Below are 43113 nucleotides of genomic sequence, written 5' to 3' on the forward strand. Positions count from 1 at the left end.
TTCGCGGGGATAGGCCGGATTGAGTATGCTCGGAAACTGGGAGACGAAATAATCCCTATCCCCCTCTTTCCACTTATCAAAGATTTCGGTTTTGAGCCACCCCAGGTTATACGGGGTGGTCGTGCCCAAAACCTTTCCTTTGTGCAGCCCCGTCCGCCTCTGGGCCACATCCCACGCCTCGCGCTTCATCTGCCCCGCTTCATCCAGCCACACCGCAATGCAGTGCACGCCTTCGAGCCCGAGAGGCCGGTCCGCGCTGCCGAAGAACACCTTCCCACCCGTAGGCAGATAATAACACCTTTCGATAGCCTTATACTCGCCGGGCGCGAACTTATCCAGAAATCCCTTCGCTTCCGGGAACGTCACCCGCGACAGCAGCGAATAAGTGGGGGCCACCACCAAATAATTTCCGCGCGGGTGCCGCTGGATCTCGCGATACATCCAGATCGGGCCAAACCAGGTCTTGCCGCCGCCCGTGCCCGCTACCAGGAAAACATAACGCGCATCACTCTTCCACGCCCGGGTCTGCCCCGGATGCAGCTTGATCCGCGCCTTTCTCCTCCTCATCCAGCACCACTTCCAGTATCGGCGGCAGGGTCACCTCCTGCTTTCCGATCTCGGTCGGCTCGCCACGGCTCAACCGTTCTACCTTCACGGCCACATCGAACCACTTCACCAGATCGCCGGGCGACAGCTCAGACGGATCCAGCTCTGCCAGCCTTTCCAGCACCCGCTGCTGGAAAGCCACCGCCGCCCGCGCATGCCTATCTACCATCTCCAAACGCGCCTGCTCCTGAGCCTCCCGCGCCCGCCGGTCCAGCTCATCATCCCACGCCTCCGCCCGAGCCACCCACGACCAGCGCACGCTCCACCTCTGCAGCAGAACCTTGGATTTGCGCAACTGCTGAGATACTTTCGCCAGACTGCGGGCCGGCCCCATATCCCTATACGCACAGAAAGCCTGATACGCCTTTCTGCTCTCTCCCTTTTGCCTCTCCCATAACTCCATCCTCACACACCCCTAACCGGGGGATTGATCCGGGGATTAACCGAATCCTTCCTGAGCTTCACGATCTTTCTGCCCCACTTCTCCTGCAGAAGCCGCGCCTGTTCGAATTCCGCCCCACTTGACCGGTAAGCCGTAAGCCCACCGGGGTTATCGAGATGCTCGCAATCATAAGCTAGATAATTAAGCCTCAACACCCGGCGGTAGCGCCTTAACTGCTGCAGGGTCATATCATAATCCTCTTTGAGCGGCAGCCGTTCGTCATATCTGAGCGGGTGCCTGATATGGCAGCACACGGTAGCCAATATCGGCCTCACCAACGAAAACGGCTCATCGATGCGGTAAGCCATGGGATCATTCAACACCTGCATCCCCCAATAGCGCGCCCCTACATCCTCCGCCAGTCCAAAACCTTCCAGCAGATAATGAGCCGCCTCCGCCTCGCCCAGATCCCTCTGCATTCCCGGCCCCAACCTCTGCAGGCAGCGCACATCATCATCCGCCATTACCAGCCGCCGATCTTCGCCGAAGAACCGCTCCATGATCCAGTTCCTTACTGCCGCGATATTCCCCAGCAGCCGATCAGGGTAGGCCACAACCTCGCCGCCCTCTTTTTCGACATACTCATCGAGTTCGCTCTCCGGCACCGCCAATATCGCCTGCGGAGCCCACTTCCGGGTCACCACATTCCCTGCCCGGTGGCAGCTAGGTATCACCATCAGCATCCCGCTCATCCTCGCCCTGCAGCCTATAGCCCTTCGCCGCCAGAAACTCTATCACCGGCGCGCCTCTCATGATCCGCCCGCAGCCCAGCTTTTTCTGTCCGAGCTCCCTGCGCACCCGCTCCGAATCCCATTTGCCCCATCTGATATTAACCCGCTCCTTTATCCCCAGCACCTGCCACGCCTTGAGCCTGTCCAGCTCATTATCGAAATACAGCACCACATAATCATGCCGCTCGCCCAGCTCCTCGACCCATTCCTCCACTCCTTCGCGCTTCTGCCCTTTCTCCTCCATGCGCTCGAGCAACTTCCTTATCTCCTTCTCCCCGAAGCCGCTGAGCTCTACATCCACCGCTTCCGATTTAGAGAGCTCCTGCAGAAGCTCCGCCAGTTTCTCCTCATCCCGCTCGCCCTGGATCTTGTTCAGCGCCAGGTTGAGCGCCTTTTCCTTTTCGGGATCCAGGTCCACCACACTTACCTCAGCCTCCTCGATCCCGAGTTCCATCAGCACATTTAACCGCTGGTGCCCGCCCACCACATTGCCGGTCCTCTCATTCCACACGATCGGGTCCACATACCCGAATTCGACTATCGACCGCCTCAGCCGCTCATACTCCCGATCGCCCGGCTTCAGCTTCTTTCTCGGGTTATACGGGGCCGGGGCCAAATCCGCCAGCCTTTTCCTTTCGATCCGCATAGCGACCTGCACTCTAAACACCTCACTAAAAACCGAGAGGGCGCGCCTTTTACAGCACGCCCTCCCTTTAAGGGCTCCGAGGAGGCATTGGGGGAATAGCTTGACCCGCCTCTATTTTACCCCAAAACCGACAGCAAGAACTGCCTATAGACCCCCGAAAACCCGCCATTTTCGCGCCCAAGCAAAAAGCCCCGAAGCTCAATATTTTCAATGCCCGAAGCCATCTTCCCCCGCCTGAAAATCCGCCAATTTTACGCGCTCAACTTATCGAGAAATTTCCTGAGCTCTCTGACATCCTCTTCCGCCACCCTGCCGACCGCCTGCATGACCGCTTCCCTCACTTCCTCCACCCTTCGCTCTACCGTCCTCTGGCTGAGATACAGCCTCCTCGCAATCTCTCTGTGTCTCAATCCCACCCGGTACTTGAGCCGGTAGATCTTCCTCTGCTCGGGGTGCAGCGCCCTGAGCGCCCTCTCCGCCGCATCCACTACCGCCAGCACCGCCGCCCGCCTGACCGCTACCCTCTCCACCGCGCTGCCGGGCCTCCACTTCCCTGAGCGCCCGAGAACCACCAGCCCTCCCCCCGAATTCGGCAGGATTTCATCCGCTGCCTTCCTGAGCTCTGGCAAATGCCTCAGCACCCAATCCACGAACTTGACGCTCACCTCTGCCACGCTCTCACCCCCGGGGGCAGCCATAGATCCACAGTTGCCAAATAATCCACCGCCGCCCGCTCGGTCTGTCGGACCTCCCAATATCCCCTCGCCACCTCCGCGCCAAACGAGCCCTTTCCCTTTCTCATCTGCTCCCGCCAGAACAACCACGGGACCGCCCACCATCTTCCCTCCACCTCGGCCAAGATAAACGCGATGCCGCCGCATTCATACCACCGATCCAAGAACCGGGCCTGATGCTCCTCCACCCGCTTCCAGCTAATCCTTCCGGTTTCCGAATGTTTGGCATCAAATGCGATCCCGCACCCCCTGTACATGCCGAGGAAATCCACCGCCGCCTTCTCCTCGACCTTCGCGCCCCAGATTTTCCCGCTCCTGTTCCTGAGCGGGATCCAAGCGGTAGGTACTTTATGCACTACCGCCAGCCCCCGCTCGAAATACTGCCGGTTTGCCAGCTTGATCAGCTCCTCGAACGCCCTGCCTCGATTTGCATGCCCGAGCAAACCAGCCACCTCCGCATTCTCCTAAAACCAACGCCATCAATCCCATTCGGGGAGCCGATTTTTAGTAAGCCGGTAGTTATACGCAGCATAGATCGCCCGCGCCGCGCCGACAGAAGCATGTCCACCCAAAACCTGCGCATAAGACTGCGCCTGCCTGTTCAATTCCGATACAGATGTTTTTCTCAGCCTTTTGATCAGCCATGCGGTATCAGCCTTCGGAAACCGCTTGAGAAACATCCTTACCCCGAGAAAGATCTGCCCTTTCAGCGACTCCGGGTCTCCATCCCAAGCCCGATTTATTACATCAAGCACCCTATCCAGCATCCTCTCTCCATCTTCGCGATAAATCTGCTCAAGGGCACCCACCGCCGCAATGCATCGCGGCATGCCCGATCCGCCCCGCGAATACTGATACTCGATCACAAACCCATGCCTTTTCGCAATAGCGAGAATTCGCCTTGCTTCCCCATCCCCCGCTACCAATTTCGCTTTAAATCTCTGCAGCGCCGATACCGGTCCGCGATTGGCGTTGAAGTAATAAAACAGCCGCGCCTCCTCTTCCCTTGAGAGCCCTATATACACCCGACACTGCACCTTCTTTATGCCCATCCGCTTCGCCGCTTCGAGCCGGTGCTGCCCGTCCAGCACCCACAAGCTCCCATCCTCCCGCATGCTCACATAAATCATCCCGATAGCGCGCAGGTCGAAATCCTTCATGATCGCCCGAACTTTTGTCTCCGATAGCGCCCGCTGGTAGCGGACATCTGTTTCGATCTGCTCGACATCACAGAAATCCACGAACGAATCCCGCTCGTGATCCGCAAGCTCTTCTCTCTCAATATTTTTCACATTCGCCAGATTACCCTCCATGACGTCCTGCCTCCTCTCGCGCCTGCCTCACAGCGCCGCTCTCGCGCGCTTCTTCGCCATCCTCGCCGCATAGACCTCGCTGTTCAGCCACAAACCCTCGCGCACTTTCTCGATCCTGCCGCTCGACACAAACTCCTCGAAATACCGCCTGAAATCCTCCCGATCCCGCCTGAGCTCCCGCGCAATCTCCGCCGGCGACATCCCATCCTCATCCAGAAAAAGCACCACCAGCACATCGGTTGCCGGGGTATAGGGCCGTACAGGGGCCAATATCTCCTTTTTCGCCGCCGCCTTCTTGCACTCCCGGCACAACGAAGAATACCCATACCCCCGCTTCTTCTTCCAGCGATAAAACCCGCTCAGCGGGAGCACCCGCCCGCATGCCGGGCACCGCTTAGTCCTCTCCCGGGTCAATTATTTTTTACCCTCCTTCATCTCACTAGGCATTATCGCCTCAAAATCGATAACCCACACCCAAGGATTCACATTCCAGCCATACCCTCTCTTAGCATTGATGCGGTCCCAAATATAAGCAAAACCGCCAATATGGTCTGCCTTCCCAGGCCTTTCTCTCCCTTGCGATTTTGCTGCCATCACCGTATATCTACACCATTCACCAGAGTGATCCAGTAAAAATCCATTGAGAGATAACATCCCTTCCGCTATTGCATCCTCTTCCGTGACGTCCTGCAATCGCTCCACCCTGATATTTTTCACGCGAAGGAACAGCCGGGCCGCTTTCCTGGGCATGTGGATAGCTGGCACTTTTACTGCTGCTCCCCGCTTATATAAGGCCCCGGCTTCCTCGTTATCTAGGTAGGCACGCGCATTATAGGGATTATCATCAATCATCATCCAGCCAGGCGGAGGGCTATTACACCCCGTCCAGCGATAGTGGGTTTCTCGCACCCACAGGATGACGCCAGGTTGAAAAGGGCACATCTTCAAGAATTCTTCGTAACTCACTACTGATATCGAGCCCGTTTCGCTATATAATTCAAAACTTCCATCGTCATTTCTGAATGGTTGCGACTTTATAACCCTTCGCGTTTGAGTTTTTCTGCCATCCAATACTGCCCTGACCATTTCGGTAGAGAAAATTACCGGTTTTTCACTCCCCATGCCTCTACCTATTCCGGCCTTTCTCCGCCGCCTCTGCTTCCATTCGAACACGCCACTTCTCCGCCTCCTCTGCCAGGAACTTCAGAGCTCCATCCAGGTTCCAAAACCGAGCATCCGCATGATACTTAAGCCACACGCTCCGCTTATGCGCCTTACCCCAAAGCAGGACCGGGATCCCGTGCTCAAAAGCGATCCTTATCTCCATAGCCGTCCCGATATACGGTGCGGTATGCTGATCGGCCTCGGCCAGCACTACCGTTGCCTCCATGACATCCGCAACTTGTTTCTCCACTATGCCGATCACATCGGAGCAATCGCTCAGATCCAAGCCTGCCAGCGGATTCAGTACCATATATCCCGCCTCTTCGAGCACCTCTTTAGCATACATCCTCCACGACCATGCAAAATCCCAACTCACGCCATCCACCGGTCCCGCAAGGTACACCGCCGGGCGCACCTTTTTCGGCCACAATCTCCCTATTTTCTCCCTCACCACGGCCAGGTCACCTGTCTGCATACCCTTCCCCCCTCACTCACGATCCGCGCCTCGATCCTCTTCGGCTCCTCATCCCGAGGCTCGATATAAAAGGTCTCATGCCGAGATCCCCGCCCGACCACCCTGCAGTCATACAGGTCATAAAACCACCACGTGAGCCACAGCTCCGCATGATCCTTATACTTGAACTCGGCCACCCTCTCCCATTCGTCATCGCTGCCCGCCGGGCGCTTTTCAACGAACCACATCCGTATTTATCCGCCTCCTCTCGAGCGCCCCGATCCGCCGCGCCGACTCCGCCATGTTCCTCGCCCGGAGCTCGAGAATGAAATTCCAGCACCCCGCGCATACCCTCCGCCCCGGCATGGCGACTGCCTTCCGGCACGCCGCGCATATCCTCCTGCCATTCTCAGACCGCTTCTCGATCTTCATGCCCCACCGCCTCCTCTTCCTCATTCCACCTGGTCATGACCACATAGACCGCCGCCACAGAGCCCATCCTCTCCCTCACCACCAGCGGCCTCTTCCTGCCCGAAAACTCGAGCCGCACCTTTCCCATATCCTTCACCATCTCAAGGAGATCGATGAGGTAGCGGGCGTTCAGGTCCGCCCTTCCCCTGCCACGCAGCTCCGCCCCGACTTTCTCCTCCATATCTCCCACCCAGCCACAGGCAGATACGACCAGCCCTCCATCTTCCCCGGATAATCTCATCGTGGGCACCCTGCCCCGCTCTTCCTGTCCCAGCACCAGAGCCCTTCTTGCCGCCGCCTCAAGCAGCTCCGGAGCACACTCCGCCGCCCATTCCACGCCGCTCGGGACAACCCGCGCATAATCGGGGTAAGCATACTCCATGCCCCGCCACCAGATGCTCATACCCGCATCATCAGCCGCAAAGAGCCAGCTCTCTCCCCACGCGAGCGCCACCCGCTCCCCTCCAAACATCCGCGCCAGCGCCAATTTCCTGCCGGGCACAAGGACCCGCGCCCCTCCTGCTCCGCCCGGTCCCGCCGCAAGCTCCGCGCTCGCCCACGCCAGCCTATATCGATCCGAAGAAACCACATTCAGCACTCCGGCCCGATCCGCTTCCACCAATACCCCGCCGATCGCCCAATACTGCCCTTTGTCATACCACCTTCCGCCTGCCACGATCGCCCGCTGAAAAGCCTGGGTCTCGATCTCCGCCGAAGCCACCTCCCCCGAAAGCCTGTCCTTCCAATCCGGCGCCTCCCGCCCCTCGAGAACCCGGATTCTCCACTCTTTTTTTGCTCCCGCACGCAAAACCAGATCCTCTCCCTTGAGCTCGACCTCCGCCGTTTCTTCCGGGATCCGGGCAGCTATGCCCGCCAGATCCCCGCCATCGACCACCGCCTGCCCCTCTTCTTCCACTTCCGCCGGGGCCGACACCATCACCGCCGCATCCAGATCCCACCCGCTCACGCTGATCCGGTCCGCGCCCGCCGCGAAGAGCACAGGCCGCACGTGATATTCAACCTTCCGCCACCCTTCCTGAAAAACCTCAAGTTGCTTCCCCGCTCCGGCAAGCGCCTTCCGCGCTGCCTTTTCGATCTCATCTCTCCTCACCCGCGCGCGCATCAGATCTCCACCTCCCGCCTGATGCCGGCCAGGATCCGCTCCCCGATTTCCCGCATGATGCCCGGCCTGAAATACGTCACCCCGAAGCACAGCGGGCCGAGCCACACATCAGCCACCCAAAACCATCCATCCGCCTCGACTCCTATCCCGATCCGCCACCGCCGCCAATTGACCTCTGCGCCAAAGAGCCACGGACCCATCCTCAGCATCGAGCTACCCCCTTTTGCGTCTGCGCCAGCTATGGCTGACCGCCTCCTGTTTCTCCTTTCCCCCCGTGCCAGACCACCACCCTCACCCTCTTCCTTCCCCATTCTCTCGCCTCCGCCCGGCTGGGGAGAAACATATCGATCCTCCTGCCCTTGATCAAATACCCGGTATCCTCCGCCCTCCCCGGGCCGTACCCTTCCACCCATAACCTCGATCCCAGCGGAATTACCCGGGGATCCACCGCCACGGTCCCGCACCTCGGCCATGTGCCGGTCGCCGTCCAGTTCCCCGTGTAGCTGTACGCGGTAGCTATCGCCTCCATCTCCCAGCGCTCGCCCGCACCTGGGGCAGGCTCGCGCCCTTCTTTCCCCTGCTCAGCTTCCCCGCCCCTGCTTGCCTGTCCGACTTCTGCCCTGCCCTCTGGAACCATCTTTCCGCGCTCATGCAGGTTCAGCGGGCGCGGGTTCGCCAGCGCTATCCACGCCATCACCGCCGCCGCCAGAAGTACCGCCAGAACCGCCCGCCAGACCCGCATCTCCGCCACCTCCCGAAAAGAGACTGCCGCTCGCATATTCCAGTACCCGCTCCTTATCCTCCGGGCGGACCTCGCCCTCCTCCCTCTGAGGCTGCTCTTCCAGCATCCACCCGGGGATCGCCGGTATCGCCTGCTCGGGCCGCTCCATCCCCATCCTGCAATTGCACCGGTACGCAAACTCGTACACCCGCTTCCCCACCTGCTTCTTCGCGATTATGATCCCATCGCGGCAATGCGGGCACTTTACCCTGATCCGCGCCGCCGGGAGCTGGTGCCGCGACTGCCTGATCTCCTCCACCGCCCGGAGAATTTCCGCCACGGTCGGGAAGTGCACTGCCACCTCCAGCACCCTCTTCAGCGCCGCCTCCGCCAGCCGGAGATCCACACCCTTTTCGTTGAGCACCGAAAGCCATACCTCTGCGGTCGGGCTCAGATCCTTTTCCTGCATGCCCGGAAAATTGGCCGCCGCCCACGCCACCAGCCTTGCCGCCTCTCTCCTGGTCATCTCTTTCGCCCCTTTCCGCCCACTCTGCAAGCGACGCATAAGCCCTCGGGACCCTTCCGGCAGGTCTGCGCCTCCGCTCCTCTTCTTCCTCGAGCCGCCTTATCACCCAGCTCAAAATAGCCCGGTAATCCGACTTGTACCGCTTTCCGTGGGCACCCTTGTACGCGTCCAGGATCTCGATGCACCGCCTTACACGGTTCTCGTTTCCAAGCCGCGCCAGAAGCGACTCATACTCCGCCGGGGTCATAGACACATACTCCGCATACCTGACCGGCTCATTCTCGCTGGGGGGGGACAAAGGGGGGGGTGCATCTGCATTTGCATTTGCATCTACATCTGCATCTGCTTGTTTGCCATTGCCTTCCCCAAAGCCTTCCCCAAAGCCTTTGCCATTGCCTTCCCCAAAGCCTTTGCCAAAGCCTTTGCCAAAGCCTTCGGGATCGCCTTCCCCGGAAGAACCTAACGCCCAACTTTCCAGCGCCTGGGCCAACTGCTCCAGATACGGCTTTCCCAGCTCCCTCACCATCTCCGCCAGGACCTTGAACAGCCCGCTCCGGGGGAGCTCAGCCAGCACCTTGATTGCGCCCTCAGCCCGATTGCCGTTATCGATGGGATTATGCCGGAGGTAATTCACGATGAGCACCAGATCGGTCTTGGGATCGACCTTGACGAAATCATCCTCGACCAGCCTCGCAAACGCCTTGGCAAAGCGCTTCCTCTCCCATCCCAGATCAGCGCATGCATAGAGCTCCGGCAGGACGTAACACCCAAGCACGTTATTATGAGGAGAAGTCAGCAGGTAGAGCGCGAGCAGCTTGGCATCATCGCTCCACCCCCTTACCTTCTCATCCATCCAGAACCTGGACTTGATGTGTACGTACCTGCCCTCCCCGGTCATCACCGCTCCGCCACCCCTCCGCGCTCCACATGCACCTCGAAGAGGTGGAAGCAGTTTTTATCGACATTGACGTACTCTCTCTTCGGCGGCAAAAACATCGCCATCGTGACCTCATCGGGGATGAACCTGTACCGCGCATCCCGGATTTCGCTCCACGTGGGATACCTGGTGGGGTGGCTGATGCTGAGGTGCCACCCCGCCCCCTCCGACCGCCCCACGATAACCGTGCACTCCCCGAACAGATACGCCTCCGCGCCCGGCTCGAGCATTTTCTGCACATCCGGGGGAATCCTGAGCCTCCTCCATCCCCTCATGCCGCCGCCCTCCTCGCGCGTCTGATGCTGCCATCCTCGACCACCCACACCGCGAGGCCGGGGATTCCGGGATCCGCAGGATCTACCTCTCCCCTCGCCGCCAGCACGATGATCGTCTCGTGATTGAGCCCCATGAGCATATTGGTCAGCGCCATCCGGTTCGCCGGATCAAGTTGTTCGGCATCATCGATCACCATTACCCCGAGCCCTGCGAGCGATGCCAGCGCATCCTGCATCGCCACCCCCACCCGCATACGCTCCGAGCGCGAGAGCAGATCGATCTTGACCTCCTGCCCATCCTCGATCACCTTGATGCCATCCGCGCCGATCCTGATCACGAACCTGCCCTGCACGAGCTGCCTGAGCCGCGCATTGATCCGCTCCTCGATCGGGCCCAGCTTTTCCGCCAGCATCGCCTCCCTTATTCCGTCCGGTCCAAACGCCTTTACCAGCGCCTCGTACAAGCCCGCCTCCCGCTCGAGCTCCACCGACTGCTTCTTTAAGCCCTCGAGCCGCGCCTGCCACGCATCCCATTCCCTCCACGCCGCAAGCGCCTCCCGCGCCTCCGCGAGCTGCCTATCCACCTCTATCTGTTCCTGAGCCGCCTGCTCCCGCTCCTCCGAGCTGAACGCCCTGAGCCTCACCTCTTCAGCCGCAAGCTCCTTTTTCTTAGCTTCAAGAAGTGCCTCAGCCGACCTCGCCGACTCTGCCTGTCTCCGCGCTTCCTCTAAGCGCTCCTTTACTGCCTCCCACTGCCTCGAGAGCTCGCTAGCTCCCGCTACCCTTGCCGCCAATAACTTTACTGCCTTCTCATATTCCGCCCGCTTTGCCCGCGCCTCCATCCGGGCCGAATCGAGCATTACTTGCCATTCCGCCTTTTCCGCCGGGCACGCAAGGTTAGAGATGGGGCACCACCCATCAAACGCCTCCAGCCTATTCACCAGCCCCGCCGCCGCATCCATCTCTGCCTTGAGCCTTGCCTCTTCCTTTTCCGCCTCGCGCTGGGCCGCCAGCGCATCCCTGGCCCGCATCGAGAGCTCTGCCTCTTCAGCCTCGAGCCCTGCCACATCGCCGATCTCATCCTGCGCCCGGCTCTCCAGCGCCGCGATTTCCCTCTTGAGCACCTCCACCCTCTCCTTCGCTTGGTGATATCGTCCGAAGCTCTCATATCGCTTCGAAATCAGTTCTTCCCGCCGCCGCTCGAGCTCCCCGGCCTCAGCCTCGAGCTCCGCCCTCGCCTTTCTCGGCGGTACCGGCATCTCCCGCTTCGCCACCTCGAGCGCATCCTTCACTTCCTTCGCCTGCCGCTTTGCCAGCTTTCTGCGCTCGCGCAAGATTTTCTCTACCTCATCGAAAAGCTCGGGGCCTCCGCTTCCCGCCGCCTCGAGCGCCACCGACACTGCCTCTGCCGCCCGCTCTTTCTCCCCCTCGCCTGCGCCGCGTTCCGAAAGCCATTCCACCATCCGCTCCACGACCGCCTTTTGATCAAAGCTCACCCCCGCCAGCGCAAACAGCATCTTCTGCTGCTCGACTGCAGGAAGATCAAGAAAAGCAGAAGTATTGAGGCAGGCCGAGATCGCATCCTCTTCCGCCCCAACCTTCTGCATCAGCGCCGACTGCTGGGAGCTCGCATTCCCGCTCCAGCCCTCCACCGCCAGCCCGCCGGGTATCTTCCGGGCCACCCTGAGCGCCTTCCCTCCGCCGAGCCCGATCTTCACACCCACTTCCGCCTCTTCCGCTCCGCGCCTGATCAGGCCCGCCGCTCCAGCTCCCCGCCTATCCGTCCACCTGCACCGCCCGGTCAGCGCATACTCGATCGCGCCCACGATCGAGGTCTTGCCCGCGCCATTTGCACCCACCACGATATTCACCCGCTCGAGCTCCATCCTGCTCGCCGCATGATTGCGGAAATCCCGCATCCACACTTCCGCTATCTTCATACCTCCGCGCCCTCCTTCTTCGCCCTGAAACTCGTATAGCTCCGATCCACCAGCGCCGCCGCCAGCGCCGCCGCCTTCTCCTCCTCCGCCAGCAGCTTCTTCAGCTTCCGCCCATCCACGCTGAGATACTGCCAGGGATCCTCCCCCATTGCTTCCACGAGCTCAGCGAAATGCTTCGCATCCTCTACCGCCTTCGACGGCGTAGCCCAATGCCCCCACACCAGCCCGCCCGACTCCACCGGGCCGTTGGCCGCGCACCATGCAGAGAGAGCCTTCTTGCGGTCCTCCACCTGCCGCTCCAAAAGCGCCAGCTCTCCCGCGATCCGCTTTGCATCTTCCGCGCTCGCGCAAACCACCTGCCCGCTGCCGATATTCCTGACTGCCGGGCATACCCCCGCATACCCGCACCACGAGCACGCCGCGCCCGGCCTGGGAGCGAATTCTTTCTCCGCCTCGATCTGGGCGATCATCCCCAGCACCCGGCTTTCAGCCTGCTCCACATCCCGCTCATCGATGCAGGCATGCCGGACCACCCCGTGCCTCACGAACTCCAATCTCGCCTCGAATTCCTCCACCTGGGGGTACTCGCGCTTGACCGCCCAGGCATAGATCGCGAGCTGGGGATCCCTTTCCACCTCTGCTTCGGTCCTTACCCGCCAGTCGGTCTTATAATCCACGATGGTCGCCTTATCCCCATCGATTTCCAAAAGGTCCAGCACCCCCCAGTACATCACCCCGGGCGAGACCTCGAACTTGATCTGCTCCTCGATGCCCACGGTAACATCCGGGTGAAACACATGCGCCCCGCCAAATCCTTCTATAATGCGCATGACCTCTGCGAACCCCGCGCTTCCCAGGGCGCTCGGTTCCTGGTAGAACACCCGCGCCGCGATCTCCGGCAAAGCGGTGATATCGGTCTCCAGCCCCCGCGCCAGCAGGTGCCGGTCATACTCGGCAATGATCTTGTGGACCACCCGCCCGATGAGGACCGCCTCCGAAGCCGCCGCCGGGACCCTATCCCGGTACTGCAGCTTATACGCCCTGGGGCACGCCTCGAACAGACTGAACCTGGTATGGCTGTAATGCCTCACTTCCTCATCTCCTTTAGAACAGCGCCCGCTGGATAACCGGGACCTCTACAGCCGGGGCCTCTGCACCCGCCTGCCTCCGCCCCTTTTCCGCGCCGCCATCCTCCTGCCCGATCTCTTCCTCCGCTCCCGCTTCCTCCACCTTTTCTGCCTTCTTCTTCTCCAGCTCCGCCTTGAGCCGCGCCACCAGTTTTTCGAAATCCTGCCCCGGTTTCTCGATAACCGCCTTCCGCTTGGCCGGAGGCATGCCCAGAAGCACCATCAACCGGACCGCCTCCTCCCTGAGCCCGGGACCCTCTTCTTCTCCTTCTTCCGCCGCAAGCCCCTCTGCCTCCGCTTCGCCCTCGGGTTCTACCGGGACGGCATGCGGAAACAGATCATCTGGCGGCTCGTCCATATTGATCTCCGGCAGCAGCAGCTCAGGCAGCTTCTTCTGGCTGGCCGCCAGCACATCCACCATGCGCAGGTTTTCGGTGGCGAGATCCATCACAAAGACCACCTTTTTCTTGCCCTCCACCTGCACTTCTTTCGGCCTGATGACCAGCCTGAGCGGGATCATGGCGATCCTTCCGCCAGTAAGTAACCTGACCATCTCGATTGCCGAATTGAGGTTGACGATCGAGTGGTAACTCGAGGTATCGATCTGCCACACTCCTATCCCCGGTACTTTGGGCAGAAGAAACCTGAGCGTCCCCACCGGCCTGCAGTGCTGCTTCTTCGCCCACTCGCACTCGGCGGGGACGCACTCGATCTCCCGCATCTCCCCGGTTTCCCGGTCGATCTCCATGGCCGACTCCCCATCTCCCTTGCAGATGAGCCCGGTCCCCGAGCCGTAACGCCGGTAATACTGGGGAAAGATCTGCTCGGGGTCGTTAGTGGGGAACATCACATCCAGCGCCCGTGGCTGGTCCCCGTACACCGCATGGAAAGCCTTCGCCATCTCTTCCGAGGTGGGGCCTCCATCCGCCCGGCACACGAAGAAGTCCACCGCCTTCGGGTACTCATTCCCGGTCCTCTTCGAGGTCTGCTTGATCCCGAGCCTGATCTTCCCGAGCCGGGGCAGCCTCCTCACATCCGAAATCCCCTTAATGGGCATAAACCTTTTGCCTCCTCTCCTCTCTAGACCACATGATCCAGACCCGCATCGCCAGAAGATACAGCTTAAAATCGCTGACTTTTCCGCAAAAGCTCGCGATACCGCGCATCAGCCTTCCTCCTCGCTCGGCCTTGACCCGCTCATTTCCGCCTGCTACAATAAACCAGGGTGGGTTCATCAATAGGCGGCTCCCAGAGCCGTCTTTCCTTTTAGCCCTTTCCTTTCTCCCGCCTTTGCCCCGAGCTCCAGAACTCCCAGCTTCGCCGCGAACTGCTTGAGCTCTCCGATCTCCCGCTCGAGCTCGCATAGCTCCCTGATGATCCGTGCGAACTCCGAGAGCTCCGAGCCCTCCAGCCTGCCATCGGCAGCGATCGCCACCAGCCGCGACTTCACCCGCTCCGCGTCATCCATCTCCTTGAGCACCCCAAGCACCACCCCGGCGAGGTTGTCGCATTCATAGTCGTAGGCGATCACCCGCCCGATAGGGCATGCCCTCGCGCACCAGCGCCCGGGCAGCGCCTGATCGCCATACACTTCCGCCATCTTCAGCACCACCTCCGGCGGGGCGATGGTATGCCCATTTTCGTAGGAGGTGAGCGTCCGCCTGCCGATATTAAGCCGGTCCGCCGCCTCCTGCTGGCTCAGCCCCGCCTTCTTCCGGGCCTCTTTCAGCACCTTTTCCACCTCCTTTCCGGGGTAACATCTCCAGCAGGACACGACCACAGAGCGCTAAGCGCGCGCTCTGTGGCCTGCACCTGCCGCCGGTAAAGCTGCCGCGCCTCCGCTATCAGATCCCGCTTCAGGTCTTGCTCTTGGGGCTCAAGCTCGGGAGCTGATGCAAGTGATTCCAAGAGCCCTTCTAGTGGGATTCGGATGGCGCGCCCTATGCGCAGGGCCGGTATCTTCTTCTGGCGGACCATCTCATATACGCTCCATGCAGAGACCTTGAGCAAGTCCGCCGCTTCCGGGACGGTGAGAATGGTTGGTGCGTTCATCATCCTGCCTCCTCGAACTCGAAAGACAGAAAGCCGCTAGCCCGCCTCTTCATCAGGCGAACCAGCGGCATACGGATCCATCAGCGCGGTCACGGGCACTTCAAGCGCCCCTGCAACCTTTCTCAGCGTCCGCATCAGGGGCGATACCTGCCCATGCTCCCAGTAGAACAACGTCGCCTTCGATACTCCCGCTGCCCTCGCCAGTTCCGCTAACGACAGCCCACGCCGGGTGCGCCAGTACCGAAGGGCCATATTCCCTCGCTGGGTCATTTCGGCCATGTCCCGCTCCCTCCCCTCATGCTGCCATGATACCAACACATTATAATCATGTCAAGACCAATTCACGGAAATTCAATAAATCGCCTCCTGCATGTTCACTTAATTGATATAAGATCCTCTAGACTTATCCATTCTGCCTGCAATAGAATCAATGTATTGATATGGGAATCGAGGAGGAGAATTTGAAAATGTCGATCGGAAAAAAGATCCGCAAGCTGCGCGAAGCTCAAGGGTACACCATAGAAACCCTCGCCCAGGCTGCAGGGGTAGCCAAAGGGACGGTGGCCCGGCTGGAGATGGGCGCCGGGACCCCGCGCATCGACACTTTAGAAGTTATCGCCAAAACCTTGGGGACTACACTGGAAGATCTTATCGCTGCCTCAGATATCGATGAAACAGACCCTGCTGAGGCCGAGATTCAGGGCATCGCCGACATCATCCGCCGTCTCCGGCCCGAACAGCGCCGCGCCCTGCGGGAATTCCTCCTTACCATGTTCGAAATCCCCAAGGGCCGTATTTTCGACCTTATCCCTAAAGGGGAGGCCAATCTTGCGGACGCTCTGGTTCGGGCTGCCGATATCGCTTACCGCGCAAACCTCTCTGACAGCACGCGCAAAGAGCTTTTTGACGCCACCGTCAAATATTACGGCAGCACCGAAGAGGCAGCGCCATTTGCCGCCCACGATCCCGAACCTAAGCCGAACCTGGAGAAAAGAGCAGGGCATGCCGATAACAATTAGACATCAGCATATCTAAACTTTTTTAGTCCGGAGGTTTCTCATGAGCCCGCCAATTCCAACTCTGGAGGATTTGCTATCTCTTGTTGCCGGTCTTGGGTGCCGGGTAGAGCAGCGCCCAAGCCTCGCTGCCAGCCTCGGCTTTTCCGGCATTACCACCGGGCGCACCATCATCATCGATTCTTCTCTTTCCGCGCGCGAGAAAAAAAGCGTGCTGGCAGAAGAAATCGGGCACATCCTCCACGCCCCGCCCGAAAGCCATGCTGTTTTTTACTCGCCCCGCTTCCGCCGCCTTGACTTCGATCGCCGGTCCCGCCTCGCCTACCGGGTGGGTAGAGACGAGACCCGCGCCCGCCGCTGGGCCGCTGAATTCCTGGTCCCGCAATCCGCCTTTCTCGAGTTCGCGCAGACCGGACCTCACTCCCTGCCCGACTGGTGCGATTACTTCGAGGTATCTGAATGGCTGATGTTGGTCCGCTTCCAATTGACCGAGATCCGCTCTTATCCTGCTTCGCATGCGAATCGATCTCTGAATAACAAACAATTGCAGCGAGGTGAACCGCTATGGTGAGAGGGCACATCGAGCAGCGCTACAAGACTACCTTCACCATCATCCTCGACCTGGGAAGAGATGCCAGCGGCAAGCGCAAGAGGATCGCCAAGAGCTTCAAAGGGAGCAAGCGCGAAGCCGAGGCCGAAATGCTCCGCATGATCGCCGAATACGAAAAAGGCCAATACATAAAGCCCAGCCGCATCACCACCGCCGAATTCCTCGACCGCTGGCTCAGCACCGCCCGCCACGCCGTGAGCCCGAAAACCGCCGAGCGCTACGCTGATTACATCAAAGCCGCCGTCTCCGCGCTCGGCAGCATCCGCCTCCAAGAGCTCAACCCCATCCACTTAGAAGAATTCTACGACCAGCTCAGGAACTCCGGCCTCAGCGCCAGAACCATCCTCCACCACCACCGGGTCCTGCACACCGCCCTGAACGCGGCGGTCAACTACCGGCTCCTGGCCGAAAACCCGGCCGATCGCGCCCAGCCGCCCAAGCCCGAGCCGCCCGAAATGCAGATCCTCACCCAAGAACAGCTCGCCGAGCTGATCTGGGATGCGCGGAACAGCAAATACTTCCCGCTCCTCTACCTTGCCGCCTATACCGGCATGCGCCGGGGTGAGCTTTTAGCCCTCCGCTGGCAGGACATCGACTGGCAGACCGCCACCATCTCCATCCGCCAGACCCTTCAGCAGACCAAAGACGGCCTCTTTTTCAAAGAGGCCAAGAACCGGTCCTCCCGCCGCCGCATCGCCATCTCCGATTCCACCATCTCCGTGCTGAGAAAGCACCGGAAAGACCAAGCGAGAGAGCGCCTGAAGCACGCCAGCTCATACAACGACCAGGGGCTCGTGTTCTGCCAGCCCAACGGCGATCCCCTCAAGCCCGACACCGTGTCCACCTGGTTCTACAAGTTTCAGCGCTCGCGCAAAAAAGAGCCCTGCGTCCGCTTCCACGACCTCCGCCACACCCACGCCAGCCTCCTCCTCCTCGCCGGGTGGAACCCAAAGGTGGTGCAGGAGCGCCTGGGTCATTCCTCCATCTCCACCACCATGGACATCTACTCCCACATCCTCCCCTCCCTGCACCAATCCGCCGCCGCAAGCCTCGATGCCATCATCAAGCCCATGTCTCCCGACCCCGAATCCGATCGGAAAAAATAAATTGGGCAACGGTTGGGCAACGGTCGGTTGAGCGGTCTTTCTGCTCCGCGCTCGGAAAAGAAAAAAGACCAGGAGCGCAAACCCTTGCCGCTCCTGGCCTCCCGCTTCGCGGAGGGGGTGGGATTCGAACCCACGGAGGCTCATCACCTCAACGGTTTTCAAGACCGTTTTTTGCGAAAGATCAAGGCCCGCTGCCCAGCCGTTGCCCGAGCGCAGGCCTTGATTTTCCTGGCTTCTCCTGAAGTCTCTATTGGTAAGATGAAGCCCTTTGTTGCCGATTTGGGCAACGGTTGGGCAACGGTCAATCCTCATCCCGGCACGGTTTTTGCCCGGCGAAGAACTTCAACAGCGCGGGCATCTCCAGGGTGATGCGCTCGTAGAAATGAGCCACCATCCCTTTTCCTGCCGTAGCCATGATCTCCTTATATGCGCGAAGAAGCTCCGGGGCAACGGTGCCGGTCTGCTGGTACTGGGTCTTGATCACTTCCACCGCCCGGTCCACGTCTTCATAGCTGTGCCAGATCTTCATGCCGAATCCCTCCTCGACTCCATATTTCTCCGCTACCACCCGCACGCCTAGATCGGGTTATTCCGCATGAACTTCGCCTTGGCCGCATCGAAATCGCCGCCGGGAAGCTCCATTGCCTTCCGGTAAACTTCCCGCGCCGCCCTGCGCTGTTCCTCATGCCAGCCCACCGCGCTGGCCCTGACATAATCCAGCCTTTCATCGAACCAGAAGAAGGCTACCCGCTCCTGCCCGCCCAGCGCCTCCAGGCAGAGCCTCGATCCCTCCTCCTGGACGTTCAGGAAGCAGTCCATCTCCAGGGGTTCATCCCTGATGGCATAGACTTTCACATAGATGCGCACCAGCGCAACTCCCTCTACATCATAGAGGTCCAGTCTTACGAGGTGCGCCGCTCCCCTGCATGCATCAATGGTGCCCCGGTCCACGTGCACGAACAGCGCGCACTCCTCATTCGCCAGCACCGGCAGGCACCCGAACCCTATGCGCCGGAAAGCCTCTCTCATGTCCGGCGTCAGCTTGAACGGCGGGCCGATCATGACCCGCTTTGGTATATCCACGCAATTCATCCCCCTTTTCCAAAAGAAAAAAAAGAGCGCGGAATTTTCCACGCTCACTCAAGAAGAAGCTTGCCCAGCTCAACAGCCCGATCCCCGAGATCGATGCCGGTAAGCTCCATGAAAGCATCGACCTCGCCGGTTCTCACCCGGACCGGGTTGGTCTTGGGGAATACCACGTAATGCATCGGCCCGCGGGTCGGCCACACCACGAACCGGGCGGGGTACTGGCGGATCACCACCAGATACTCATACCAGATCCCCACCCTGCCCGCATCGCCGAAAGCGCCCCAGCCGCACGAAAGCACATCTACCTTGGGGGCATCCTCCGCGAGCACCCCGACATCGCCATGAGCTCCCCGGATGTAAGCGCCAGCGCTGGAGAGCACCGCGATATGCCCATCGCTCTCCCCGCCATTGCGGATGATCTTCACCCCGCCGCTCCGGGTCTTTCCGAGCTCATAATCCCGCGCCTCGGGATCGAACTCGCAATGGAACGGGATCAATACCTCCTTTCTCCCGCGCCCCCGCTCCCCGAGGGCGACAATATCCATCTCGCCCCACTCGAACTGCCTCTTCTCCGGCTTGATGCCCCATATCCGCATCCCGCTCCACCTCCTTTTATCGCGTACCAGCATTGTATACCAGCATGCCTAATCTGTCAACCAGAAACAAAAAAAAGCCCGGCCCTCCGCAGAGGACCGGGCAATATAATCAGACATCCTCGAACTCCAGCGCCAGCCGCTTGACGCGGCGGAAGCGGGCAAAGCGGTAATGTCTGCCGGAGACAACCACCTCAGCTTCCTCCGGCCCGACCACTTCCATCTCCGCCCAGAGCGGCCTCAATCCGAGATCGCAGAGCCGCCCGAGCACCGAGAGCGGAGCCACCACCACCATCTCATCCCCGCCGGCCGCCCGAAAGCGCCTGACCACATCCTCCGCGCTATCGAACGGCTCGGGATCGCGGACGACCTGCACATCTTCACCGAAAAGCCGCCTCAACTCCGCGATCTGCCGCTCAAGCGGATCATGCCTCGAGAACCATACCACCCTGACCGGGCCTGCCTTTTTACTCATCGCTCTTCTCCCTCCCGAGCTTATCCCATATGGCCTGGTTAATCCACTCGGAGCGGCTGATTCCAGCCGCCCGAGCCCTCTCATCAACCTCATCAAGAGTGTCGATATCGACATAGATCGTGATCTGGGCGGCCTTCTTCTCCGCCCTCCGAGGCCGCCCCCTCCGCTTGGCCTGTTCCATCTACGCCACCTCCACTTTATCCAGGAGTGCCATCGCCTGCATTTGCACCAGCTCGAGATTGGAGCTCGCGGTAACCGCCTGGGTTTCCAGCATCTCCTGGTACTCCTTCACCATCGCCCGAAGCTCGCGTACCCGCTCCGCATACCGCCGGGCCACCTTCTCGGTGACCTTAGCTTCCCCTCTGATATACGGGTCCATCTCATGGAGGAGCCGGTCCGCCTCTTCCTTCACCTGCTCCTCCAGACTAACCTTGACCATCCGCCGCTGCTCTTCGGCATCCACTACGGGGACGGTCCACATCTGGACTGAACCTCCCGCCGTGGACAGCTCTTTGGCAAGGCTTTTCAGCTTTTCGAGCATATCATCGTACTGGGCAGGCACGAAATACACCCCGCCCGAGGGCCGGACCGATACCGGCCTGCAGGTATAAAGGATCCGCCCGATGAGTTCCCGGATGGCCTGGCCGTTATAGCATTCCGCCTCCACCGCGAACGCATCGCGGATCCGCTTCACCGCCGCCGCCCCTGCCTCCCGGAGCACCGGGTTCTCCACCAGGGGAAGATCTTCAATCTTATCGCCCCTGAGTTCGACCCGCGCCAGCGGGACATACTCAAGGCGGATGTTCCGGCTGTCTACTACCTCCCTGACCACCTGCCTGATGATGGCCTCCTTATCTGTCCTGACCTCGCGAACCATGATGTTTATCCTGCCCTCGCGGTCCACGAGGGGGATGCCCTTCACCTCCCCTGCATAGCACGCCCGCCGGAAGGCATCCCGGGGGCATATCGGCTTAGGCAGGAGGGCGGGGTCGATCCCCGCCTCCGCGAACGCCTCCTCCAGCCGCTCCCGATTTACCCGCATATCAGATACCGAATACCAGATGAGAGATCCTAGAAACTTTATCTCGCCAACCTGCTTCTGAAACGCCACCAGGTTTTCAACCTTGACCATCGTAATCCTCCTTCGGTTATGCTAGAGATTGGAAGAGGTCTGCCGCCACCTCATCGGTGAGCTCCTCTACCGCGAAAGCCGCATCCGCCCATTCGGGCCGATAACGGGACCCCGTCATCACCGCGAAGATCCGGGTGCCCCGCCGGTCCTTCACCCGGCGAAGCGCTTCCAGGGTTCCCGCTTCGGCCCTGCACTCCCCATCGGTAATCATCACGATATCGGCCTCGCGGTATTCCGATTCCTCTATCAGCTCGACCGCCCGAGCGAAGGGCGGTTCGTAAGAGGTGCCGCCATCCGCCCCCACCGATGCCACCTGCGCGAATTTCTCCGCATTCCGCTCGCCGGGAGCGAACTCCACCTCCTGAACGATCTTAGTATTGAAGTGGACGACCGCCGCCCGCCTTTTCTGCCGGGTCGCCGCATCCACCAGCACCAGCGACACCGCCGCCGCCCAGTCGATGTTCCGCCCACTCATACTCCCCGAGCAGTCCACCAGAACCACCATAGGGCCTTTGCCCATCTTCTCCTTGATCCTGAGCTCATACTCGAGGAGCCTCCGCTCGCTGAAACGCCGGTAGAAATCCAGCCTGCGGAGCGGATCCCTCAGCGCCGCCAGCTCCGCCGGGAGCACCCTGCCTAGGTCCGCCCCCAGGGTGATCCCGTGAACCTCATCCCGCTCTTTTTTCAGCTTCTCCTGCCTGACCGCCCGGAACAGGTTCCTCATGCGGCCCACGAGGGCGGCCACCCGCTTCATTTTGGAGCCTGCGAGCCTCTGCGCCAGCTTGACCCGCTCGCCCAGGGGGACGGTCCTGAGATCCGCAGGCTCGAGACCCCACCCGGCGAGGATCCTTATCATCTCATCTGCCTTATCTCTGCCATCCTGCACCGCGCGCCGGACCGCCTGACGGAGATCTCTTGCCGCTGCCTGAAACGCCTGCTCCGCCTCTGCTGCAAGAGCCTCTGCCGCTTCGGGGTCAGCCTCCGCCGCATTCGCCGCCTCTACCGCCGCCTCCACTGCCCGCCTGAGGTCCCGGCGTTCCTGGAGCTCGCGGATGAGCTGCTCCCCGGTTGCGATGGTAGCGACAGTCGATGACAGCTCGTCCAGCATGGTAACCGCCCGCGCCTCACGGGTGGCGGCATCCTCGAGCACCCGCTCCACCAGCGGGCGGTTCGCCCGCGCCGCGAGCGATACCCTTTCTACCGGAGCGAGCTCGGGATCCGCCTTATAATAGGCGGCCCAAATATCTCGTATCAGAGCGGGCCACGGAGCCGGGCGGGCCGAATGCACCCGCGCCAGCTCCGGGGACGCCCCGAGAAGTTCCTTATACATGGTCCGGTCATAGCGGTCGAGCCGGATGTTGTTCTCCTCCTCGACCGCTTTCTTCACCTTCCAGGCATCAATACCGAAAAGCTCCATCAGATCTGGATCCCCAAGCATTTCGCTACCACCTCCCGGTTCCATGCGATGACCTGCGCCAGTGTTTCCTCGATGCGGGTCGCATCCCTACCCTTCTCCCGGGCCTCAGCCCTGAGCCCTTCGAGCTGTTTAGTTATCTTCTTCAATTTAGCATTGGCCTCCGCTCCGAGAGCCGTGGCCTTATCCTCGGGGGCCTGCACCGCCTCCTGCCAGACCTCCATCGCCTGATCTAGGAGATCGACCGCCTCCTGATCTAGAGGGTTGGCAACAGAAGCGATGATCCGCCTCACCAGTGGTATCTGTTCCGGATCCTGCCAGAGCGCAGCGGCCAGCACATCGAGGTCATTAGCATCCGCCTCATTCCATCCATTAAGCCACGCATTAGCCCGAACCAGATCCAGCGCCATCTTCCAGCGCCGGTCCGACACGGCAATGTTTTCCTCCGCCATCTTCTGCCTCAGGGTGAGGATAAAGGGAATAACCTTCTCCACCTTTACCGCCGCCGCTTCCGCCTGGGCCTGGGCGAGCTCTTCTGGGGTCAGGGAGGTCCGGGCTCCGCCATTAGATCCCTTTAGCATAGCCTCGAACGCGGCAGGGTTCTTGATATACCCAACCACATACCGGAGCCCGAAGCGGTCCCAGAGCGCCCCCAGCTCCTCCCGGTCCTCGGGGAGCTCATTGGACGCCCCGACCGCCATCTGCAACGGCACCGGGGCCGGTTGCCCATCGTTAAAGAACAACCGCTCGTTTAACACCGAAAGCAGGCTATTCAAAACTGCGCTGTTGCACTTCCAGATTTCATCCAGGAAGGCGATAGTCGCCTCCGGCAGCTTCCCCGCTGTTACCCGCCGGTAGCTGTCCTGCTCCAGCGCCTTGAGGCTCACCGGGCCGAACAATTCCTCCGGGGTGCTTGTCCGTGCCAGGAGCCAACGGAAGTAAATACCACCGATCCGCGAGCAGATGTCCTCCGCCAGCGCCGACTTCGCCGTACCCGGAGGCCCCAGAAGCAACACATGCTGCCGGGCGAGGAGCCCCACCAGGAGGCCCCTCACCACCTCGCGCCGCTCGAGATATGCCTGGTTGAGCTCGGCCTCGATGGCCGCGAATTTATATCTCATTATCGATTCCTCCTCCTATCTCGGTAAGCATCTTGATCTGCTCCTCAATGAGGTCCAGCTCCTTTTTGAGATGGTCCCGCCGGGCCACGAGCTCCTTCAGCCGCTCCTGCGCATCGGCGGGTCTTTGCTGAACGATACTGACTCCGGGCTTCTCTGCCGCCAGCCGCTCCGCCAGCGGAAGCGGCACATCCCTGATCTCGATGACGGTTCCGGGGAAATGCGACAGCGCCGGGTGTTTGTGGCTCCCGCCGCTCTTCCCGAAACCGCCCTCGACCACCACCACGCCGGGGCCGAAACGCACCTGGCTATCTCTCCCGGGCCGCTCAGCAATGAGCCGCCCGGCGAAATGCCAAATCCTCTTCCCCCCGACCCCGAGCTGATCCAGCTCTACCCGGATCCCGACTAGGACCGGAGCATCATCGCCATCGGTGCCGTAATGCTTCCGCAGAAGCTCCCGCACGGCCTCTTCATCGCGGGGATCGAAGATCCAAACTTTCTCAGCCGGGTCCCACCTGCCCCCGCGCGCCTTTGCATCCGGCGGGAATTCGGGGATGTACGGAGCGGAAACTACCACACCGCGATTGTCCTTCTTGACCTTGACGGTGATTCCATTTGCCATTTTTTACTCCTCCTCGGAAAATTTGAGGGGGGCGGCTACCGCCGCCCCAGGGTCAGCTCATTGATAAAGCGGTAAATCTCCCGCGCCTCCTCAGCGATATCGATGCCCTTGAGATCGCGGGCCATCCGGTGATCGTAGAAAGTGCCTTTGATTACTACCCCAAAACCCGCGCCAAACCCCATCTCATGGAGGCCCCGGATGATATCCTTAGCCTCTTCCAGGGTCTCCGCTTCCTTCACCCATCCCTTACCCGCGAGCCCGGGGATCCAACAGAAGCCGCGCTGTTTCAGCTCATCTTTCTTTTCAATGGTCTTTGGCCCATGCCTCAATTCCACAACCATAATCGCAAACGCCATCGCGTTATCCTCCTTCTTCTTGTTTTTAGAGGGGCGGGCTATTCGCCCGCCTCCTCCTTGGCGGTAATCCGAAGCAGGAATTCCTGCCCGCCCACGCGGACCACCATGGTAGCCTCGCGCTCCCCGAGCTCGGCCGGCTCCACCGCTACCGGCCTCCTGCTCCAGTTCTTGGCCCCAAGGACCAAGATCATGGCGACATCCGCCGCCGTTACTTTTGGATCTTGCATTATCAACCCTCCTTTCAATCGAGGGTCTGTCCATCATCGGCCGCTTTCTCGTCGTCTCCCTGCGCGCTCGCCGCCTGCTCCCCGGTCGTCTTTAGCTCGCCTGTTCGCTCCTCGCTCCCCCCCCTGCCCTGCCCGTCTACCTTATCCTCCTTCCTCTGGCCTTATCGGGCTGGCCCCTCCCGGGGCCGGGTTCCTCGCTCCCGTGTTACTCGAGCCCTTCCGGGTCCTCGGCGGGTCGTGGCGCGTGTCTCCCGGTACTCACGGCCCGCTATTCGCTTTTCAAAGAGCTCTTTCTATCTATAATTATAATCGCATGCGATAATTATGCAAGCGTCTTTTTAAAAAATTTTTGTAACCAGGCAAATTTCTAAGGGAGCCGAATCGCCCACCGCGCAAGGCTTTGGCCGACCGGACCGTTGAAGGCGAAAAAATTTTTCTCGCCCGCGCAAAAAATTTTTTGCCGAGGGATTGTCTTGAGAGCAGGACTGCGGTATGATTTTCTCAAGCTACTTACGAAGAAAACAGAACTCTAATCGCACCAATTTGGGATTGTCGGTCAATTTAACACTTTTCTTCTAATCGAAGCGGGCGGCGGAGCGATCCGCCGTTCCGCTTTTTGGGCAAACAAAAAAGCCGGGCCATCCGCCCGGCAAACCATCTTCTAGAAATATGGTACAAGCTCCGATCTCTATCCTGCTAATGGTTTTGTACCTGCACGCTTTCTTGAGGCCGAATTTAGCCCCTTGCACCAAACGATTACTTCTTCGCATCGCTCACCCCAATCGCCCAGGCAATGACCCACACCGCGCATGCCTGCCATTCAGTCACCCACCACTCACATTCACCGCCACGGCAGGTATCATCATTCGATCTCACCCGGAGGGGGCAGTAATTCCGCATGGCTGCTACTCCTTCGGCTTGAGCCACACCAAATGCCAGCCATCATCATCGCGCACATAGATCCCGCGTCCCGCATAGCCATCCCCGAACCAGAGCTCGCCGCTGCGGTTACTCATCGGCGCATTCGGGACAAGTACCACCGAAGCCTGTCCTCCGGCGGTAGGCGCATCAGCAGAAGAAGTTCCAGCACTTCTTCCCGCTTGAGGGGCGGGCTCCGCTTTACTCTCCGGCTCGCGGGGACAATACTTAATTCCGAAGAACTCGCATATTCCCCGCGCCAGCGCAAATGCAATGGCTATCCTGCTTGACATGATCCACTTCGCTTCCTGTGGGTCATCATGAAAGCCCAGCTCCACGATCACCGCCGGGGCAACGGTATCACTGAGCTCGCCGAAATACCTTGACTCCTTTATTCCGCGATCCTTCCCTGGCGAGAGTGGGGCCACATGCTTATATATCGCCTCCGCCAACTTCTCTGCCCTCCCGCCCCGCGCCAAGATCCAAATCTCGGTTCCCTTCCCCCCGCCAGCATTAGAATGGATCGCCACATGAGCATCCGGCTTCTTAGCATTCGAATCCCGGATAACTTCCTTGAGCGTCATCCGGGGATGGTTGCGGTAGACGGTCAGCCCATGCCGCTCGAGCTCGGGAACGAGGAGATCCGCAATTGCATTCATCTGCGCCTCTTCGCTGCCATACCCGCCCACCCCAAAATTCCTCTCCTGGGTAGAAGGGGAGATATACACGCTCGGCATCACTCTTCCCCCCTCTTCTTAGCCGCCGCCGCATCCACGATCGCCTCGCCCAGAATGTACGAGATCACCAGGGCCGCAAACGGCACGATCACATCCTCGGGCAGATTGAGCCCGAGCCCTTCATTCGCCACCAGCAACACTGCCGACACCAAAGCCATCCAGAATTTCCTGCTCTTCAGCTTTACCTTCCAGTCCATTGCTTTCACCTCCCCGCGAGAATTTGAGTTATCAAGAGGATGAGCGAAGTGATCATGCCTCCCATCAGCCCGATCAGCCAGAAATAAATGCGATCGATTTTGGCCTCTAATCTATCCTCTAACTTGTCAATTTTGCCGTTCTGCTTCTCTCGCCAGATCTCAAGGTCCGACAGCCGCTCTTCATGCCGCCCCAGCGTTTCCCTCACTTCAGCCATCTCCAATCGCACCACCTCCAAACTAAAAATGCCGCCTTTCAGGCGGCTTTTATTTTGCTTATTTATCTAATTTGCAAAAATTTAACTCCCTTTCCAGTTCACATTAGCCCATCTGGGGCTTACGATCTTTGGGAAATGCTCCAGCAAATCACCATCATCAGCCTTCCAAATACCCACGCCTCCATAACCATTATCTAGTGCTTTCTGCACCGCCCGTGCAATGGTGCCTGGGGTACCAAAATAGCAGCTTACAGAACCATCAGCCCGAGCCCAGTAACCCTCACCATCAACATCTTTGATCTCCACTCCATATTTGATGGCTTGCGCAATCGCATCGTGAGCGGTCACATAATCAACTCCCTGAGACGACCACACATGCCCATAAGCATTAGCGCCTACCAATATTTTGAAGCGCAGGTTAACCGGCACAACCTTATTAACATATGCGTATACCGCCTCGAAGAAATCATTGGGAGCATGCGGACCGGGCAGCGTGGACTCATTGCTCTCTGTATAAGTCATAATTTTCATTGCACTAACATATCGAACCAACGTAGCATAATCGCACCAACCTACCCAATCGGGATCATCATAACCAGTCCCGGTAATAGCAGGCACGCTTGCCATGAGCAGCTTACCAGCCGGATAGATCTGTTCTGCTAGCTGCCGGAAGAATTCATTGGCTTGCGCTCGATGCGTAGATGGCACCCACTCCAAATTGATATATGCGCCATCCCACTCATCAGCTAAGACTATATCCATAATCTGAGGGATAAATATTCCAGGGTTATCCAGCACATGAGCTGCTATATCCGGGTTCGGTTGGCCCATAACCGGGTCATAATTGGAAAAGATCAGAAGCGCTCGCTTCCCCTGCTGCTGAATTATGTTTTTATCAGCTATATTTATCTGGCCGATCTCGATAGTAGCCGGTATCCGAAAGAAATAGGCATCAAACGTTACAAAATCCAGCCATGCCGCCCGAGCCGTGGCATTGCCTTCGGGGTCATATTCCACTGCTGCCTGCCATAATATTCCTTTATGCTCTACATCAGGCCAGCGCAGCCCGATATAGGCATCGATATTATTCAACACAACATTATTGCCGATATTGCCGTAGATCAATACACGTGGCAGCTCATAATCAGTATGCCGGAGATCCGGCTCCCGAAAATCCGCTGTTACGGCCATCCTTGCCGGCCAGATGGTCCAGCCTGATATAATGCCAAATTCCTGCAAGACAGCCTGCAAACTCGGATGGATGCCCTTGGGCGGACTTACCTCCGATATCCCAGCACCGATCTCATAATAAGCACCAAATGGATACACGATAGCCGTTGGGCTATCAACTGGCTGCGGTTGCACCGATCCGAGCTGCAAAAATGCCTTGCCCGGGCCATCATACGGCTCATTATAAACCCACTGCCAATCGCCGTTACTATCTACATAAGCGCCATCAGGCCAGACGTCAGTATGATCCGGTTTTGATACTAAATACCAGTCCTCATGACTATAATTTACGGGTATAGCCCATCCGCCGAGCCCCGGATCCCAATATGGTTCAGGCGGCCTGGGCTGATCCATATATATTCGCACCAATCCTTCACCCAATGGGTTTGTATTCAGGGTCCGAAAACGCACATAATAATCCTTGCCTGCTACGAAAGTGAAGGGAGTAATATCTATATCCTGCCAATGCCAATCTGCCCAATTCGGAGCAAACCGCGCAACCAGAACCGGGTTGGTATATGCTCCGACCCCAATGCGCTCTCCAATGCTCACATCGATAATAGCCGCATATCGTGCACCTACCCTAGATGCATACTTAATACGCAGAACTTCTGCAGTAAAAGTGGCATCAGCGTGAAATCGCACCCACGTATCAGCCGTGGTGCCATCAGCATATGTCCCCCCTAGAACCAGGCACTCCAAGAATGGCTCATCTTCATTGAAACCGGTAGAATATATACTCCATGTACCTTTGAGGTATTTCTGTACCGCATTATTAAATGCTTGCATATCCTGCCGCACATATGACTCATATTCCGCATTTGTGGCTATCCTTCCGCTCCCATCACCCAAGATAATGCATGGCCTAGCCGGCCACAGCACATTAGGCGGGTAATCATGTTCGGTGCACGTGGTACATAGAGCATAATCTCCAGAAAAATCCGGGATTGCATAGATCCGGAATGCCCCGGCGCCAGCATTAAGTGTTCTTATCTCAACTGTATATCTATTGCCGCTTACAATATCATAAGGCGCATCTAGCGCAATATTAGCGAATTCCCGCTCCGGCCACTGGCTGCGGGTCTCATAATCACGCGGTCTAAATACGGTATCAGCCACTAGCGTGTTATTGATATAGATCTGGATATGCGCATCATAACCAATCGATGCCGGGCTATGCAGCGTAGCCCACAGGCGCATAATACGAGCCGTATACGATTTTCCGGCCTTGAACTCAAACGAACTCGTAATTGGTCTGCCTGTTGCTGAATCGGTTCCGAAAAGCGGAAAAGCCCATGTTGCTTCATCTACAATGGACAAGTCCCAGTACCATCGACTATCATTAACTTCCATATACAGGAACTCTCCGTTATCAACCCAACACGGCCATTCAAGAGGCGGCGCACTCTCAACGGTACCGGTCTCTGCATTTTGCGCCAGGACCATATGATGCATATTGTAGGTGTGGTTTGCTATCTGACAGAAGCCACTATCGAGCAGAGCCTTAATATCAGACCATTTCATGAATCCAGGCTCAGGGCTGAGCCGACGCAATCGCCGCGCAATAAGCGCCACGGCAAATGGTATATTCTGCTGGATCAGCCAACCAGCCGCAATAGGCACAGACTCTAAACCATCATCAAATATTATGCAAGCGACCGGCGCCGAAACCTGTTTGACCCCTTTATACACCGCGAAGAAATCGCTTAAGCTAAGAAACACGTACCCATTATCTAGGAGGTGTGATATCTGGGCCTGAAAATCACCCAAATATGTGCGAAAAGGAAGTGCATTGCCCGGATCTTCCACAATACCATGATAGCAGAGCGCCACATTATACAAAGATTCCTTCATCGCCCGATCACCAGCATGGTGAAATCTTTGCCAACATCTTCCACCGGAAACGTTATGCGAACTCGTGTATACATGTATGCCTCCCTTGATGCGTCCCATTCCACGATGAACTCGGGCGTATAATTTGTGACGCTGCCATATATGTTAATAAGCAGGGTCGGCTTGACCGCATACGGCGTCGGGAATAGTATTTCGACGACCTGGGCGCTAATAGACGCAGTCCGATAATGTACGATCTCAGACTCAATAGCCCCTTCGGTTTTAACAGGAAGGTTAGTGCGCAAAGAAATAGCATCAAAATAAGCATAACCAGCGATATCTTTTGTCCTAAGCCGCACAACGATATGCTCAAGCGGCGTATCGCGAAAACTATACGAACCAACTAACTCGGAGAACATAACCGGGCTTCCATTAATATTGCCTGGTTTTGTTGAGCACAATGCGCTTGAGAATGGAATTATGATTAGATCCCGCATGCCACCTGAATAATGAATTTCGAGTTCCATCATGATTTTGCTTATATCGCCTGCTGGCAGTCCTCCTGCATGGATATAACCGGACACTAGCATATGATCGACTTCCTGGGGCAAATTTACGGTCTGCTCCAGCGACGCATTAGGGCCGATACGAAAGCATTTGCCTCCGGTTTCGACCCCGCCCGGTACTGCTGTAATATCACCTATAGCGATCCATCCCGCGAGATCTCTTTCTGCAGACGGGTTGATAATTTCATTAACGCCGTAATTATACTTGACATAATCCATGGATTTGCTCCCTCTCTTATCCGGGCAAACCACAAAGTTGCACCTTTACGGTGCCACTGGTAGGCGCAACGGAATACCGCACTTGTACCTCCACCTGGGTCAGCGGCTCAGCCAGCACCGGCATTTGGGTTACAGTAACAAGCGTAGAAGTAGAAGCAGGAATTTTGACTTCGTACACAGGTCCTTCTAAGTCGGTCTGGCTATAAACATACAACCTAAGCGTCAATTCTTGATCGCACCCATTTAAGACTCGAAAATATTTGCGCCCTGCAATACCGGTCACATTTATTGCACCCGAATTATAAGCAGCAGTATCGCGAACATTGATATAATCATGCGTAATAATCTCAATAGGCTTCTTATTCGCCCGGATAACTTGATTTATGGGGTCCCAAACATCGGTCAAGATAGCCCGCACTTGCTTAAGCAGCGCTATGATACTGCCATCGGTTGTGCCAGGAGCAGCCGCATCGCTTGGCCTGCCAACACCGCTTTGCACATCAGCTAGGCGCGTACGTAGATTTTTTGCAATCCCTATTAAAGTGCCATCACCAGATGCAGACTCGATTGAAGCAGTAGCCCCCAAAGCCGCATCGAATCCGTCTTTGATGCGGATATACATGGCCCCATCTGCGCCCCGCAGGGGCTCAAAAGCAGTGCCATCCTCCCGTTCATACTGGGGTTTCGGCAACCCTGCATCATCTTTGACAAGCAACGCCATCCATTACCCTCCCCTCAGATTCGTAGCTCAACTAAGGCGGGCAAGCCAGGCGATATGAATACCCATTGCTTCGGCACCACCGGCTTCCGAACCTCAATCTCAGCTTCCAAGCTGCCATCATATATAAGATGCTGGCGGGTTATCATCATTGTCACATCCTCTATCCGGTCCGCAGGATCCTTCAACCTGATTAAATCAAATACTTCCAAGGCGGGATCGCCTCGTATTCGCCCTTTTAATAGAGCTACCGGGTCGCGCACATGCCACAGCAAGGCATGAGCAAACGACTGAGCAGATTCAGAAGCCTGAATAAGTTCATTATCAACAACCAGTAGGTTGAAATCTTCGCCCTGCGTCTGCACGGCTTCGTCCTGTACTTCAAATACTGAAGATGTGCATTCTATGGGGCGCCCCCTAATGACTACATCAATAATTTCCGCGGTCGGCCCTGCATTTTCGATAATAAGGTTAATGCTCCATGCGCCAATTTCAAAACCACTCACCCGCGATGTTACCGCTCCGCGCAGCTCGATCGATTCGACAATGCCGACCGGGCCAACCGAAAACTCAAGATTCCTCAGGGTTGTTTGCCCTACATTGATGGTTAAGCCGGTGATATTAGCCACCTCGGCGCTGTCGGCCAGATACGGGTATTTATAATTAACCTTTACTCCGCCATATATAAGCCGCCCCTCCTGCGGGGAATCCATTTCGATGATTTGATCGGTATCAGTTAAAATAGCCACCGGGTCCCCCTTGGCAAACACACTGACCACGCGTACCCGGTTAAGCCGATCCACCATGACATTGCAAAGACCAGCAATCGCCAGTCGCTGCATCGCTTCCTTGACCTTGCCTTTTGGGACCCAACCTATCGAGACTGGCTGGTATATTTTGGGATCAATAATATATTCTGACTGCTGCAATCCCAATGCTTGGAATAGCGCTTCGAATAGAGCGCTCACAGTGGTGTCTTTCTCGACCGGGATTAATGGTATATCCTTATTGCCAAGCTCATAAAGCCTATCACAACAGGTTACGGTTGCCTCGACGTTCGCCGCGGGAGCCGACCAATCCTTAGTACGAAAATTGCCCAATGGCACCCACTCTACTCCCACCTCGGTTTCGAGACCAAGATATGCCTGTACTAAGGTATTTTTTTTTAATTTGCCAAAATACGGGCTCAATTCATTAGTCGGAGTAAAAGATCGCGCTGAATTATCAAAGCCCACCGTCAGCTCATTTGCCGATACAGCGCCTAGGGGGTTATCGCTTTCGGTATTCCCCTCTTCGACCAGATCCAAGAAAGTAATCTGATCCTCTCCGAATTCCACCGGCGGAGCCGCATCCCCATCGAAATAAACCAGAACCCGGGGCACAAACCTTCGCACATCTGCATTTGCCGCCGTCTTATACGCCGCGCTTACTGGGATCACGCCTTCGCCCTCCTACTGCTCGATCAGATCGAACTGCACATCCGTCCACACCCAATCCCCATCGGTCCGAAAGAGCCGCTGGTTGATCGCCCCCGCATACACAATTGCGGTAGCCACCCCGCCCCTATCCGGGTACTCCAGGGTGAAGAAAACCGCATCCGAATCGAGGATATCGAGAAGCAGATTGACCTCCGAGCCCGAAAGCACATTATAACGGAAGATGAACTTCCGCTTTTTCGCCACCAGCTCCATGGTCATCTTCCCCGAAGCCACCCTGCCCGCCTTGGTGAGCTTATACCGCTCGATCCTGAACTCATGCGGGTTGGGGATGGTCACGCCGTTCAGCTTCATTCCGCCACCCTCCCCGCCTCAGCGATGCGGATCCGTCTCAACCGCCGTTCGAGCTCTTTCAGCCCACGCTCATCCGCCACCAGCACACCGACATGCAGGTGGACTTCTCCGCCGCCCGCGCCGCCGATCATCTCCTCCAGCCGCGAGAGCGGAATCGCCGCCTCCGGTTCCTTTTCGGCGATGCCGATAACCGCAGGCCGGGTGAATATCCCGCCCGCCTGAGCGCCCGGGACCGCGAAAGCCGGGGCCGGGCCACCCCTGAGAAGCCCGCTGAACCATCCGCCTACTACCCTGCCCAGCCCCTTGATCGCATCCCATATCCTACCGGGCATCCCCTTAAAATAATTAACGATCCCATTGACCGCATTCGCCGCGAGACCCGGCAGCCTTTCCAAGATACCGCCTACCCTTCCCGGCAGCGACGCGATCGCCGAGACCACCTGTCCCGGCAACCCTCTAAAAGAGCCGACTATCCGGGAGAGAACCGGCCCGACTCCAGGAAGAATCCTCCCCAGCAGCCCCAAAAACCTCGGTACGAGCGGGCCTAGAACGCTGATAACAAGCCCCGGTATGCCGCCGAACAGACCGATTAACCGGGGCAGAAAGGCAGAAACAACAGGGAGCAGTCGGGGCAGAAACGCCGCAAACGACGGCAAGAGCGGTACGATCGCCCCAAGAATGTTGCCCGGAAGCCCGCGAAAGATCTCGAGCACTCTATCGATCACGCCTCGCACAATAGGCCCGATGCCGGGAAAAAGCGCTCCTATCGCCGAGACCGCTGCCGCTGCCGCCGCCTGCACTCCTGCCGGAAGCTGCCCGAAGAACCCCAGCGCCTGCCTGATCTTTTCCATCACCCAATCAGGGAACGCCGCCAGCTTTCCGGTAAGCGCATTCCACGCTCCCTGAGCCGCGCCGCTCACGACTACAGGAAGAACCCTGATAGCATTGCCGATCCGCTCTATCGCTATCTCGACCGCTTCCGCCACCGCGCCGGGTGGCGGTACAATGCCTCTCCATTCGATTGCCGGGAGAACAGGCGGGACCTTCGGGATCTGAATGGCCGCGCCCGCGCCCGGACCCGCTCCCGCCCCCGGTCCTCCTCCGATCGGCGAGAGCCCGATCGCGCCGATCGCGCCCGCCAGATCATCCAGCGCTCCCTGATTCTTCTCCGCCACCTGATAGACCTCATCGAAAGCGGCCAGAAACTTCTCGTTTTCCTTCGCCGCCTTCTTCCCGCTCTTCCCGACATCCTCTATGCCGCTCGCCGCATCCTTGAGAAAGCCCGAGAGATCCTTATAAGCCGACAGCGCGCTCTCCGGCGGAGCCGGCGGCTGATAATCGAGCCCCGCCAGCGCCCTGAGCCTCGCGATCACCTGATCCAACCACTTCGAGACCGTCTCCGAGCTCAGAGCAAGATGCAAGAGTGCCGCCGCGATGACCATCACAACCGCAATAATCGGATTCCGAACCATAGCAAGGTAAAGAAACTGGAAAGCCTGCCCGAGCTTGCTGACCCAGGTCGCCGCGATGCTCGCGATGCTGAACCCCTTGATAGCCGCTATTACCTTCGGACCATAGAGAACGATTGCCCCGAATGCCACCAAAAGCGGCCCGACCGCTGCCACCAATGCCGCAAAATAAATCACCGCATTCCTAACCGGCTCCGGCAGCCCGAGAAAGACGCTCATCAATTTTGAAACCGCCTGCATAAACCGGGTATACACCGGCAGCAATTTACTGCCGATCTCGATCTGAAGAAGCTCGAACTGCGCCCGCTGGATCCTCGCCTGATTAGCCGGGCTATTCATGGTCCGCGCCAGATCCCCCTGCGCCTTTGCGGTCTGCTCCATGATCGACCCATACCGAGCCAGCACCTTCTGAGCCTCGCTGAGCTCTTTCCCCGTCTCCGCAATCCCCGCTTTATACGCATACTGCTTAACGGTATTTTCCAGCACCAAGATCCCAAGTCGCCGGAGCGGTTCAGCTTCGCCGACAATTCCCGCCCTCAATTTCTCGAACGCTTCTTCCGGCTGAAGGTTATAGAACGATGCCATATCATACGCGAGCTGGGTGAGCCCTTCCGACATCTCCAGCGCCGCCTTCTCCCCCAGCCCCATAGACAAGAGCATGGTATTCAGCATGCCCACATTCCGCCGCACCTCATAAGCATTGAGCCCGAGCGCCCTGCTTACCTCCTCGCTCCACTTTCGGGCCGCCCCCGCCATATTGCCCATAGAGACCTCAAACAAATTCTCCGACTCCACCACATCCATCGCCGCTTTGATCGCCGATCGCCCAAAAAACGCCAGCGGAGCGGTGACAAAAAGCGACAGCTTCTGCCCCAAACTCATGAGCCCTTTACCCACCTGCTCGAGCGACTTCTGCATGCGCTCCGCCGAGCGATCGACCTGCGCCTCCGCCTCCCTCAGCCCAGTATCGAGATCCATTTTCTCTACGCCCAGCACCAGCAGCAGCTCCGCCAGCGTCATTTCCAAACACCACCAGAAAAAAGCAGGATTTTCCGCTCAAAATGTCGAACCGAATCGGCCAAATATTTGCTCAAAGGAGGCATCCGCCGTGTCCGAATTCCTCATCATCCTCGGGATCCTAATCCTGATCCCCGCCCTCATCGGCCTATTCCGGGGGCACTTCTCAATCCTCAAGAGCCGGGGCCGCTCGGCCATAGCGCTCTTATCGGCTCTGATCCTCATGGGGAGCGGGGCCGCCATGAACCCTTTCCCCAGCTCCACGCCGCCCCCAACCGAGAGCCCCGAGCAGTTCAAAGCCGCCGCCGCAAGCATTCCCTTCGACCGCCTCGCCCGCGAAGCCGAAAGCCTCAAGGGCTCCAAGGTTCACATCTCCGGCCAAGTAATCCAAGTCCTCGAGGGCACCCCTACCATCCTCCGGGTCGACACCGCCGATTACAATATCAGCCCCGAAGAAGCCATGAAGCCCGATTTCGAGGTGCCGACGCCCCAGATCGTGTTGGTGGTCCGAAAAGACAACGCCGGGCGGGTCCTCGAGGGCGACAAGGTGGAGATCTGGGGGATCCATGACGGCCTCGCCTCCTATGTCCCCTGGACCGGCTCGAAAATCACCCTGCCCCAGGTGACCGCCTATTACCTCGAGATCAAACCGAAGGGATCTTGATCCCCTTCGCCTGCGCCTCCTCCATGACCGCGGCCCAATCAACGGGCCGCCTTTCCTTCTGTTTTGCCTTCTCCCAGGGCGGCCTGCCGATGAAGTCTTCCGGCCTCACCGCCCTCGCCCCGCGCTTGCGATTGACATTAGCGATGGTTGCTGCCACCATCGCTGCCCGGTAGAATGCTTTATACTCATCCGCCTCGGCAAACTCCTGAGCCTTTCCGAGCACTGCCTCCAACTCCTGCATGGTCATGCAGAGCCATGCCTCCGGTTCCCAGCCAAATGCATGCCCGAGAACCGCCGCTATCCCTGCGAACCCATCCGCATCAAAGACAGCAGCGGCGGCATAACCCTCTTTAGCCCAGTAAAATTTACCTCGATCCACGCCTCCACCAGCGCCTCGACCTCGGAGATATAGCTGTTCTCGATGTCCTCTTTGGATACATCCGGGAAGAACTCCGCCAGCTTATCCTCGAAAGTTTCTATCAGCGAGCCCAGCGAAGCATCAGCCATCTTCGAGAGATCGAGCCCCTGCTCCCCGAATACCCGCTCGATCTTGGGGATGACCTCCTCCCTGAGCTCCTTTACCTTATGCTCCCTTACGGTCACCTGCTTGCCATTCAAGGTCACTACCTTGGTTCGCACGATCCCACTCCTTTACCAGCGGGGATACAGTTTTCCCACGCCTTGAAAATTAATCGATTCCTCCACCAGCGCATTTACCTGCACCTTGATGCCATCGCCGTTGATCAGCGCATACCCCTCAAAGCACAAGCCCGCCGGCTGATCCGCATAGAGCTTTAACGCCACCACCTTCCCGAGCCCATCGAAAAACAGCTCATCGCCCCAGAATCCCTCGCACGACCCGCTCCAGCTTACCCCCGCCTGCTTGAACTCCTTCCATCCGCCCGAAGCGAAAGTAGTGGCATCGGCATGTTCCGCATCGGTCTCCACGCTCCACTTTGCCAGCCCGCCCGCCTGGACCATGGTCAGCGCCTCCCCGCTCACGGTCACCACATCAGTCTCGAGCAGCGGAGCCGCAAACACCACATAGCCGCCCACCCGCTCCAGCACGAACCCTCCGGTGATCACTTCGCCGTTCTTCTTCACGGTTATCGCCGCATCGGGAGCCCAATACCGGTAAGCCGGGTTGGTCACCTGATACCGGGTCAGCGCCGCATCCGGGGTGGTCGCCTCATCCACAAAAGCGACCGGGGCGGCATTGACATCCTGCACATACACCGCCCCGAGCTTTCCCGCTATTGCCATATCAGATCACCCCTACGCCGGGACCGTCAGCGGTCCAGTTCCCTGAATATCCACCGAGAACCCCACCTTATCGTCCACCGGGGTTTCGATGCTCGGCTTCACCAGCGCCGAACCCGCAAATTTGACGGTATCGCTCACCCTGAACTCGAAATTGACCGTCTGCCCATTCAGCCACGCGGCTATAATCGCCTTCTGCCCGCCGGTGTCGCCGGGGACATAATTCCCCTCAATCGACCCGCTCCACTCTTTCAATCCTGCCAAGAACTCTTTCCAGCCCTGAGAATCGAAGCTGGTGACATCGATATCATCCGCCCCGAGATCGAGAGACCACTGAGATATCTCCATCACCCGGTTGGTCCCGATATACACGCTTCCGCCCGTGCCGACAAGCGCCATTTATCCCACCTCCTAGCCTATTTCCTTGATCACGCTGAAATTGATAACGAAATGAGCCCTGCCGTTTCCATCCTTCCCCAACGGCTCCGGGCTCTGGTTTGCGCGAACGAGCAGATATCTGGTGGTTCCAATCACCCGCTCATGCAGCCCATGCAGCGCATTCCTTACCTGCTCCGCCTTCGCCCGCCCGAGAGCCGGATCCCTATTCCTCACCCTTACCTGCAGGCCGGGGTATTCTCCGCTCCAATGCAGGTCCGGCGGGCTCCCCGCATAGCCGAAAACCGCCATGCAGTCATCGGGATCCGGGGGCATCTCATCCAGAAAGATATCCACCCCCTGTACCCCGAGCCCGCATGACTCGAGATAGCTGCCGATATCCTCCACCAGCATCAGATCCCCAACCTCGCTTTGACCGCCCGCGCAATTCTCCCCGCCATACCCTTCAGCCTGCGGTTAGCAGGATCTTCGAGAAACTTCGCCTTCTTGCCCGCCTTATGGTGTGCGTTCAGATCCTCATGCACTATGACCGCATACTCATCCGACATCTGCCCGGTCTTGGGATTTATCTTGGTAGCCGGGCCGCCATACCCCACCCTCACCCGGTATCTGGACTTATCCGGCTCCACGAAACCGCTGTCCCTGAGGGTTCCGGTATCCACCGGGCACTCCTCTTTGCTCTCGGTCATAATCTCCTCCGCCTCGGCATAGAGCTCGGCGAACACCTCATCGGGGTACTGCTGGGCCAGCTTTCTCAAATTGCGGTGTAGGGTATCGAGCCCCTTCACCTGCACTTTGAACTTCATACCTGCCCCGGGCATTAGGTCTGCACCTCCACATAATGCGGCATCCCCTTCTCATCCTTCGCCACCGCCACATTGACGATCGGGGGCCGGCTCCCATCCGGCAGCGTGATCCGGTCCTCCACTCCCACATCCGCCCCGCCATCGAGATAAATCTGGCAGGTGCTCACCACTTCCGCGCCCTGCGCATCCCTCACCAGCTTGACCTTCCGCTGGATCCGGCAGGGGTAAGAGACGGGAGCGGCATAAGAGGGCCGCGCATACTTATCCCGCCCCGAAAATTTTTCCACCAGGACGGTTTCCTTCAGCCACGCGAGAAAATCCCGCTCCACGCGCTACCCTCCCATCATGCCCTTATAAAAGACCGGGTCCCCCTGATCAGCAGACCACGGCATCCCCGGTTTTACTGCCGACGCCTCAAGCGCCGCCGCAAGCTGCAGGTATTTATCCGCCTTTTGGCTCAAGCTGATGCGAAGATCGCCGATAGCCTTATCCGCTTCCTTTGCGAACTTTGCCGCCGCCGCCAGCGCCGCCCTTGGAGCCGCCCTTCTCGCGCTCCCTTCCTCGCTTAAGAAGAACAGGATCTCCTCGTCGGACAGAATCGGATTCTCCTGATCCGTGTCCCCGATCAGCGCCCGCACCTGATCCAGCGCCGATCCCGCCGGGTTCCCGCTGTAGGTCCATGCCATCTTCCTTCACCGCCTCGATCCAGCCGAGAGCCAAAAGCTCCCGAAAGCATGCGAGAGACTGCGCGCCGGGCAAGATCTCACCCGGCGCGATCATCCGCTCTCCAGCTCTAATGGCGACCTTTGCTCTATATGACGTCGTAGAAGAAGATCCCGAGGTCATCGGCGACCACCTTGAGATCGAAGGCCATCTCGCCCTCGATGCGGTCTGAACCCAATTCTTCCATTCGGAACCGCTTGATCCGGTTGCCCGCCGCGCCAGCTCCCAGATACCCGGTCCAGGAGAAGATATACCCTGCCGAAGGCTGCATGAGAGACGGCCTGGGGGCCGCATACGCGAGAAGCATCCCGCCCGAGAAAACCAGATCGGTATCCTCTGCCGCGCCTTCGGGGGCCTCATTTACCACTGCCCAGGGGATATACAGGTTTTCGACCTCGAACAGCGCCGCGAGCAGATCCTGGGTGATCTGCCCCCTCTGGGTGTACTTAACGCGATCCAAGATCTTGGGATGATCCTTGAGGGTCACATAGACATCCGGCGCAAGCACCATAATATTCGGCTTATACCCGGTCGCCCTCGCCATCGCCAGCACCGATTCGTTCACTACCCTGATCGGGTCGCTGTTGGTATAATCGCTGAACTTGACGAACTGCGCCCCGGTAGGGTTCGCCGCCACTCCCTGCCGGTCCAGCCCCCAAATACCCTGCCTGAAGTATTTCTGCGCCCACAGCACTTCTCGCTTGAGCAGGAGCTGGTGGGTGACCCACTCGGTCGCATCCCGGTCCATGTTGATCACCGGATCCTGGTTGGGCCGGATCCGGTCATCGATATCCTTGTGGATCGCATACACATCGCAGAAATAGGTCTGGGTATTATCCAGCCGCCAGCCGCCGCCTGCAGAAGGGGTCGAGGGAGCCCGGAGCTGCGCCTCCGCCCTCAACCAATCCTCCTTCAGATAGCGGTAATACCGGTCCGACTGCCGCTGGACCGGGACAACAGGAAACACCTTATCCGCGATGAACACATCCGCACTCTGGACATATGCGATAGATATATTGGTCAGCGGTACATTTACATGCACATCGCCAGCCACAGGATTCGGCATTCCATCTCACCTCCATTAATCCTCTTCCGCCTAAGCAGCGGTGCCGGGTACTGCGCCCACAGGCAGGAGCAGGACGCTGATCACCACATCCGCCGCGCTCGCGTCCTCGAGGGCGATCCCCGCCGCATGGCTGCCCGAGATAGCGCCGGAAGTGGTATTAGCCGTAGCCGCCACCGCCGCCTTAGCCTTGCCGTCCGCATCCGAAGCTACCAGCGCGCCCTTCGCGATCGCTCCTCCGGCTACGACCTTGGTGACGCCCAGCACCCTCACCTGCCCGGCCACTCCCGGCCCGGGCTTATCCTGGAGCACTCCGACCGCCATCTCGCCGTTTCCGGCGAGCACTGCATTCCCATCAGCGTTTACCTTGACGAAACGGTACTGCGCCGCCGATAGATCCGCCCCAGCTACGAGACTTACATCGAATACCGGGATCTCATAAGCCATTTAGCTCACCCTCCCCTGCTTCTCCGCTAGATACTCCTCATAGAGCTCGGGGTGCATTTCCAGTGCCTTGGTTATCGCCTGCGCCATGGTGAGGCGGGAAGCATCCTTCTCCACCAGCGACTTCGCGATCCCCTCGATCTTCGCCACTGCGCTGCCGCCAGCAGCTATGCCCGACCTGCCCATCTCAGCGAACAGCATGCCCTTCCTGATCGCCTGATCCGCCGCCTTGAGCACGCCCTCGAGCTTCTGCCACTCTTCCGGCGCTTTCTCTGCGATGCCCTTCAGCACCGGGCCGAATTCCTCCGCCTTCGCCCCCGGCAGGTTAGCAAACTCGGATGCCGCCTTCGCGACAAACTCCTTGACCCTCTGCCGGTCGCGCTCTTCTTTCAGGACCTTTTCCAGCTCTTCCGCCTTTTTCACCGCCGCCTCATGCTCCTTCCAGATCTGCTCGAGCATGGGCCTTACTTCTTCCGGTACTCCCTCGAAATTCAAACTGCCATCCTCCTTTTTCACCGGGGGCGGATAGCCATACTTATCTTTCTTGCCTTTGTCTCCCTGTTTGTCCTTGTCATCCGCCTTATTCTCCGGGGCCGGATACCCATACCCCGCGAGCCCCGCCAGGGTCTTGATGATGTCAGCCGGGAGCTCATCTTTATACGCATTTAGCAGCCTGAGCGCGCCCTTCACCGCGCCCGCCGCCTTCTCCGAGAGCTTCTGCGCCTTAAGCACCTCTTCCACCTTCGCCTCATCCTCAAGCTCGGTCTCGAGGATGGCCTTCAGAATTTCCTCCATGCTCTTCCCTCCTTCTTCTGCTTTAAAAAGCAAAAAGCGCTTTTTATTAGCGCCTTTTGGTACCAGACTGACCTCTACCGCCTCTAGATCCTTGAGCCTCATTACCACACCACTACCACCTCCTTATGCCGGTTCTCTCACCGCGAACCCTCCCACCGAGTAGCCGGTATACTCGCCCTCCTTAACCTTCCGCCACAGCTCATCATCGGTGATGTGGACCGCAAGCACCCAGCTCCCCTTCTTCACCTTCTGCCCGCCCATTTCGAAGTCATCGGGCGCGATATAGCTCTCCACCACTTCGCCCTGCGCCTTCTTCCGGTGCCAATCGCCCACCACCCGCGACTTTACCAGGAACTTATGCGCCGCCTTTTCGATCTCCTCGGCGGAAATTACCTCGCCCTGGCTGTCCACGCTCTCCGGTTCCAGCACCACGCCATATACGATCCGCCTTTCCTCATCGGCCTTAAGGATCGCCGCATGATATTCCTTGGCAACCCGGCCCATCCTGACATCGATCTTCTGCGGCCTCTCGCCCGGCTTCGACCACACCAGCCACCTCTGCCCCTTGCCCTTGAGCTCGCTTATCACATCAGCGAGATCCCGCGACTCGGCATAAGGCGTCTGGTCCTTCGGCTTATCGATCAGCCATACCCGCCGCCCGCCGGAGACAGGCGCATACTCGATAAGAAAGCGGCCCTTCAGCCGCTCTCCATGCAGGAATATCTCGAACATATGCTCGCGCCAGACCCCGATTTCATACTCCCCGTGATCCAGCGCGAAGAACTTGGCATAGCTGTCCGCCGCCGCTCCCGCTCCTCCGGGTTCAGCCACATACGGCTCCTTTACTCCGACCTCCAGCCACTCATCCGGCTGCGCGAGCTTGAACTGCCCCTGAAGATTATCATCCGGCGGAAGGCTTATCAGCCTATCCCCGCCTGCCTCCCGGTTATCCTGGGTCCGCCCGAGAAACACCGAGAATCCCCACAGCTCTCCTTCCCTCGCCTCGAACCGGAGATCTCCATGCAGGCTATGA

Annotated in this window: 59 protein-coding genes (1 of these 59 cut by a window edge); 4 read left to right on the forward strand and 55 right to left on the reverse strand. The window is 58.6% G+C overall.

All coding sequences use genetic code 11. The features are described 5' to 3' along the window. The 23 genes from H5U02_00350 to H5U02_00460 all read right to left on the reverse strand — a co-directional run. Window positions 1-567, reverse strand: partial view of a hypothetical protein gene (locus tag H5U02_00350; GenBank protein ID MBC7340902.1) — the 5' portion only. The gene continues 654 nt to the left of window position 1, outside the view; 567 of the gene's 1221 nt are visible here — the first part of the coding sequence; the start codon lies at window positions 565-567; the stop codon falls past the left edge of the window. Then, window positions 506-1009, reverse strand: coding sequence for a hypothetical protein (locus H5U02_00355; GenBank protein ID MBC7340903.1), 504 nt, complete (start codon window positions 1007-1009; stop codon window positions 506-508). Before H5U02_00355 ends, H5U02_00350 begins: the two co-directional genes overlap by 62 nt. 2 nt (window positions 1010-1011) lie before the next feature. Continuing rightward, on the reverse strand, window positions 1012-1740 hold the full coding sequence (locus tag H5U02_00360) for a hypothetical protein (GenBank protein ID MBC7340904.1): 729 nt from the start codon (window positions 1738-1740) through the stop codon (window positions 1012-1014). Beyond that, on the reverse strand, window positions 1712-2425 hold the full coding sequence (locus H5U02_00365) for a ParB N-terminal domain-containing protein (GenBank protein ID MBC7340905.1): 714 nt from the start codon (window positions 2423-2425) through the stop codon (window positions 1712-1714). Before H5U02_00365 ends, H5U02_00360 begins: the two co-directional genes overlap by 29 nt. A gap of 251 nt (window positions 2426-2676) precedes the next feature. After that, window positions 2677-3099 (reverse strand): hypothetical protein, encoded by a 423-nt coding sequence (locus tag H5U02_00370; GenBank protein MBC7340906.1) that lies wholly within the window; start codon window positions 3097-3099, stop codon window positions 2677-2679. Further along, on the reverse strand, window positions 3087-3602 hold the full coding sequence (locus H5U02_00375; protein ID MBC7340907.1) for a Holliday junction resolvase RecU: 516 nt from the start codon (window positions 3600-3602) through the stop codon (window positions 3087-3089). Before H5U02_00375 ends, H5U02_00370 begins: the two co-directional genes overlap by 13 nt. A 36-nt stretch (window positions 3603-3638) precedes the next feature. Beyond that, on the reverse strand, window positions 3639-4472 hold the full coding sequence (locus tag H5U02_00380; protein ID MBC7340908.1) for a ParB N-terminal domain-containing protein: 834 nt from the start codon (window positions 4470-4472) through the stop codon (window positions 3639-3641). A 27-nt stretch (window positions 4473-4499) separates the two neighbouring features. Continuing rightward, window positions 4500-4886: a hypothetical protein gene (locus tag H5U02_00385; GenBank protein ID MBC7340909.1), complete on the reverse strand. Its 387-nt coding sequence runs from the start codon at window positions 4884-4886 to the stop codon at window positions 4500-4502. Next, entirely contained in the window at window positions 4887-5645 is a 759-nt protein-coding gene (locus H5U02_00390) for a hypothetical protein (GenBank protein MBC7340910.1), read from the reverse strand. Next, on the reverse strand, window positions 5599-6111 hold the full coding sequence (locus H5U02_00395) for a hypothetical protein (protein ID MBC7340911.1): 513 nt from the start codon (window positions 6109-6111) through the stop codon (window positions 5599-5601). Before H5U02_00395 ends, H5U02_00390 begins: the two co-directional genes overlap by 47 nt. Then, complete coding sequence (locus H5U02_00400) at window positions 6084-6338, reverse strand: hypothetical protein (GenBank protein ID MBC7340912.1); 255 nt, start codon at window positions 6336-6338, stop codon at window positions 6084-6086. Before H5U02_00400 ends, H5U02_00395 begins: the two co-directional genes overlap by 28 nt. Beyond that, complete coding sequence (locus H5U02_00405) at window positions 6325-6522, reverse strand: hypothetical protein (GenBank protein ID MBC7340913.1); 198 nt, start codon at window positions 6520-6522, stop codon at window positions 6325-6327. The genes H5U02_00400 and H5U02_00405 overlap by 14 nt, the downstream gene beginning before the upstream one ends. After that, on the reverse strand, window positions 6500-7684 hold the full coding sequence (locus H5U02_00410) for a hypothetical protein (GenBank protein ID MBC7340914.1): 1185 nt from the start codon (window positions 7682-7684) through the stop codon (window positions 6500-6502). Before H5U02_00410 ends, H5U02_00405 begins: the two co-directional genes overlap by 23 nt. Further along, window positions 7684-7893 (reverse strand): hypothetical protein, encoded by a 210-nt coding sequence (locus H5U02_00415; protein MBC7340915.1) that lies wholly within the window; start codon window positions 7891-7893, stop codon window positions 7684-7686. Before H5U02_00415 ends, H5U02_00410 begins: the two co-directional genes overlap by 1 nt. A 29-nt stretch (window positions 7894-7922) precedes the next feature. Next, window positions 7923-8426 carry a 3D domain-containing protein gene (locus H5U02_00420; GenBank protein ID MBC7340916.1) on the reverse strand — a complete coding sequence of 168 codons (504 nt, stop codon included), beginning with the start codon at window positions 8424-8426 and terminating at the stop codon, window positions 7923-7925. Window positions 8427-8479: 53 nt separating this feature from the next. Next, window positions 8480-9832 carry a hypothetical protein gene (locus tag H5U02_00425; protein ID MBC7340917.1) on the reverse strand — a complete coding sequence of 451 codons (1353 nt, stop codon included), beginning with the start codon at window positions 9830-9832 and terminating at the stop codon, window positions 8480-8482. Further along, window positions 9829-10143, reverse strand: a complete 315-nt coding sequence (locus H5U02_00430; GenBank protein ID MBC7340918.1) for a hypothetical protein — start codon at window positions 10141-10143, stop codon at window positions 9829-9831. The genes H5U02_00425 and H5U02_00430 overlap by 4 nt, the downstream gene beginning before the upstream one ends. Continuing rightward, a complete protein-coding gene (locus H5U02_00435) occupies window positions 10140-12083 on the reverse strand; it encodes a hypothetical protein (GenBank protein ID MBC7340919.1) in 1944 nt (647 codons plus the stop codon). The genes H5U02_00430 and H5U02_00435 overlap by 4 nt, the downstream gene beginning before the upstream one ends. Further along, the gene (locus H5U02_00440) at window positions 12080-13174 is read right to left on the reverse strand and encodes a PD-(D/E)XK nuclease family protein (protein ID MBC7340920.1); all 1095 of its coding nucleotides are present in this window, start codon (window positions 13172-13174) and stop codon (window positions 12080-12082) included. The genes H5U02_00435 and H5U02_00440 overlap by 4 nt, the downstream gene beginning before the upstream one ends. 13 nt (window positions 13175-13187) lie before the next feature. After that, window positions 13188-14267 (reverse strand): hypothetical protein, encoded by a 1080-nt coding sequence (locus tag H5U02_00445; GenBank protein ID MBC7340921.1) that lies wholly within the window; start codon window positions 14265-14267, stop codon window positions 13188-13190. A gap of 177 nt (window positions 14268-14444) precedes the next feature. Continuing rightward, window positions 14445-14942: a helix-turn-helix transcriptional regulator gene (locus tag H5U02_00450; protein MBC7340922.1), complete on the reverse strand. Its 498-nt coding sequence runs from the start codon at window positions 14940-14942 to the stop codon at window positions 14445-14447. Next, window positions 14936-15265: a helix-turn-helix domain-containing protein gene (locus H5U02_00455; protein ID MBC7340923.1), complete on the reverse strand. Its 330-nt coding sequence runs from the start codon at window positions 15263-15265 to the stop codon at window positions 14936-14938. Before H5U02_00455 ends, H5U02_00450 begins: the two co-directional genes overlap by 7 nt. Before the next feature lie 33 nt (window positions 15266-15298). After that, on the reverse strand, window positions 15299-15580 hold the full coding sequence (locus H5U02_00460) for a helix-turn-helix transcriptional regulator (GenBank protein ID MBC7340924.1): 282 nt from the start codon (window positions 15578-15580) through the stop codon (window positions 15299-15301). A 149-nt stretch (window positions 15581-15729) separates the two neighbouring features. On the opposite strand from H5U02_00460, the gene H5U02_00465 reads away from it, so the two are divergent. Genes H5U02_00465 through H5U02_00475 form a run of 3 tightly spaced genes read left to right on the forward strand, consistent with a single transcriptional unit; the run spans window position 15730 to window position 17994 of the window. Further along, window positions 15730-16281 carry a helix-turn-helix transcriptional regulator gene (locus tag H5U02_00465; protein MBC7340925.1) on the forward strand — a complete coding sequence of 184 codons (552 nt, stop codon included), beginning with the start codon at window positions 15730-15732 and terminating at the stop codon, window positions 16279-16281. A gap of 40 nt (window positions 16282-16321) precedes the next feature. Then, a complete protein-coding gene (locus H5U02_00470) occupies window positions 16322-16849 on the forward strand; it encodes an ImmA/IrrE family metallo-endopeptidase (protein ID MBC7340926.1) in 528 nt (175 codons plus the stop codon). Further along, the gene (locus tag H5U02_00475) at window positions 16843-17994 is read left to right on the forward strand and encodes a site-specific integrase (protein ID MBC7340927.1); all 1152 of its coding nucleotides are present in this window, start codon (window positions 16843-16845) and stop codon (window positions 17992-17994) included. Before H5U02_00470 ends, H5U02_00475 begins: the two co-directional genes overlap by 7 nt. 301 nt (window positions 17995-18295) lie before the next feature. Here H5U02_00475 and H5U02_00480 read toward each other — a convergent pair whose 3' ends face one another. The 20 genes from H5U02_00480 to H5U02_00575 form a co-directional block, all read right to left on the reverse strand. Next, a complete protein-coding gene (locus H5U02_00480; protein ID MBC7340928.1) occupies window positions 18296-18523 on the reverse strand; it encodes a hypothetical protein in 228 nt (75 codons plus the stop codon). Window positions 18524-18570: 47 nt separating this feature from the next. After that, window positions 18571-19086 carry a hypothetical protein gene (locus H5U02_00485; GenBank protein ID MBC7340929.1) on the reverse strand — a complete coding sequence of 172 codons (516 nt, stop codon included), beginning with the start codon at window positions 19084-19086 and terminating at the stop codon, window positions 18571-18573. Window positions 19087-19130: 44 nt separating this feature from the next. Then, a complete protein-coding gene (locus tag H5U02_00490) occupies window positions 19131-19679 on the reverse strand; it encodes a hypothetical protein (GenBank protein MBC7340930.1) in 549 nt (182 codons plus the stop codon). 109 nt (window positions 19680-19788) lie between these two features. After that, on the reverse strand, window positions 19789-20151 hold the full coding sequence (locus tag H5U02_00495) for a hypothetical protein (GenBank protein MBC7340931.1): 363 nt from the start codon (window positions 20149-20151) through the stop codon (window positions 19789-19791). Continuing rightward, a complete protein-coding gene (locus H5U02_00500; GenBank protein MBC7340932.1) occupies window positions 20144-20332 on the reverse strand; it encodes a ribbon-helix-helix protein, CopG family in 189 nt (62 codons plus the stop codon). Before H5U02_00500 ends, H5U02_00495 begins: the two co-directional genes overlap by 8 nt. Continuing rightward, window positions 20333-21283, reverse strand: a complete 951-nt coding sequence (locus H5U02_00505) for a hypothetical protein (GenBank protein ID MBC7340933.1) — start codon at window positions 21281-21283, stop codon at window positions 20333-20335. Between the two features lie 16 nt (window positions 21284-21299). Further along, entirely contained in the window at window positions 21300-22721 is a 1422-nt protein-coding gene (locus tag H5U02_00510) for a VWA domain-containing protein (GenBank protein ID MBC7340934.1), read from the reverse strand. Continuing rightward, on the reverse strand, window positions 22700-23818 hold the full coding sequence (locus H5U02_00515) for an AAA family ATPase (GenBank protein ID MBC7340935.1): 1119 nt from the start codon (window positions 23816-23818) through the stop codon (window positions 22700-22702). The genes H5U02_00510 and H5U02_00515 overlap by 22 nt, the downstream gene beginning before the upstream one ends. Then, window positions 23808-24437 carry a hypothetical protein gene (locus H5U02_00520; GenBank protein ID MBC7340936.1) on the reverse strand — a complete coding sequence of 210 codons (630 nt, stop codon included), beginning with the start codon at window positions 24435-24437 and terminating at the stop codon, window positions 23808-23810. Before H5U02_00520 ends, H5U02_00515 begins: the two co-directional genes overlap by 11 nt. A gap of 35 nt (window positions 24438-24472) precedes the next feature. Then, the gene (locus H5U02_00525) at window positions 24473-24793 is read right to left on the reverse strand and encodes a hypothetical protein (protein MBC7340937.1); all 321 of its coding nucleotides are present in this window, start codon (window positions 24791-24793) and stop codon (window positions 24473-24475) included. A gap of 38 nt (window positions 24794-24831) precedes the next feature. Then, window positions 24832-25020 carry a hypothetical protein gene (locus tag H5U02_00530; GenBank protein ID MBC7340938.1) on the reverse strand — a complete coding sequence of 63 codons (189 nt, stop codon included), beginning with the start codon at window positions 25018-25020 and terminating at the stop codon, window positions 24832-24834. A gap of 905 nt (window positions 25021-25925) precedes the next feature. Beyond that, the gene (locus H5U02_00535) at window positions 25926-26675 is read right to left on the reverse strand and encodes an N-acetylmuramoyl-L-alanine amidase (GenBank protein ID MBC7340939.1); all 750 of its coding nucleotides are present in this window, start codon (window positions 26673-26675) and stop codon (window positions 25926-25928) included. Further along, on the reverse strand, window positions 26675-26872 hold the full coding sequence (locus H5U02_00540; protein ID MBC7340940.1) for a hypothetical protein: 198 nt from the start codon (window positions 26870-26872) through the stop codon (window positions 26675-26677). Before H5U02_00540 ends, H5U02_00535 begins: the two co-directional genes overlap by 1 nt. A gap of 5 nt (window positions 26873-26877) precedes the next feature. Beyond that, window positions 26878-27087 (reverse strand): hypothetical protein, encoded by a 210-nt coding sequence (locus H5U02_00545; GenBank protein ID MBC7340941.1) that lies wholly within the window; start codon window positions 27085-27087, stop codon window positions 26878-26880. Window positions 27088-27168: 81 nt separating this feature from the next. Next, window positions 27169-30171 carry a hypothetical protein gene (locus H5U02_00550; protein ID MBC7340942.1) on the reverse strand — a complete coding sequence of 1001 codons (3003 nt, stop codon included), beginning with the start codon at window positions 30169-30171 and terminating at the stop codon, window positions 27169-27171. Continuing rightward, window positions 30168-30935, reverse strand: a complete 768-nt coding sequence (locus H5U02_00555) for a hypothetical protein (protein MBC7340943.1) — start codon at window positions 30933-30935, stop codon at window positions 30168-30170. The genes H5U02_00550 and H5U02_00555 overlap by 4 nt, the downstream gene beginning before the upstream one ends. Before the next feature lie 16 nt (window positions 30936-30951). Then, window positions 30952-31656, reverse strand: coding sequence for a hypothetical protein (locus H5U02_00560; protein ID MBC7340944.1), 705 nt, complete (start codon window positions 31654-31656; stop codon window positions 30952-30954). 14 nt (window positions 31657-31670) lie between these two features. Beyond that, complete coding sequence (locus tag H5U02_00565; protein ID MBC7340945.1) at window positions 31671-33092, reverse strand: hypothetical protein; 1422 nt, start codon at window positions 33090-33092, stop codon at window positions 31671-31673. A gap of 12 nt (window positions 33093-33104) precedes the next feature. After that, a complete protein-coding gene (locus tag H5U02_00570) occupies window positions 33105-33443 on the reverse strand; it encodes a hypothetical protein (protein MBC7340946.1) in 339 nt (112 codons plus the stop codon). Beyond that, entirely contained in the window at window positions 33440-35932 is a 2493-nt protein-coding gene (locus tag H5U02_00575) for a hypothetical protein (protein ID MBC7340947.1), read from the reverse strand. Before H5U02_00575 ends, H5U02_00570 begins: the two co-directional genes overlap by 4 nt. Before the next feature lie 88 nt (window positions 35933-36020). On the opposite strand from H5U02_00575, the gene H5U02_00580 reads away from it, so the two are divergent. Next, window positions 36021-36593, forward strand: coding sequence for a hypothetical protein (locus H5U02_00580; GenBank protein ID MBC7340948.1), 573 nt, complete (start codon window positions 36021-36023; stop codon window positions 36591-36593). Here the strand turns inward: H5U02_00580 and H5U02_00585 are convergent. From H5U02_00585 to H5U02_00640, 12 genes are all read right to left on the reverse strand, one after another. Then, window positions 36574-36840, reverse strand: coding sequence for a hypothetical protein (locus H5U02_00585; GenBank protein ID MBC7340949.1), 267 nt, complete (start codon window positions 36838-36840; stop codon window positions 36574-36576). The two genes, H5U02_00580 and H5U02_00585, sit on opposite strands and share 20 nt — an antisense overlap. A 50-nt stretch (window positions 36841-36890) precedes the next feature. Then, a complete protein-coding gene (locus H5U02_00590; GenBank protein ID MBC7340950.1) occupies window positions 36891-37232 on the reverse strand; it encodes a hypothetical protein in 342 nt (113 codons plus the stop codon). Between the two features lie 12 nt (window positions 37233-37244). Then, on the reverse strand, window positions 37245-37856 hold the full coding sequence (locus H5U02_00595) for a hypothetical protein (protein ID MBC7340951.1): 612 nt from the start codon (window positions 37854-37856) through the stop codon (window positions 37245-37247). A gap of 12 nt (window positions 37857-37868) precedes the next feature. After that, the gene (locus H5U02_00600) at window positions 37869-38252 is read right to left on the reverse strand and encodes a hypothetical protein (GenBank protein ID MBC7340952.1); all 384 of its coding nucleotides are present in this window, start codon (window positions 38250-38252) and stop codon (window positions 37869-37871) included. Window positions 38253-38264: 12 nt separating this feature from the next. Beyond that, window positions 38265-38642 (reverse strand): hypothetical protein, encoded by a 378-nt coding sequence (locus tag H5U02_00605; protein MBC7340953.1) that lies wholly within the window; start codon window positions 38640-38642, stop codon window positions 38265-38267. Then, window positions 38642-39070, reverse strand: a complete 429-nt coding sequence (locus H5U02_00610) for an HK97 gp10 family phage protein (protein ID MBC7340954.1) — start codon at window positions 39068-39070, stop codon at window positions 38642-38644. The genes H5U02_00605 and H5U02_00610 overlap by 1 nt, the downstream gene beginning before the upstream one ends. Then, window positions 39070-39384 carry a hypothetical protein gene (locus H5U02_00615; GenBank protein MBC7340955.1) on the reverse strand — a complete coding sequence of 105 codons (315 nt, stop codon included), beginning with the start codon at window positions 39382-39384 and terminating at the stop codon, window positions 39070-39072. Before H5U02_00615 ends, H5U02_00610 begins: the two co-directional genes overlap by 1 nt. 3 nt (window positions 39385-39387) lie before the next feature. After that, complete coding sequence (locus H5U02_00620; protein ID MBC7340956.1) at window positions 39388-39741, reverse strand: hypothetical protein; 354 nt, start codon at window positions 39739-39741, stop codon at window positions 39388-39390. Window positions 39742-39866: 125 nt separating this feature from the next. After that, window positions 39867-40844: a hypothetical protein gene (locus H5U02_00625; GenBank protein ID MBC7340957.1), complete on the reverse strand. Its 978-nt coding sequence runs from the start codon at window positions 40842-40844 to the stop codon at window positions 39867-39869. Window positions 40845-40874: 30 nt separating this feature from the next. Beyond that, a complete protein-coding gene (locus tag H5U02_00630; protein MBC7340958.1) occupies window positions 40875-41288 on the reverse strand; it encodes a DUF2190 family protein in 414 nt (137 codons plus the stop codon). Next, complete coding sequence (locus tag H5U02_00635; protein ID MBC7340959.1) at window positions 41289-42080, reverse strand: hypothetical protein; 792 nt, start codon at window positions 42078-42080, stop codon at window positions 41289-41291. 123 nt (window positions 42081-42203) lie between these two features. Then, the coding region (locus tag H5U02_00640) for a hypothetical protein (protein MBC7340960.1) at window positions 42204-43113 on the reverse strand (910 nt) is incomplete at its 5' end.

The organism is Clostridia bacterium, assembly GCA_014360065.1.
GTDB lineage: Bacteria > Bacillota > DSM-521 > Neomoorellales > JACIYF01 > JACIYF01.

What these genes read in the sequence shown, in the direction of transcription:
- H5U02_00545 (MBC7340941.1), bottom strand. Translation starts at nt 27,087, where the DNA reads ATGGCTGAAGTGAGGGAAACGCTGGGGCGGCATGAAGAGCGGCTGTCG.
- H5U02_00575 (MBC7340947.1), bottom strand. Translation starts at nt 35,932, where the DNA reads ATGACGCTGGCGGAGCTGCTGCTGGTGCTGGGCGTAGAGAAAATGGAT.
- H5U02_00465 (MBC7340925.1), top strand. Translation starts at nt 15,730, where the DNA reads ATGTCGATCGGAAAAAAGATCCGCAAGCTGCGCGAAGCTCAAGGGTAC.
- H5U02_00510 (MBC7340934.1), bottom strand. Translation starts at nt 22,721, where the DNA reads ATGCTTGGGGATCCAGATCTGATGGAGCTTTTCGGTATTGATGCCTGG.
- H5U02_00520 (MBC7340936.1), bottom strand. Translation starts at nt 24,437, where the DNA reads ATGGCAAATGGAATCACCGTCAAGGTCAAGAAGGACAATCGCGGTGTG.
- H5U02_00585 (MBC7340949.1), bottom strand. Translation starts at nt 36,840, where the DNA reads ATGACCATGCAGGAGTTGGAGGCAGTGCTCGGAAAGGCTCAGGAGTTT.
- H5U02_00415 (MBC7340915.1), bottom strand. Translation starts at nt 7,893, where the DNA reads ATGCTGAGGATGGGTCCGTGGCTCTTTGGCGCAGAGGTCAATTGGCGG.
- H5U02_00360 (MBC7340904.1), bottom strand. Translation starts at nt 1,740, where the DNA reads ATGAGCGGGATGCTGATGGTGATACCTAGCTGCCACCGGGCAGGGAAT.
- H5U02_00435 (MBC7340919.1), bottom strand. Translation starts at nt 12,083, where the DNA reads ATGAAGATAGCGGAAGTGTGGATGCGGGATTTCCGCAATCATGCGGCG.
- H5U02_00530 (MBC7340938.1), bottom strand. Translation starts at nt 25,020, where the DNA reads ATGCAAGATCCAAAAGTAACGGCGGCGGATGTCGCCATGATCTTGGTC.
- H5U02_00605 (MBC7340953.1), bottom strand. Translation starts at nt 38,642, where the DNA reads ATGCTGGTGGAGGATATCGGCAGCTATCTCGAGTCATGCGGGCTCGGG.
- H5U02_00630 (MBC7340958.1), bottom strand. Translation starts at nt 41,288, where the DNA reads ATGGCTTATGAGATCCCGGTATTCGATGTAAGTCTCGTAGCTGGGGCG.
- H5U02_00620 (MBC7340956.1), bottom strand. Translation starts at nt 39,741, where the DNA reads ATGGCATGGACCTACAGCGGGAACCCGGCGGGATCGGCGCTGGATCAG.
- H5U02_00420 (MBC7340916.1), bottom strand. Translation starts at nt 8,426, where the DNA reads ATGCGGGTCTGGCGGGCGGTTCTGGCGGTACTTCTGGCGGCGGCGGTG.
- H5U02_00410 (MBC7340914.1), bottom strand. Translation starts at nt 7,684, where the DNA reads ATGCGCGCGCGGGTGAGGAGAGATGAGATCGAAAAGGCAGCGCGGAAG.
- H5U02_00505 (MBC7340933.1), bottom strand. Translation starts at nt 21,283, where the DNA reads ATGGTCAAGGTTGAAAACCTGGTGGCGTTTCAGAAGCAGGTTGGCGAG.
- H5U02_00470 (MBC7340926.1), top strand. Translation starts at nt 16,322, where the DNA reads ATGAGCCCGCCAATTCCAACTCTGGAGGATTTGCTATCTCTTGTTGCC.
- H5U02_00555 (MBC7340943.1), bottom strand. Translation starts at nt 30,935, where the DNA reads ATGGATTATGTCAAGTATAATTACGGCGTTAATGAAATTATCAACCCG.
- H5U02_00445 (MBC7340921.1), bottom strand. Translation starts at nt 14,267, where the DNA reads ATGCCCATTAAGGGGATTTCGGATGTGAGGAGGCTGCCCCGGCTCGGG.
- H5U02_00365 (MBC7340905.1), bottom strand. Translation starts at nt 2,425, where the DNA reads ATGCGGATCGAAAGGAAAAGGCTGGCGGATTTGGCCCCGGCCCCGTAT.
- H5U02_00500 (MBC7340932.1), bottom strand. Translation starts at nt 20,332, where the DNA reads ATGGAACAGGCCAAGCGGAGGGGGCGGCCTCGGAGGGCGGAGAAGAAG.
- H5U02_00625 (MBC7340957.1), bottom strand. Translation starts at nt 40,844, where the DNA reads ATGCCGAATCCTGTGGCTGGCGATGTGCATGTAAATGTACCGCTGACC.
- H5U02_00380 (MBC7340908.1), bottom strand. Translation starts at nt 4,472, where the DNA reads ATGGAGGGTAATCTGGCGAATGTGAAAAATATTGAGAGAGAAGAGCTT.
- H5U02_00485 (MBC7340929.1), bottom strand. Translation starts at nt 19,086, where the DNA reads ATGAATTGCGTGGATATACCAAAGCGGGTCATGATCGGCCCGCCGTTC.
- H5U02_00635 (MBC7340959.1), bottom strand. Translation starts at nt 42,080, where the DNA reads ATGGAGGAAATTCTGAAGGCCATCCTCGAGACCGAGCTTGAGGATGAG.
- H5U02_00595 (MBC7340951.1), bottom strand. Translation starts at nt 37,856, where the DNA reads ATGGCAATAGCGGGAAAGCTCGGGGCGGTGTATGTGCAGGATGTCAAT.
- H5U02_00570 (MBC7340946.1), bottom strand. Translation starts at nt 33,443, where the DNA reads ATGAAGCTGAACGGCGTGACCATCCCCAACCCGCATGAGTTCAGGATC.
- H5U02_00395 (MBC7340911.1), bottom strand. Translation starts at nt 6,111, where the DNA reads ATGCAGACAGGTGACCTGGCCGTGGTGAGGGAGAAAATAGGGAGATTG.
- H5U02_00540 (MBC7340940.1), bottom strand. Translation starts at nt 26,872, where the DNA reads ATGGACTGGAAGGTAAAGCTGAAGAGCAGGAAATTCTGGATGGCTTTG.
- H5U02_00560 (MBC7340944.1), bottom strand. Translation starts at nt 31,656, where the DNA reads ATGGCGTTGCTTGTCAAAGATGATGCAGGGTTGCCGAAACCCCAGTAT.
- H5U02_00405 (MBC7340913.1), bottom strand. Translation starts at nt 6,522, where the DNA reads ATGAAGATCGAGAAGCGGTCTGAGAATGGCAGGAGGATATGCGCGGCG.
- H5U02_00535 (MBC7340939.1), bottom strand. Translation starts at nt 26,675, where the DNA reads ATGCCGAGCGTGTATATCTCCCCTTCTACCCAGGAGAGGAATTTTGGG.
- H5U02_00610 (MBC7340954.1), bottom strand. Translation starts at nt 39,070, where the DNA reads ATGCCCGGGGCAGGTATGAAGTTCAAAGTGCAGGTGAAGGGGCTCGAT.
- H5U02_00475 (MBC7340927.1), top strand. Translation starts at nt 16,843, where the DNA reads ATGGTGAGAGGGCACATCGAGCAGCGCTACAAGACTACCTTCACCATC.
- H5U02_00355 (MBC7340903.1), bottom strand. Translation starts at nt 1,009, where the DNA reads ATGGAGTTATGGGAGAGGCAAAAGGGAGAGAGCAGAAAGGCGTATCAG.
- H5U02_00455 (MBC7340923.1), bottom strand. Translation starts at nt 15,265, where the DNA reads ATGATGAACGCACCAACCATTCTCACCGTCCCGGAAGCGGCGGACTTG.
- H5U02_00550 (MBC7340942.1), bottom strand. Translation starts at nt 30,171, where the DNA reads ATGAAGGAATCTTTGTATAATGTGGCGCTCTGCTATCATGGTATTGTG.
- H5U02_00430 (MBC7340918.1), bottom strand. Translation starts at nt 10,143, where the DNA reads ATGAGGGGATGGAGGAGGCTCAGGATTCCCCCGGATGTGCAGAAAATG.
- H5U02_00495 (MBC7340931.1), bottom strand. Translation starts at nt 20,151, where the DNA reads ATGAGTAAAAAGGCAGGCCCGGTCAGGGTGGTATGGTTCTCGAGGCAT.
- H5U02_00525 (MBC7340937.1), bottom strand. Translation starts at nt 24,793, where the DNA reads ATGGCGTTTGCGATTATGGTTGTGGAATTGAGGCATGGGCCAAAGACC.
- H5U02_00490 (MBC7340930.1), bottom strand. Translation starts at nt 19,679, where the DNA reads ATGCGGATATGGGGCATCAAGCCGGAGAAGAGGCAGTTCGAGTGGGGC.
- H5U02_00600 (MBC7340952.1), bottom strand. Translation starts at nt 38,252, where the DNA reads ATGGCGCTTGTCGGCACGGGCGGAAGCGTGTATATCGGGACCAACCGG.
- H5U02_00515 (MBC7340935.1), bottom strand. Translation starts at nt 23,818, where the DNA reads ATGAGATATAAATTCGCGGCCATCGAGGCCGAGCTCAACCAGGCATAT.
- H5U02_00400 (MBC7340912.1), bottom strand. Translation starts at nt 6,338, where the DNA reads ATGTGGTTCGTTGAAAAGCGCCCGGCGGGCAGCGATGACGAATGGGAG.
- H5U02_00480 (MBC7340928.1), bottom strand. Translation starts at nt 18,523, where the DNA reads ATGAAGATCTGGCACAGCTATGAAGACGTGGACCGGGCGGTGGAAGTG.